Source organism: Sphingomonas panacis, assembly GCF_001717955.1.
GTDB classification, from domain to species: domain Bacteria; phylum Pseudomonadota; class Alphaproteobacteria; order Sphingomonadales; family Sphingomonadaceae; genus Sphingomonas; species Sphingomonas panacis.
The window spans coordinates 455,507-508,797 of the sequence record NZ_CP014168.1 but is presented as its reverse complement, the minus strand read 5'-3'; the positions used below and the strand labels follow the sequence as shown (position 1 = coordinate 508,797).

The 53,291-nt window shown below is 66.7% G+C and carries 65 protein-coding genes (2 of these 65 running past the window's edge); 42 read left to right on the top strand and 23 right to left on the bottom strand.

From position 1 onward, the window contains the following. The 13 genes from J0A91_RS02310 to J0A91_RS02250 all read left to right on the top strand — a co-directional run. A protein-coding gene (locus tag J0A91_RS02310) for a malonic semialdehyde reductase (protein ID WP_069203564.1) crosses the window boundary here: on the top strand, positions 1–185 show its final stretch. 415 nt of this gene lie to the left of the window's left edge; only the last 185 of its 600 coding nucleotides appear in the window; the start codon falls outside the window, past its left edge; it ends in the stop codon at positions 183–185. A gap of 7 nt (positions 186–192) precedes the next feature. Next, positions 193–810, top strand: a complete 618-nt coding sequence (gene tsaB, locus J0A91_RS02305) for a tRNA (adenosine(37)-N6)-threonylcarbamoyltransferase complex dimerization subunit type 1 TsaB (RefSeq protein ID WP_069203563.1) — start codon at positions 193–195, stop codon at positions 808–810. Then, positions 807–1,286: a GNAT family N-acetyltransferase gene (locus J0A91_RS02300; protein WP_069203562.1), complete on the top strand. Its 480-nt coding sequence runs from the start codon at positions 807–809 to the stop codon at positions 1,284–1,286. The genes tsaB and J0A91_RS02300 overlap by 4 nt, the downstream gene beginning before the upstream one ends. A 105-nt stretch (positions 1,287–1,391) precedes the next feature. Further along, positions 1,392–1,814 (top strand): Ros/MucR family transcriptional regulator, encoded by a 423-nt coding sequence (locus J0A91_RS02295; RefSeq protein WP_069203561.1) that lies wholly within the window; start codon positions 1,392–1,394, stop codon positions 1,812–1,814. A 111-nt stretch (positions 1,815–1,925) separates the two neighbouring features. After that, complete coding sequence (locus tag J0A91_RS02290; protein WP_069203560.1) at positions 1,926–2,348, top strand: Fur family transcriptional regulator; 423 nt, start codon at positions 1,926–1,928, stop codon at positions 2,346–2,348. Positions 2,349–2,441: 93 nt separating this feature from the next. Beyond that, the gene (locus tag J0A91_RS02285) at positions 2,442–3,209 is read left to right on the top strand and encodes a lysophospholipid acyltransferase family protein (protein ID WP_083224458.1); all 768 of its coding nucleotides are present in this window, start codon (positions 2,442–2,444) and stop codon (positions 3,207–3,209) included. An 87-nt stretch (positions 3,210–3,296) separates the two neighbouring features. After that, complete coding sequence (gene miaB / locus J0A91_RS02280) at positions 3,297–4,601, top strand: tRNA (N6-isopentenyl adenosine(37)-C2)-methylthiotransferase MiaB (RefSeq protein WP_069206950.1); 1,305 nt, start codon at positions 3,297–3,299, stop codon at positions 4,599–4,601. Continuing rightward, positions 4,591–4,734 carry a hypothetical protein gene (locus tag J0A91_RS02275; protein WP_169833069.1) on the top strand — a complete coding sequence of 48 codons (144 nt, stop codon included), beginning with the start codon at positions 4,591–4,593 and terminating at the stop codon, positions 4,732–4,734. Before miaB ends, J0A91_RS02275 begins: the two co-directional genes overlap by 11 nt. Before the next feature lie 193 nt (positions 4,735–4,927). Continuing rightward, positions 4,928–5,929: a PhoH family protein gene (locus tag J0A91_RS02270; protein WP_069203558.1), complete on the top strand. Its 1,002-nt coding sequence runs from the start codon at positions 4,928–4,930 to the stop codon at positions 5,927–5,929. 48 nt (positions 5,930–5,977) lie between these two features. Next, complete coding sequence (locus tag J0A91_RS02265) at positions 5,978–6,238, top strand: type II toxin-antitoxin system VapB family antitoxin (protein ID WP_069203557.1); 261 nt, start codon at positions 5,978–5,980, stop codon at positions 6,236–6,238. After that, positions 6,235–6,633, top strand: a complete 399-nt coding sequence (locus J0A91_RS02260; protein WP_069203556.1) for a type II toxin-antitoxin system VapC family toxin — start codon at positions 6,235–6,237, stop codon at positions 6,631–6,633. Before J0A91_RS02265 ends, J0A91_RS02260 begins: the two co-directional genes overlap by 4 nt. After that, on the top strand, positions 6,633–7,142 hold the full coding sequence (ybeY, locus tag J0A91_RS02255; protein ID WP_069203555.1) for an rRNA maturation RNase YbeY: 510 nt from the start codon (positions 6,633–6,635) through the stop codon (positions 7,140–7,142). The genes J0A91_RS02260 and ybeY overlap by 1 nt, the downstream gene beginning before the upstream one ends. Positions 7,143–7,152: 10 nt before the next feature. After that, a complete protein-coding gene (locus J0A91_RS02250; protein ID WP_069203554.1) occupies positions 7,153–8,094 on the top strand; it encodes a hemolysin family protein in 942 nt (313 codons plus the stop codon). 11 nt (positions 8,095–8,105) lie between these two features. Here J0A91_RS02250 and J0A91_RS02245 read toward each other — a convergent pair whose 3' ends face one another. From J0A91_RS02245 to J0A91_RS02230, 4 genes are all read right to left on the bottom strand, one after another. Beyond that, the gene (locus tag J0A91_RS02245) at positions 8,106–9,176 is read right to left on the bottom strand and encodes a 5-(carboxyamino)imidazole ribonucleotide synthase (RefSeq protein WP_069203553.1); all 1,071 of its coding nucleotides are present in this window, start codon (positions 9,174–9,176) and stop codon (positions 8,106–8,108) included. A gap of 67 nt (positions 9,177–9,243) precedes the next feature. Continuing rightward, a complete protein-coding gene (purE, locus tag J0A91_RS02240) occupies positions 9,244–9,723 on the bottom strand; it encodes a 5-(carboxyamino)imidazole ribonucleotide mutase (protein ID WP_069203552.1) in 480 nt (159 codons plus the stop codon). A gap of 153 nt (positions 9,724–9,876) precedes the next feature. Further along, complete coding sequence (locus tag J0A91_RS02235; protein ID WP_069203551.1) at positions 9,877–10,146, bottom strand: GNAT family N-acetyltransferase; 270 nt, start codon at positions 10,144–10,146, stop codon at positions 9,877–9,879. Between the two features lie 44 nt (positions 10,147–10,190). Next, entirely contained in the window at positions 10,191–10,658 is a 468-nt protein-coding gene (locus tag J0A91_RS02230) for a monooxygenase family protein (RefSeq protein ID WP_069203550.1), read from the bottom strand. A gap of 58 nt (positions 10,659–10,716) precedes the next feature. Here J0A91_RS02230 and J0A91_RS02225 point away from each other — a divergent pair, with 58 nt between their 5' ends. From J0A91_RS02225 to J0A91_RS02205, 5 genes are all read left to right on the top strand, one after another. Beyond that, the gene (locus J0A91_RS02225) at positions 10,717–11,286 is read left to right on the top strand and encodes a TetR/AcrR family transcriptional regulator (protein WP_069203549.1); all 570 of its coding nucleotides are present in this window, start codon (positions 10,717–10,719) and stop codon (positions 11,284–11,286) included. Between the two features lie 23 nt (positions 11,287–11,309). Continuing rightward, positions 11,310–13,067: a DNA helicase RecQ gene (recQ, locus tag J0A91_RS02220; protein WP_069203548.1), complete on the top strand. Its 1,758-nt coding sequence runs from the start codon at positions 11,310–11,312 to the stop codon at positions 13,065–13,067. Positions 13,068–13,088: 21 nt separating this feature from the next. Further along, a complete protein-coding gene (locus tag J0A91_RS02215; protein ID WP_069203547.1) occupies positions 13,089–13,517 on the top strand; it encodes a TIGR01244 family sulfur transferase in 429 nt (142 codons plus the stop codon). After that, positions 13,517–13,957 (top strand): hypothetical protein, encoded by a 441-nt coding sequence (locus tag J0A91_RS02210; protein ID WP_069203546.1) that lies wholly within the window; start codon positions 13,517–13,519, stop codon positions 13,955–13,957. The genes J0A91_RS02215 and J0A91_RS02210 overlap by 1 nt, the downstream gene beginning before the upstream one ends. 142 nt (positions 13,958–14,099) lie before the next feature. Then, positions 14,100–14,456, top strand: coding sequence for a hypothetical protein (locus J0A91_RS02205; protein WP_338056945.1), 357 nt, complete (start codon positions 14,100–14,102; stop codon positions 14,454–14,456). Between the two features lie 48 nt (positions 14,457–14,504). On the opposite strand, the gene J0A91_RS02200 is transcribed toward J0A91_RS02205, so the two are convergent. After that, entirely contained in the window at positions 14,505–14,885 is a 381-nt protein-coding gene (locus J0A91_RS02200; protein WP_069203545.1) for a hypothetical protein, read from the bottom strand. Then, the gene (locus tag J0A91_RS02195; RefSeq protein WP_069203544.1) at positions 14,882–15,559 is read right to left on the bottom strand and encodes an EI24 domain-containing protein; all 678 of its coding nucleotides are present in this window, start codon (positions 15,557–15,559) and stop codon (positions 14,882–14,884) included. Before J0A91_RS02195 ends, J0A91_RS02200 begins: the two co-directional genes overlap by 4 nt. A 98-nt stretch (positions 15,560–15,657) precedes the next feature. On the opposite strand from J0A91_RS02195, the gene J0A91_RS02190 reads away from it, so the two are divergent. Both J0A91_RS02190 and J0A91_RS02185 read left to right on the top strand, forming a co-directional pair. After that, positions 15,658–16,659 (top strand): adenosine kinase, encoded by a 1,002-nt coding sequence (locus J0A91_RS02190; protein WP_069203543.1) that lies wholly within the window; start codon positions 15,658–15,660, stop codon positions 16,657–16,659. A gap of 227 nt (positions 16,660–16,886) precedes the next feature. Next, positions 16,887–17,972 (top strand): FUSC family protein, encoded by a 1,086-nt coding sequence (locus J0A91_RS02185; RefSeq protein ID WP_069206948.1) that lies wholly within the window; start codon positions 16,887–16,889, stop codon positions 17,970–17,972. Positions 17,973–17,993: 21 nt separating this feature from the next. Here J0A91_RS02185 and pyk read toward each other — a convergent pair whose 3' ends face one another. Further along, the gene (pyk, locus tag J0A91_RS02180) at positions 17,994–19,451 is read right to left on the bottom strand and encodes a pyruvate kinase (RefSeq protein ID WP_069203542.1); all 1,458 of its coding nucleotides are present in this window, start codon (positions 19,449–19,451) and stop codon (positions 17,994–17,996) included. 71 nt (positions 19,452–19,522) lie between these two features. On the opposite strand from pyk, the gene J0A91_RS02175 reads away from it, so the two are divergent. The 5 genes from J0A91_RS02175 to ruvA all read left to right on the top strand — a co-directional run bounded on the left by J0A91_RS02175 (position 19,523) and on the right by ruvA (position 22,502). After that, positions 19,523–19,819 (top strand): DUF1244 domain-containing protein, encoded by a 297-nt coding sequence (locus tag J0A91_RS02175; RefSeq protein WP_069203541.1) that lies wholly within the window; start codon positions 19,523–19,525, stop codon positions 19,817–19,819. Positions 19,820–19,901: 82 nt separating this feature from the next. Beyond that, positions 19,902–20,141, top strand: a complete 240-nt coding sequence (locus tag J0A91_RS02170) for a DUF2312 domain-containing protein (protein WP_010160912.1) — start codon at positions 19,902–19,904, stop codon at positions 20,139–20,141. Positions 20,142–20,325: 184 nt separating this feature from the next. Further along, a complete protein-coding gene (locus J0A91_RS02165) occupies positions 20,326–21,069 on the top strand; it encodes a YebC/PmpR family DNA-binding transcriptional regulator (RefSeq protein WP_069203540.1) in 744 nt (247 codons plus the stop codon). 118 nt (positions 21,070–21,187) lie between these two features. Next, positions 21,188–21,679, top strand: a complete 492-nt coding sequence (gene ruvC / locus J0A91_RS02160; RefSeq protein ID WP_069203539.1) for a crossover junction endodeoxyribonuclease RuvC — start codon at positions 21,188–21,190, stop codon at positions 21,677–21,679. A 229-nt stretch (positions 21,680–21,908) separates the two neighbouring features. Beyond that, a complete protein-coding gene (gene ruvA / locus J0A91_RS02155; protein WP_069203538.1) occupies positions 21,909–22,502 on the top strand; it encodes a Holliday junction branch migration protein RuvA in 594 nt (197 codons plus the stop codon). Positions 22,503–22,544: 42 nt separating this feature from the next. On the opposite strand, the gene J0A91_RS02150 is transcribed toward ruvA, so the two are convergent. Then, complete coding sequence (locus J0A91_RS02150) at positions 22,545–22,889, bottom strand: UrcA family protein (protein WP_069203537.1); 345 nt, start codon at positions 22,887–22,889, stop codon at positions 22,545–22,547. A gap of 280 nt (positions 22,890–23,169) precedes the next feature. Here J0A91_RS02150 and J0A91_RS02145 point away from each other — a divergent pair, with 280 nt between their 5' ends. From J0A91_RS02145 to ptsP, 3 genes are all read left to right on the top strand, one after another. After that, on the top strand, positions 23,170–23,715 hold the full coding sequence (locus tag J0A91_RS02145) for a hypothetical protein (RefSeq protein WP_150126802.1): 546 nt from the start codon (positions 23,170–23,172) through the stop codon (positions 23,713–23,715). A 56-nt stretch (positions 23,716–23,771) separates the two neighbouring features. Continuing rightward, positions 23,772–24,794: a Holliday junction branch migration DNA helicase RuvB gene (gene ruvB / locus J0A91_RS02140; RefSeq protein WP_069203535.1), complete on the top strand. Its 1,023-nt coding sequence runs from the start codon at positions 23,772–23,774 to the stop codon at positions 24,792–24,794. Positions 24,795–24,869: 75 nt separating this feature from the next. Beyond that, entirely contained in the window at positions 24,870–27,137 is a 2,268-nt protein-coding gene (gene ptsP, locus J0A91_RS02135) for a phosphoenolpyruvate--protein phosphotransferase (protein WP_069203534.1), read from the top strand. 7 nt (positions 27,138–27,144) lie between these two features. Here the strand turns inward: ptsP and J0A91_RS02130 are convergent, their stop codons facing one another. Both J0A91_RS02130 and J0A91_RS02125 read right to left on the bottom strand, forming a co-directional pair. Then, positions 27,145–27,849 carry a lipase family protein gene (locus J0A91_RS02130; protein ID WP_069203533.1) on the bottom strand — a complete coding sequence of 235 codons (705 nt, stop codon included), beginning with the start codon at positions 27,847–27,849 and terminating at the stop codon, positions 27,145–27,147. Further along, a complete protein-coding gene (locus tag J0A91_RS02125) occupies positions 27,834–28,460 on the bottom strand; it encodes a TIGR02117 family protein (RefSeq protein WP_240502168.1) in 627 nt (208 codons plus the stop codon). The genes J0A91_RS02130 and J0A91_RS02125 overlap by 16 nt, the downstream gene beginning before the upstream one ends. A 79-nt stretch (positions 28,461–28,539) precedes the next feature. Here J0A91_RS02125 and phhA point away from each other — a divergent pair, with 79 nt between their 5' ends. Both phhA and J0A91_RS02115 read left to right on the top strand, forming a co-directional pair. Next, positions 28,540–29,406, top strand: a complete 867-nt coding sequence (gene phhA, locus J0A91_RS02120; RefSeq protein ID WP_069203531.1) for a phenylalanine 4-monooxygenase — start codon at positions 28,540–28,542, stop codon at positions 29,404–29,406. Between the two features lie 124 nt (positions 29,407–29,530). Beyond that, positions 29,531–29,869 carry a hypothetical protein gene (locus J0A91_RS02115; protein ID WP_150126801.1) on the top strand — a complete coding sequence of 113 codons (339 nt, stop codon included), beginning with the start codon at positions 29,531–29,533 and terminating at the stop codon, positions 29,867–29,869. Positions 29,870–29,988: 119 nt separating this feature from the next. Here J0A91_RS02115 and J0A91_RS02110 read toward each other — a convergent pair whose 3' ends face one another. After that, complete coding sequence (locus tag J0A91_RS02110) at positions 29,989–30,498, bottom strand: hypothetical protein (protein ID WP_069203529.1); 510 nt, start codon at positions 30,496–30,498, stop codon at positions 29,989–29,991. A 414-nt stretch (positions 30,499–30,912) separates the two neighbouring features. Here J0A91_RS02110 and J0A91_RS02105 point away from each other — a divergent pair, with 414 nt between their 5' ends. Further along, positions 30,913–31,224 carry an endonuclease domain-containing protein gene (locus J0A91_RS02105; RefSeq protein WP_338056944.1) on the top strand — a complete coding sequence of 104 codons (312 nt, stop codon included), beginning with the start codon at positions 30,913–30,915 and terminating at the stop codon, positions 31,222–31,224. Between the two features lie 107 nt (positions 31,225–31,331). Then, a complete protein-coding gene (locus J0A91_RS02100; protein ID WP_083224455.1) occupies positions 31,332–31,769 on the top strand; it encodes a ribosomal maturation YjgA family protein in 438 nt (145 codons plus the stop codon). On the opposite strand, the gene J0A91_RS02095 is transcribed toward J0A91_RS02100, so the two are convergent. From J0A91_RS02095 to J0A91_RS02075, 5 genes are read right to left on the bottom strand one after another with little or no spacing between them, the layout of a single operon-like run. Then, a complete protein-coding gene (locus J0A91_RS02095; protein ID WP_069203526.1) occupies positions 31,697–32,686 on the bottom strand; it encodes a 50S ribosomal protein L11 methyltransferase in 990 nt (329 codons plus the stop codon). The two genes, J0A91_RS02100 and J0A91_RS02095, sit on opposite strands and share 73 nt — an antisense overlap. After that, positions 32,676–33,380, bottom strand: a complete 705-nt coding sequence (locus J0A91_RS02090; protein ID WP_069203525.1) for an SDR family NAD(P)-dependent oxidoreductase — start codon at positions 33,378–33,380, stop codon at positions 32,676–32,678. The genes J0A91_RS02095 and J0A91_RS02090 overlap by 11 nt, the downstream gene beginning before the upstream one ends. A 41-nt stretch (positions 33,381–33,421) precedes the next feature. Then, on the bottom strand, positions 33,422–33,982 hold the full coding sequence (locus J0A91_RS02085; RefSeq protein WP_069203524.1) for a ClpP family protease: 561 nt from the start codon (positions 33,980–33,982) through the stop codon (positions 33,422–33,424). Positions 33,983–34,021: 39 nt separating this feature from the next. Beyond that, on the bottom strand, positions 34,022–34,897 hold the full coding sequence (locus tag J0A91_RS02080) for a DMT family transporter (RefSeq protein WP_069203523.1): 876 nt from the start codon (positions 34,895–34,897) through the stop codon (positions 34,022–34,024). Between the two features lie 9 nt (positions 34,898–34,906). Then, entirely contained in the window at positions 34,907–35,887 is a 981-nt protein-coding gene (locus tag J0A91_RS02075; protein WP_069203522.1) for a C13 family peptidase, read from the bottom strand. Positions 35,888–36,031: 144 nt separating this feature from the next. Between J0A91_RS02075 and J0A91_RS02070 the strand changes: the two genes are divergently transcribed. Continuing rightward, the gene (locus tag J0A91_RS02070; RefSeq protein ID WP_069203521.1) at positions 36,032–37,966 is read left to right on the top strand and encodes a CocE/NonD family hydrolase; all 1,935 of its coding nucleotides are present in this window, start codon (positions 36,032–36,034) and stop codon (positions 37,964–37,966) included. A 704-nt stretch (positions 37,967–38,670) separates the two neighbouring features. Here J0A91_RS02070 and J0A91_RS02065 read toward each other — a convergent pair. The 6 genes from J0A91_RS02065 to sdhC are packed head-to-tail and all read right to left on the bottom strand — an operon-like array spanning position 38,671 to position 42,381. Further along, entirely contained in the window at positions 38,671–38,847 is a 177-nt protein-coding gene (locus tag J0A91_RS02065; RefSeq protein ID WP_169833068.1) for a hypothetical protein, read from the bottom strand. A 9-nt stretch (positions 38,848–38,856) separates the two neighbouring features. Next, complete coding sequence (locus tag J0A91_RS02060; protein ID WP_069203520.1) at positions 38,857–39,237, bottom strand: nuclear transport factor 2 family protein; 381 nt, start codon at positions 39,235–39,237, stop codon at positions 38,857–38,859. Between the two features lie 21 nt (positions 39,238–39,258). Next, complete coding sequence (locus tag J0A91_RS02055) at positions 39,259–39,747, bottom strand: hypothetical protein (protein WP_069203519.1); 489 nt, start codon at positions 39,745–39,747, stop codon at positions 39,259–39,261. Between the two features lie 11 nt (positions 39,748–39,758). Then, positions 39,759–41,576 carry a succinate dehydrogenase flavoprotein subunit gene (gene sdhA, locus J0A91_RS02050; RefSeq protein ID WP_069203518.1) on the bottom strand — a complete coding sequence of 606 codons (1,818 nt, stop codon included), beginning with the start codon at positions 41,574–41,576 and terminating at the stop codon, positions 39,759–39,761. Next, positions 41,576–41,971, bottom strand: a complete 396-nt coding sequence (gene sdhD / locus J0A91_RS02045) for a succinate dehydrogenase, hydrophobic membrane anchor protein (protein ID WP_069203517.1) — start codon at positions 41,969–41,971, stop codon at positions 41,576–41,578. The genes sdhA and sdhD overlap by 1 nt, the downstream gene beginning before the upstream one ends. Beyond that, a complete protein-coding gene (gene sdhC, locus J0A91_RS02040) occupies positions 41,971–42,381 on the bottom strand; it encodes a succinate dehydrogenase, cytochrome b556 subunit (protein WP_069203516.1) in 411 nt (136 codons plus the stop codon). Before sdhC ends, sdhD begins: the two co-directional genes overlap by 1 nt. A gap of 199 nt (positions 42,382–42,580) precedes the next feature. Between sdhC and J0A91_RS02035 the strand changes: the two genes are divergently transcribed. Beyond that, entirely contained in the window at positions 42,581–43,924 is a 1,344-nt protein-coding gene (locus tag J0A91_RS02035) for a methyl-accepting chemotaxis protein (protein ID WP_069206947.1), read from the top strand. Between the two features lie 100 nt (positions 43,925–44,024). Next, positions 44,025–45,362, top strand: coding sequence for a cell envelope integrity protein CreD (gene creD, locus J0A91_RS02030; RefSeq protein ID WP_069203515.1), 1,338 nt, complete (start codon positions 44,025–44,027; stop codon positions 45,360–45,362). Positions 45,363–45,402: 40 nt separating this feature from the next. Here creD and J0A91_RS02025 read toward each other — a convergent pair whose 3' ends face one another. Beyond that, positions 45,403–46,146, bottom strand: coding sequence for an SDR family NAD(P)-dependent oxidoreductase (locus J0A91_RS02025; RefSeq protein ID WP_069206946.1), 744 nt, complete (start codon positions 46,144–46,146; stop codon positions 45,403–45,405). A 308-nt stretch (positions 46,147–46,454) separates the two neighbouring features. Here J0A91_RS02025 and J0A91_RS02020 point away from each other — a divergent pair, with 308 nt between their 5' ends. The 7 genes from J0A91_RS02020 to J0A91_RS01990 form a co-directional block, all read left to right on the top strand. After that, the gene (locus J0A91_RS02020; protein ID WP_069203514.1) at positions 46,455–47,237 is read left to right on the top strand and encodes a succinate dehydrogenase iron-sulfur subunit; all 783 of its coding nucleotides are present in this window, start codon (positions 46,455–46,457) and stop codon (positions 47,235–47,237) included. A gap of 10 nt (positions 47,238–47,247) precedes the next feature. After that, positions 47,248–48,369, top strand: coding sequence for a cell division protein ZapE (zapE, locus tag J0A91_RS02015; RefSeq protein WP_069203513.1), 1,122 nt, complete (start codon positions 47,248–47,250; stop codon positions 48,367–48,369). Between the two features lie 155 nt (positions 48,370–48,524). Continuing rightward, positions 48,525–48,851 carry a YbjQ family protein gene (locus tag J0A91_RS02010; RefSeq protein WP_069203512.1) on the top strand — a complete coding sequence of 109 codons (327 nt, stop codon included), beginning with the start codon at positions 48,525–48,527 and terminating at the stop codon, positions 48,849–48,851. After that, positions 48,851–49,165: a hypothetical protein gene (locus J0A91_RS02005; protein WP_083224454.1), complete on the top strand. Its 315-nt coding sequence runs from the start codon at positions 48,851–48,853 to the stop codon at positions 49,163–49,165. The genes J0A91_RS02010 and J0A91_RS02005 overlap by 1 nt, the downstream gene beginning before the upstream one ends. Positions 49,166–49,283: 118 nt before the next feature. Further along, positions 49,284–50,246, top strand: coding sequence for a malate dehydrogenase (gene mdh, locus J0A91_RS02000; RefSeq protein ID WP_069203511.1), 963 nt, complete (start codon positions 49,284–49,286; stop codon positions 50,244–50,246). Positions 50,247–50,316: 70 nt separating this feature from the next. Continuing rightward, a complete protein-coding gene (gene sucD / locus J0A91_RS01995; RefSeq protein WP_069203510.1) occupies positions 50,317–51,201 on the top strand; it encodes a succinate--CoA ligase subunit alpha in 885 nt (294 codons plus the stop codon). Between the two features lie 108 nt (positions 51,202–51,309). Then, on the top strand, positions 51,310–53,291 hold the 5' portion of the coding sequence (locus tag J0A91_RS01990) for a 2-oxoglutarate dehydrogenase E1 component (protein ID WP_069206944.1). 955 nt of this gene lie beyond the right edge of the window; the window shows 1,982 of its 2,937 coding nt (coding positions 1–1,982); the start codon lies at positions 51,310–51,312; the stop codon falls past the right edge of the window.

Sequence of the window (53,291 nt, the reverse complement as noted above, 5' to 3'; positions counted from 1 at the left end):
GCGCGCTCGGCTTCGATACCGGGCCGATGTCGGGATTCGACAATGCCGCCGTCGATGCGGCGTTCTTCGCCGATACGCCCAACATCACCTCGAACTTCATTGCGACGCTCGGCGTCGGTGATCCGACGACGGTCCACGGTCGCTCGCCACGCCCGCCGTTCGAAACGTTCAACCGGATCGTCTGAACCGGGTTTGCGCACGCTCGTCATCGAAACCGCGACTGCCGCCTGTTCGGTCGCCCTGCTGGAAGGCAACGCGGTCATCGCCGCCGGGCATGAGGTCGTCGGGCGCGGCCATGCCGAACGGCTGCTGCCGATGATCGCAGCGCTGCCCGACGGCGGGCGCGCGCAGCACATCCTGGTCGATTGCGGTCCCGGCAGCTTTACCGGTGTGCGCGTCGGCATCGCGGCGGCGCGCGCGCTGGCACTCGGCTGGAGCGCTACGCTCGGCGGCTTCTCGTCGCTGCCGCTGCTCGCCGCTGCGGCGTTCGAGCGCCATCCGGGTACGTACACGCTTGCGACCATCATCGAGGGTGGGCATGGCGAGGTCTTCATGCAGACCTTCGATGCGCCGCTTCAGATCCGTAGCAGCCTCGTTTCGCTTCGTCCCGAAGCTGCGCTCGCCGCGCTGGAGGGGCGGTTCGCGGTCGGCAGCGGCGTCCGTCTGCTCGCCGGAATCGATCCCGCGCGCAGCGATGCCGATGCGCTGCCCCGCGCCGCCGACGCACTGCTGCTGCCAACCGCTTTCACCACGCTCGCCGCCGCCCCACTCTACGGCCGCGCCCCCGATGCGAAGCCGATCGCGGCATGAGCACGATGCTGACCCGTGTCGATCTGCGCAGTGGCGGCGCCGTCGATCTCGGCACGGTCGATTCGATCATGCAGGCGGCGTTCGATCCCCGTTATGGCGAGGCGTGGACCCGCAACCAGTGTCTCGGCATCCTGTCGATGCCGGGCGTATGGCTGACGATCGCGTCGATCGATGACGAACCCGCCGGTTTTGCTTTGTCGCGGATCATCGTCGACGAGGTCGAACTGCTGCTGCTGGCCACGGTGCCCAGCCTGCGGCGTCGCGGCGTCGGATCGGCGTTGTTGCGCGCGGTCGTCGCCGAAAGCACAAGCCGCGGCGCGAAAAGCCTGCATCTTGAAGTGCGTGATGGGAATGCTGCGATCCGCCTCTACAGCGAATCGGGCTTCAATAAGGTCGGCGAACGTCGCCGTTACTATCGCGGTTCTGACGGCCATGCCTTTGATGCTTTTACATTTCGTCGTGAATTGCCTCGATAATACCGATTCATGACAAAATTGTCGCTTGCACTTATGTCAGCAAGCGAGAATAGGCACAGCGAGAGCTGCGGCAACAGTAGCTCGTAATGGGTCGGAAGGTTAGCAATGGATACGCAATTGGAACTTCAGGAAACTTTAGTCACGCTCACCGCAGATATTGTCGCTGCGCATGTCAGCAACAATAGCGTCGCGGTCTCGGATATTCCCGTTCTCATCGCCAACGTGCATGGCGCGTTGGCGGGTCTTGGCGGCCCGGCACCGACGCCCGAGATCAAGCAGGAGCCAGCCGTTTCGGTGCGCTCTTCGATCAAGCCCGACTATATCGTCTGCCTCGAGGATGGTAAAAAGCTCAAGATGCTCAAGCGTCATCTGATGACGCACTATCAGATGACCCCGGAGCAATATCGCGCCAAGTGGAGTCTTCCTGCCGATTACCCGATGGTCGCGCCGAGCTACGCCGAACAGCGCCGCACACTCGCCAAGAAGATCGGCCTCGGCACCAAGCGTCGCAAGACCGCGACCCGCTGACCCAACCCAAAAGGGCGGCAGCCGGCCTTGCCGGCGCCGCCCTTTTCGCGCTCACGAAGAATCCGAAGCGCCCCCCTTTATCCGTGGCCGCGAAGCGCTTAGAACGCGCCTATGCCCCGCAAAATCGACATCGAAGCCCTGTGCAATGAAAAGGGCCTTCGCATCACCGAACAGCGGCGCGTCATCGCCCGCGTCCTTTCCGAAGCGGATGACCATCCCGATGTGGAGCGCGTCTACGAACGCGCGTCTGCAATCGATCCGGGTATCTCGATCGCCACCGTCTATCGCACGGTGCGGCTGTTCGAGGAGGCCGGCATTCTCGATCGCCACGATTTCGGCGACGGCCGTTCGCGCTACGAACCGGCTCCCGAGGCGCATCACGATCACCTGATCGATGTCGAAACCGGCAAGGTGCTCGAATTCGTCGATCCCGAACTCGAACAATTACAGAAGACGATCGCCGAGCGACTCGGCTTCCGCCTCGTCGATCATCGCATGGAATTGTACGGCGTCGCGATCGACCGCAAGGTCTGAGGCCTGCTGAGTCCGGAGCGCCTCGCCGCCGCCGCCGGGCGGCCCGTGCCGTTGAGCATCACGGGCAAGGTGCGACTGTGGCGTCGCGTCGCCATGCTCTTCGGTCTCGCGCTGGTAACGGTGCCGCTGCACTATCTCTGGCGGCTGGTGCGCTTGTCCTCACCGTGGCCGCGCATGTTCCTGGCGGGGGCGGGGCGGGTGAGCGGCGCGCGTGTTCGTATCGCCGGCGTGCCGCTCAAGCGCGATGTCTTCTATATCGCGAATCACGTCAGTTGGATCGACATCCCGGCCATCGCCGGAGCGAGCGGCACTGCGTTCGTCGCGAAGGCCGAGATTCGCGACGCGCCGGTGGTGGGCTGGCTATCATCGCTCAACCGTACCGTCTTCGTCGAACGTGAGGATCGGCTCGGCGTGGCGGGGCAGATCAACGCGCTGCGCGAGACCCTCGCCGAGAATTGGTCGGTGACGGTCTTTCCCGAAGGCACGACCGAGGACGGCCGCTCGCTGCTGCCTTTCAAGACCTCGATGCTCAAGGTGCTCGAACCGCCGCCGCCCGGCGTGATGGTTCAGCCGGTGCTGGTCGATTACGGCGATGTCGGCATCGAGATCGGCTGGCTCGGTGACGAAAGCGGCAAGGACAATGCCGCGCGGGTGCTCGCCCGGCGCGGCAGCTTCCCGGTGGTGGTGCATTTCCTCGAACCCTTCCACCCGCGCGACTTCCCCGGTCGCAAGGCGATCGCGGCGGAGAGCCGGCGGCGGATCGAAGTGGCGTTGGCGGATTTGCTCGGCCATCCGGTGCCGGCGTTTGCCGGCCACGACGCCTGGGCGCGCATGGCCGATCAAGCCCCTGTGCTGCCATGATTTGTGCGTAGGCGCCGCGGCGAGTATGAAGCGCCCATCATGAAATCCTTTCCCAAGACCTTTCACGTCAAGTCGTTCGGCTGCCAGATGAACGTCTATGACGGCGAGCGCATGGCCGAGATCATGGCCGACCAGGGCCTCACCGCGACCGACGACGCCAATGCCGCCGATCTCGTCGTGCTCAACACCTGCCACATCCGCGAGAAGGCGACCGAGAAGGTCTATTCGGACATCGGCCGGTTGCGTAAGCACGGTGCCGATCCGCTGATCGCGGTGGCCGGCTGCGTCGCGCAGGCCGAGGGCGCCGAGATCGTGCGGCGCGCCAAGGTCGATGTGGTGGTCGGGCCCCAAGCCTATCACAACCTCCCCGATCTGGTCGCGCGCGCGGCGCGCGGCGAGGCTGCGCTCGACACCGACATGCCGGTCGATCTCAAGTTCGGCCATCTGCCACCGCGCCGCCGCGTTGCGCCAAGTGCGTTCCTGACGGTGCAGGAAGGCTGCGACAAATTCTGCACCTATTGCGTGGTCCCCTACACGCGCGGCGCCGAAGTGTCGCGCGGTTGGGTTCAGGTGGTCGATGAGGCCAAGGCGCTGGTCGATGCGGGTGCGAAGGAAATCACCTTGCTCGGCCAGAACGTCAATGCATGGGACGACGACGGTCGCGGCTTGCATGACCTGATCGCGGCACTTGCCGACATCGCCGGGCTGCACCGCATCCGCTACACCACCAGCCACCCCAACGACATGGCGCAGGGGCTGATTGAGGCGCATCGCGACATTGAGAAGTTGATGCCGTTCCTGCATCTGCCGGTGCAGTCGGGCAGCGACCGAATCCTCAAGGCGATGAACCGCAGCCACACGCGCGACTCGTATCTGCGCCTGCTCGACCGCGTGCGCGCGGTGCGGCCGGATATCGCGCTGTCGGGCGATTTCATCGTCGGCTTCCCCGGCGAGACCGAGGCCGATTTCGCCGAAACGCTGAGCCTCGTCGATGCGGTCGGCCATTCGCAGGCGTTCAGCTTCAAATATTCGCCGCGCCCGGGCACGCCCGCCGCCGGCATGGCTGATCAGGTCGCGGCGGAGGTGATGGACGAACGGCTCCAGCGTCTGCAGGCCGCGCTCAACCGCGATCAGGCCGCGTTCAACGCCGCCAGCGTCGGCCGTCGCTGCACCGTGCTGATGGAGCGCAAGGGCAAATTGCCCGGTCAGCTCATCGGGAAAAGCCCGTGGTTGCAGTCGGTTCACGTCATCGGCGAAGCGGCGATCGGTGATCTCGTCGATGTCGGAATCACCGCCGCCGGGCCGAACTCGGTGACCGGTACAATCTTGGAACAGCCACACGGGAGCGAGGATGAAGTCTTCAAACGCGCGAGGCTCGACGTTGCTGCCTGACGACCAGGCGCTTTTTCTGGAAGAAACCGGACCGGCGTGGCGGCGCACGCGGATCGGGCTGTGGCTCTATGCCGGGCTGGGCGTGGTGCGCATCATCCTGTCCGGGGTGTCGCTTGTGCTGTTTCGGCGGTAGCGGCGGTCGTCTCCAACTTGGCTCAATAAGAATGGCGCGGGCGGCGCGCTTTCCCCCTGTCGCGCGCCGCCATGATCTGCCAAACTCCTTTACGGATGCAGCGTAACCGCCCTCCTTGTCGTCAGCCCCGATGCGCCTCGCGCAGCGGCTGCGAGCGTCGGCGCGCTCTCCTTCTCGTAGCCGAAGGAACCGCATGAGCCGAAAGCCCGTCCCCGCCCAAGCCGGCGAGCGCAGCCGCGCCGAAGTCGTGTTCGACCGCCCGCAGTTGATGGCGCAGTTGTTCGGGGAGTTCGACCAGAACCTGCTTCTCCTCGAAAGCCGGCTCGGTGTGTACATCACCGCGCGCGGCAACAAGGTCGGGCTGGAGGGCACCGCCGAGGCGGTCGCCTCGGCGCGAGACGTTCTGCACGCGCTCTACAACCGCATCACGCGTGGCGAAGTGGTCGATGCCGGGATGGTCGAGGCGGTGATCGCGATGTCTGCGGAGCCGACACTGACCGGCATCATTCGCGCCGAGGATCGTGGCGGTCCGCCGCAGATCATGATCCGAACGCGCAAGAAGACGATCGTGCCGCGCACCGTCGCGCAGGCACATTACATGCGCGAACTGCTAAACAACGACATCATCTTCGCGCTCGGACCGGCGGGCACCGGCAAGACCTACATCGCGGTCGCGCAGGCGGTGGCGCAGCTCATCACCGGCAGCATCCAGCGGCTGATCCTGTCGCGTCCGGCGGTGGAGGCGGGCGAGAAGCTCGGTTTCCTGCCCGGCGACATGAAGGAGAAGGTCGATCCCTACCTGCGCCCGCTCTATGACGCGCTCAACGATTGCCTGCCCGCCGAACAGGTCGAGCGGCGCATCGCCAGCGGCGAGATCGAGATCGCGCCGATCGCCTTCATGCGCGGGCGCACGCTGGCGGATGCCTTCATCATCCTCGACGAAGCGCAGAACACCACGCCCGCGCAGATGAAGATGTTCCTGACCCGTTTCGGCGAGAACAGCCGCATGGTGGTGTGCGGCGATCCCAAGCAGACCGATCTGCCCGGCGGTATGGCGGCAAGCGGGCTCAACGATGCGGTCAAGCGGCTCGAGGGTGTCGAGGGCCTGTCGATCTGCCGGTTCGGCGCGAGCGATGTGGTGCGCCATCCGATCGTCGGTCGGATCGTCGAGGCCTATGAAGGCGTCGACGGTTGATCGAAGGGATATCCCGGATTATATTCGGGATATCCTGCGGAGGCTGAGATGGCGTCACTCTATATCAAGGATGCGGAAACCGCAGCGTTGGTGACGCGGCTCGCGAAGCGATCCGGCGTGACCAAGACCGCGCTGGTCCACGAACTGGCTGCCGCGCGCGAAGCCGAACTGGATGCAAAGACACCGCGATCTTCCACTCGGGACTCACTGGAAAAGCTGTGGCGTGAACACCCCGGCTTGTTGCAAAAAACCGGGCTTGAGGCGGACAAGGCGTTCTACGATAGCCTCAACGACGAGGATGAGGATTGACGATCCTCGTCGATGCATCGGCCCTTGTCGCGATCATGACGCTGGAGCAGGATTGCGATGCGCTGATAGACGCGCTCGATCAGCACGAAAGGAAGCTTTATTGCGCGACGGGGGCGTGGGAAGCCGTTCGAGCGGTCGCTCGTATCCGACTCGTCGATATCGTCGAGGCTGGCCAAGCGATTCATCGGTGGTTTGAGGATCTTGGCTTTCAACTGGTGCCGATCGGTGAGGCCGAGGAACGACTCGCGATCGAGGCACACCGCCTGTACGGCAAGGGCACGGGCCATCCCGCCCGCCTCAACATGGGCGATTGCTTCGCTTATGCCTGCGCCAAGGCCAACAACGCCCGCCTGCTCTACAAGGGCGATGACTTCTCATATACGGACCTTGCCTGATGCTCGAAATCGCCGTTTCCGCTGAAAGCGCGTGGCCCGATCACGATTGGGAGGCGCTCGCGCTCCGCGCCGCGACCGCCGCGATCGAGCGGACGCCCAATGGCGAAATCCTGACCGCCGAGGCGCTGTTCGAGGTGTCGGTCCGCCTCACCGACGATGCCGAGGTCCAGCACCTCAACGCGCAATACCGCCACAAGGACAAGCCGACCAACGTGCTGTCCTTCCCGATGGTGCAGCCCGATCTGCTCGAGACGATCGGCCAGAACAGCGACGATGGCGAGGTTCTGCTGGGCGACATCGTGCTCGCCTACGGCGTTTGCGTATCGGAGGCCGAGGAGCGCGGCATCGCCCTTGTCGATCACGCCACGCATTTGATCGTGCATGGCGCGCTGCATCTGCTAGGATACGACCATATGGTCGAGGATGAGGCCGAAGCGATGGAAGCGATCGAAACCGATGCGCTCACGTCGCTCGGACTTGCTGACCCATATCTCATTCGCGAGGACTGAAACGACCGCCATGGCCGACGGCCCCAGTAATGGTATTAGCCATAGTACCACCAGCACCGGCGCGCAGGCCGGCGACTCCGCCCAGCATGAGGGCGGCATCTGGAAGCATCTCAAGACGCTGATCTTCGGCGATGCGGGCGACGAATCGCTCCGCACCCAGCTCGAAGACGTGATCGACGCGCATGAGGGTGATCCCGCCCCCGATGCCACCGGGGATCTCTCCCCGTTGGAACGGCAGATGGTGCGCAACCTGCTCCATTTCGGCGAGCGCGACGCGGGCGACATCGGGGTGCCGCGCGCAGATATCGTGGCGGTCGAGGAGCGCACGAGCTTCGCCGATCTGGTCAAGCTGTTCGCCGAAGCCGGTCACAGCCGAATCCCGGTCTACAAGGAAAAGCTCGATACGATCACGGGCATGGTCCACATCAAGGATGTCTTCAACATCCTCGCGACCGGCGCGCCGCACCCCGATACGATCGTCGGGCTGCTGCGCGAGCCGCTCTACGTGCCGATGTCGCGCGGCGCGCTCGATCTGCTCGCCGACATGCGGACCAAGCGAGTCCATCTCGCGATCGTGCTCGACGAATATTTCGGCACCGAGGGCCTCGTCACGATCGAGGATCTGATCGAGGAGATCGTCGGCGATATCGAGGACGAGCATGACGAAGCGCCGGCGGTGCTGCTCGTGCCGATCGACGGCGGCGGCTGGGAGGCCGACGCGCGCGCCGAACTCGAGGATGTCGGCGATCTGATCGATCCGCGCCTCGCCGAGGTCGATGGCGACATCGATACGATCGGCGGACTTGCCGCGGTGCTGGCGGGGCATGTGCCCGAAGTGGGCACGTGCATCGCGCATCCGAGTGGCTGGACGATCGAAGTTACCGAAGCTGATACCCGCCGGGTGGGGCGGCTTCGCCTGCATCCGCCGCGCCCGCAACTCGAAGACGCCTGACGGGAGGGCGCCTAAACCCGTCCGATCCGCGTCACATGGCCCATCTTGCGGCCCGGCCGCACTTCCTTGCCGTAAAGGTGGAGGTGCGCGCCCGGTTCGGCGAGGATTTCCGCCCAGCCGTTTGCCTCGTCCCCGATCAGATTGTCCATCACCACGCTCGGCGCGGTAAGGCCGGTATCGCCGAGCGGCAGCCCGCAGATCGCGCGGATATGGTTCTCGAATTGCGACGTCACCGCGCCCTCGATCGACCAATGCCCCGAATTGTGGACGCGCGGCGCCATCTCGTTGAACACCGGGCCGTCCGCGCCGGCAAAGAACTCGCACGCCAGCACGCCGACATAGCCGAGCCGGTCGGCGATGCGCCCGGCCAGCGCCGCTGCCTCGCCCCACTGCGCGGCGATCTCGGCCGGCGCGGGCAGCGAGGAGCGCGCGAGGATACCGTCCTTGTGCTCGTTCCACGGCGGCGGATAGCTGACCATCGCACCGTCGCTGCGCCGGGCGAGGATGATCGAGAACTCGTGGCTGAAAGAAACGAAGCCTTCGAGGATCGCGGGCCGCCCGCCGATCGCGTTCCACGCCGCCTCGGCCTCGTCGGCGCTGTGGAGCCTTACCTGCCCCTTGCCGTCGTAGCCGAGCCGCAGCGTCTTCAGGATCGCCGGTGTGCCGATCGTGGTGATGGCGGCGCGCAGGTCGTCGAGACTCTCGACCTTCGCCCACGGCGCGGTGCGGCCGCCGAGTTCGGCGACGAAGCTCTTTTCCTCGGCGCGGTCCTGCGCGACGCCGAGCGCGGCGGGAGCGGGATGCACGGGCACCTTGGCGGCGAGATAGACGATCGGGTCGAGCGCGATATTCTCGAACTCGTAGGTGACGACATCGGTGATCGCGGCCAACTCGTCGAGCACGATTCGGCTGTGATAATCGGCGCGGGTGAAGCTCGACGCGGTCTGCGCGGCGACGCTCTCGGCGTCGGGTGCGAGGACGTGTGTGCGATACCCGAGCTGTGCCGCGGCAGCCGCGAGCATCCGCCCGAGCTGCCCGCCGCCGAGGATGCCGATGGTCGAGCCGGGGGGGAGGGGAGTCATGCGCGCACCGCTTCAGCGTTCCTATGCTTCAACATCCGTTCGTCGGGACGAACGGAAACGTGGGACATCACGCCGGATCGATCGCGACGCCATCGGTCTGCGCTGCACGCCACGCCTGCAACCGTGCCGAAAGCGCGGGATCAGCCAACGCGAGGATCGCGGCGGCAAGCAACGCGGCGTTCTTGGCGCCGGCCTTGCCGATCGCGAGCGTGCCGACTGGAATTCCCGCCGGCATCTGGACGATCGAATAGAGGCTATCGAGGCCGCTCAGCGCTTTGGATTGGACCGGCACGCCGAGCACCGGCAAATGCGTCAGCGCCGCCGTCATGCCCGGCAGATGCGCCGCGCCGCCCGCGCCCGCGATGATGACCTTGAGGCCACGCCCCGCTGCCGCTTCGGCATACTCATAAAGCCGCTGCGGCGTGCGATGCGCCGACACCACCTTAGTTTCGTGCGCGACGCCGAGATCGCCCAGCAGATCGGCGGCGTGGTGCATCGTCTCCCAATCGGAGGTGCTGCCCATGATGATGCCGACCTGCGGTTCCATCCCGTGCCCCTAGCGAGGCGAAGCGGACAGGGCAACTGTGTCAGGTGTCGTCCGCCTCACGCATAACTGTTCCCCCGCGAAAGCGGGGGCCCAGAGCCACGAACGCTGCGCGCGGTTGCTCTGGACCCCCGCCTTCGCGGGGGAACAAAAGCCTCACAGCAGGTCGCGATATTCCGGGTGCCGCTCGATATACGCCGCCACGAACGGGCATTGCGGGATGACCTTGAGCTTGCGGTCGCGCGCCGAATCGAGCGCGGCGCGGATCAGCCGCGACCCCACGCCGCGTCCCTCGATCGCCTTGGGGACGACGGTGTGCGTGAAGACGATCGTGTCGTCCTCCATCTGATAGGCGGCCACGGCGCGGTGGCCGTCGATGACGAGTTCGAACTCATGTTCGGCGCGGTTGTCGGTAACGTCAGGCATAAGGTCGTGTCGCATAAACCGCCGGGACTCGAAAGAGCGCGGCGTCAGACCGCGACGCGCCCCGCCTCGATTCGCGCGCGCGCCGACAGGAATGGTCCGCGCGGATCACGCGGGCGCGCGAAATGGCCGAAGCCCACGGGCGCGGGCATATCGACGTACACGCCCTCCATCCCGCCGCTCATCCGATACGCCTCGTGCCAGAAGCCGGCCCCGCCGCTATCGCGCAGGAAATCGCGCCACCAAGTCGCGTGCGGTTCGCTGCGCGTGAAGCGTTCGAGACTCTCGTAATCGCGCCAATATTGCCGGATGCCGACGTGGGTCAGCGAGTAGAAGCATTGTTCGTCGTGGAGCAGTCCGTCCGGTTTGTCCTGCCGGATCGCCGACAGTCCGCGACCGATCCGCAAAATCGACAGCACCCCGCGCCAGCGGCGCACACGAAAACCGAGCATCACCACGACGAGATCCGGCAGGGCCGAAAGGTCGATCGACTCGCGCTTCACCGAATTTTGCATGGTCACGGCTCCAAATGTATATGGCGTACACATAACCGCATAAGTGTACGATGTAAACATGGCCGCACCCTATCATCATGGCGATTTGCGCACGGCGCTCGTGACCGCTGCGCTGACCTTGCTCGAAGCCGGCGACGGGCCCCCGAGCCTGCGTGAAGTCGCGCGCGCCGCCGGCGTATCGGCGATGGCGCCATACCGGCATTTCGCGGACCGTGCCGCGTTGCTCGCGGCGGTCGCCGACGAGGGATTCGGCGCGTTGCGCACGCGGCTGCTCGCTGCGGACGACGTGCCCGATTCGCGCGCGGCTCTGGTTGCGCAAGGCCGCGCCTATGTCGATTTCGCGCTGGCGCACCCGGCGCTGTTCCGGCTGATGTTCTCGCGCGAGAAAGCGGGCGGGGTGCCTGAGGGCGAGACCGCCTACACGGTGCTCGCCAACCGCGTCGCGCAGATCGCGCCCGATCGCGCCGAGGAGGCAACGCTCGCCGCGTGGGGGTTGGTCCACGGGCTCGCCACGCTGCTGCTCGACGCGAACGTGGGCGCGCTGCACCGGGGCGCGGTGGAGGCCACGCTTGACCTGCTGGTCGATGGCATGATGGCGCGCGGTTCTTCCAAAGGCTCGACAGGGTAGCCGCGAAGCGCCTAATCGGGCGCGTGATTGATCCACTTCCCATCCTCCAATCCACCTTCGGCTTCCCCGGCTTTCGCGGCGTGCAGGAACAGGTCGTCAGTCGCGTGCTGCGTGCCGAGAACACGCTCGCGGTGATGCCGACCGGCGCGGGCAAGTCGCTGTGCTATCAGTTGCCCGCGGTCGCGCTCGACGGCACCTGCATCGTCGTCTCGCCGCTGATCGCGCTGATGCACGACCAGCTTCGCGCCGCCACCGCGATCGGCATCCGCGCGGCGACCCTCACTTCGGTCGATACCGACCAGATGGAAACGATCGCGCGCTTCCGGCGTGGCGAGCTCGACCTGCTCTATGTCGCGCCCGAACGCGCCTCGAACGAATCGTTCCGCAACCTGCTCAGCCAGTCCCCGCTCGCCTTGTTCGCGATCGACGAGGCGCACTGCGTCTCCGAATGGGGACATGATTTCCGCCCGGACTATCGCCTGCTGCGGACCATGCTCGATGCGTTCCCGGACGTGCCGCGCCTAGCGCTGACCGCGACCGCCGATGCGCATACCCGCGCCGACATCCTCGAACAGCTCGGCATCCCGCACGACGGCATGATCGTGGCGGGGTTCGATCGGCCCAACATCCAGTATCGGATCAGCCCCAAGGACAATATCACCCGCCAGATCGCCGATATCGTCGCCGAGCAGCCCGGACCGGGCATCGTCTATGCGCAGACCCGCAAAGGCGTCGAACAACTCGCCGAGCGGCTCGCCGCGACTGGGCGCAAGGTGCGGCCCTATCATGCCGGTCTCGATCCCGCCGTGCGCGCGCGCAATCAGGCCGATTTCGTCGCGAGCGAGGACATGGTGATCGTCGCGACGGTCGCGTTCGGCATGGGCATCGACAAGCCCGACGTCCGCTTCGTGGCGCACGCCGGCCTGCCCAAGTCGATCGAGGGCTATTATCAGGAGACCGGCCGCGCCGGCCGTGACGGCGACCCGTCGATCGCCCATCTGTTCTGGGGCGCGGAGGATTTCGCCAAGGCGCGCCAGCGCATCGGCGAGGTCGAGCCGCACCGTCAGCCCGGCGAGCGCGCTCGTCTCACCGCGCTCGGCGCGCTGGTCGAAACGCCGACCTGCCGCCGCCAGATCCTGCTCCGCCATTTCGGCGACCCGGCGCCCGATAACTGCGGCAATTGCGACAATTGCCTCAACCCGCCCGGCGCGATCGATGCGACGGAGGTGGCGAGGAAATTCCTCTCCGCGGTCTTTCGCACGGGCCAGAGCTTTGGCGTTGGCTATATCGAAAGCATCCTGACCGGCCAGTCGACTGAGCGCAGCCTGATGAACGGGCACGAGGCGCTCGGCGTGTTCGGCATCGCCTCCTCGCCTGAGGAAGCCGCGCTCATCAAGCCCGTCTCGCGCGCGCTGCTGCTGCGCGACGCGCTTCGCACCAACGATTTCGGTGGTCTCGAATTCGGCCCCGAGGCGCGCGGCATCCTCAAAGGCGAGACCACCGTCTCGCTGCTCGTCCAGCCCAAGCGCGAGCGGCGCCGGCGCGGTGCCGCTGCCGAAAATCCGGCCGGCGATCCGCTGTTCGAGGCGTTGCGCGCGAAGCGGCGCGAGCTGGCGCAGGCGGCGCAGGTGCCGCCCTACGTCATCTTCCACGATTCGGTGCTGCGCGAGATGGCGACGCTCAAACCCACCAGCCGCGCCGCGCTCGCGCACATCACCGGCATCGGCGCGCGCAAGCTGGAGACCTATGGCGACGCCTTCCTCGAGGTGTTACGCGGATGAGCGAGAGGATAGAGTAACCCCATGATACGCAAAATCGACGACTCGGTTTCGGTCTCGCCGCAGATCGCCCCCAAAGATGTGGCCGACATCGCCGCCGCCGGCTTCGTCGCCATCGTCAACAACCGCCCCGATGGTGAGGACGCCGGCCAGCCCGACGGTGCCGCCGTGCGCGCCGCCGCCGAGGCGGCGGGGCTTGCCTATACCGAAATCCCCGTCACGCAGGCCGGCTTCTCGCACCCGCAGATCGACGCGATGGTGCAGGCGCTGGACAGCGCCGGCGGGCCGGTGCTCGCCTATTGTCGGTCGGGCACGCGATCGTGCAATCTCTGGGCGCTCGCGCAAGCCAAGCAGGGCCGCGATCCCGATGTGCTGATCGCCAAGGGACGCGAGGCCGGCTACGATCTCAACGGTCTGCGCCCGCTGCTAGAGGCGCTGTCGGGCCGGGCCTGATGGACTTTCTGCTCGGCCTGCGCTGGTATCAGATCGCCTTGGCGCTGGCCGCAGTGATCGCGCTCGCATGGTACGCGCGCAAGCTTCGGCGCGACGAAGGCAAGCTCACCGACGAGGACAAGGCGCGGAGCATGGCCGAGGAACGGCTCGCGGGCTTCATCGCCCGCGCTGCGCTGGTCAGCGGTGACGGCGGCGCCGCGATCGTCGCGGGCAACGGCACGATCGCGGTGCTGCTCCACCGTGGTGTTCGCGTCGAGGCGCGCCGGCTGCTCGCTCCACTTGCGCTCAGCACCTCGGTCGAAGGCGTGCGGATCGACACGGGTGAAAGCGTGCTCGGTAGCGTCACCCTGTTCGGCGTGCTCGAAATCGACGTCCGCCGCATCGAGGCCATCGCGCAGGCCGGCAATGTCGTCGATATCCGCCAGTTCCGCCCCCATTGAACGCCGCGCTCGGCGAAGCACATGGAACGTCCACAAGCCCGCCCGAAACGGTCCAATACTGAACGAACGTTGCACAGTCAGTTCAGGATGGTTGCAGGCATCGGCGCGTAAACCGTCTCCATCGCATCGAAGGAGACGTATGATGATGAAGCAGAAGTTCGCCGCCGCCGCCCTCGCCGCCGCCGTGCTTATGCCGATGGGCATTGCGGCACCCGCCGAGGCGCAGCGCTATGGCTATGATGATCGCGCGCAATACCAGCGCCACTACGATGACGACGGTCGCTATTATCGCGGCAACCATCGCCGCTATTATCAGGATTGCCGTCGTTCCAGCGGCACCACCGGCCTGATCGCCGGCGGCGCGGGCGGTGCGGTGCTTGGCTCGGTGCTCGGTGGCGGCACGCTCGGCACCGTCCTTGGTGCGGTCGGCGGCGGTCTGCTCGGCAAGAGCCTCGACCAGAAGCACGATCGGTCGCAGAACTACCGCAACGGCTGCTGATATCGCGAGCGTGGCCGGTCATCAGACCGGCCACGCCGCCGGCGTGACTTACTTCCGCTTGCCGATCTGCAAAGCGACCACACAGCTCGCGCGGTCGATCGGGCTGCCGTCGGTTTGGCGCGCATCGACATAGCTGACCACCGGTTCGCTCTTGCCCTTGGGGTAGAGGTAGGCGTCGAGCACGCAGGTCGCATTGCCATATTGCAGCTTGCGCGCGTCGCCCTCGCGCACGTCGGCGATCGGCGCGCCGAACATCGCGGTGAGTGCCGACCCGGTTTGGCCCATCACCCTTGTCAGCATCGTGCCGCCACCGCCCGGCACCGGCACGAACGTCGCCGGGCGCGCCGCCGGCACGACTCCGCTGGCGCAGCCGCCGAGAGTCGCCGCCGCTAGCAGAGTCGTCGTAAATTTGGGGGCGAATCGTGTCATGCTTGCTTCCCGTGGAACAGATGCGTCGCCATCGCCGCGCCGAGCACGGGCGCCGCGAGGTTGAGGATCGGAACCATGAACAACCCGGTCCCGGCAACCCCCAGCGTGAACCGCTCCATCCGGGTCGACGCGCGCCAGCCACGCATCGCCGCAGTGGGCAAATGCCGTGCCGCGACCATCTCGGCGAGGTCGCGCCCGAGCAGCCAGCCGTTGACGACGAGAAACAGCGCGATCGTACCCACCCCAGTCACCAGCAGCACGACATACAGCGGCAGCACCACGATATTGACGACAACCGCGCGTGCCGCCGAGCCGAGCCCCATCATCGCCGCGCGCGCCATGCCGACATGCCGCGCCTCGGCCAGCGCTTGCGGATAATGTTTGCGTTCGACCGCGACGACGATCTCCTCGGCGAACACCATCATCACGCCGATCGCGATCGCGCGGAACAACAGCCAGCCCGCCGCGAACACCGCGAGCAGCGCGGCGAACCCGGCCAGCGCCGAAAGCCAGCCATCCGCGCCCTGCGTCGCGGCAAGACTTTGCGCCCATGCCCAAGCACCGCCGCCGAGCAGCGCGAACAACGCGAAGGTGAGGCCAAGCGATTTGGCGAACACGATCAGAAAGGCGCGGTCGCCGAACTGGCCGATCGAAAGGAAGAAGGCGCGGATCATCCCCCGTCGTGCGGCCGGATCGCGCGCACGTCAACGCGGTTGCGCACGGGGACGCCGCGCCCTAGGCGGCTCCTTTACCCAGATCCCCGGAGAATCCCTTGAGCGCCCCAACTTACGACGTCGTCGCGATCGGCAACGCCATCGTCGACGTGCTTTCCCAGGCCACCGACGCCTTCATCGTCGAGGCCGGCATGAACAAGGGATCGATGGCGCTGATGTTCTCGCCCGAAGAGGCGGATGCACTGTACGCCAAGATGGGGCCGGGGGTCGAGGCGAGCGGCGGCTCGGCGGCGAACACCGTCGCCGGCATCGCTGCGCTCGGCGGCAAGTGCGGCTTCATCGGCCAGGTCGCCAGCGACGAGCTCGGCCAGATCTTCGCGCACGATATCCGTTCGGTCGGCATCGACTTCACCACCGCCGCACGCGATGGTGAGCCGACCACTGCGCGGTGTCTGATCTTCGTCACGCCCGACGGCCAGCGCACGATGAACACCTTCCTCGGCGCGTCCCAGTTCCTGCCCGAGACCGCGCTCGACCGCGAGATGATCGCCTCTGCCGCGATTCTCTATCTCGAAGGCTATCTGTGGGATCCCGAGGAGCCGCGCGCCGCGATGCGCGCCGCGATCGAGATCGCGCGCAAGGCGGGCCGCAAGGTCGCGTTCACGCTTTCCGATACCTTCTGCATCGGTCGCCACGGTGCTGACTTCCGTGACCTGATGGCCAAGGATTTGCTCGACATCATGTTCGCCAACGAGGCCGAGCTGCTCGCGCTCATGCAGACCGACGATTTCGATTCGGCGGTCGAGGCGGCGTCGCAGCAGGTGCCGATGCTGGTGGTGACGCGCAGCGAAAAGGGTGCGATCGCGGTTTCGGGCGGCCAGACTGTCACCGTCGCCGCCGAGCCTGTCGCGCGCGTCGTCGATACCACCGGCGCGGGCGACCTGTTCGCGGCGGGCTTCCTCCACGGTCAGGCGCAGGATCTGAGCGTCGCCGAATCGCTCCGCCTCGGCGCGATCTGCGCGGCCGAGATCATCTCGCACTACGGCGCGCGCGCGCAGGTCGATCTCAAGGCGCTGATGGCGGAGAAGCTGGGCGGATAGATCCGCTTTTTCGCACGGCATCTCCCCAGCGAAAGCTCGGATAAAGCCGTCACCCCAGCGCAAGCTGGGGTCTCGTGCGGCTCTTGTCCCGTGCGAGCCACAAGGAGATGCCAGCTTGCGCTGGCATGACGGTTGGCGGTTGACAATGGTCGGTTCGTCCGGCGCGACGCGACGAAACCGCCGAGACGCGCTGGTGCCACCTGCGGGCACCGCGTAGCGTGGCGGCGATGATCGCCCCGCTCGCCTCCTTGCGCCGTCGTATCGACGTGCGCACGATCGACGAGGCGGAGTGCGTCGCCTCGGTGCTGCTCGCGGTCCTCGCCGCGCACGCGATCGGCGCGACCAACGTCTCCTGGGCGGCGTTCGCTGGGTATATGGTGATGCGCGGGCATCTGCTCGAAACCGTGCAGCGCGGTGTGCTGCGCGTCGTCGGCACGCTGACGGGCGGGCTGCTCGCGCTGGCGGCGATCCCGTTCATCGCGGCGCATTGGTGGCTCGCCGCGCCGGGCATCCTCGCGATCGGCACGGTCACGCTGTATCGGGCGATCACCGCAAAACGCGCCTATGCCTGGCTGTTCGTCGGCCTCACCTTCGCAATGGTGCTGTACGACACGCTCCACGATCCCGAGATCCCGCTCGTCAGCTTCGTGCGGACGCGCATTCTCGAAACGATCGCAGGGACGGCCGCGTGCGTGACCGTCAGCCTGCTCTCGGCGCTCACGCTACGCCGGCTGTGGCCCGCCGAGCGCAACGCCTCGGCCGGCATCGCCGGGTGGAACTGGCCCGCGTTCCGCCACGCCGCACAAGGCGGCCTCGCGCTCGCGCTGTTGGTCATGGTGTCTGCGTGGTTCGACGTGCCCGCGCTTTCGGCCGGCGCGATCACGATCATGGCGGTGATGCTGGTGCCGCTGTCGGGGATCGGCAGCAGCGGCTTCATGCCGGTGAGCTGGCGGTTGGTCTACCGGCTGATCGGCGGGCTGGCCGGGGCGGCGTTCGCGGCGGCGTTCCTGTTCGTGGGCGCTGGTTCCGCGCCGCTGCTGATCCTCGGCACCGCCCTGGGCGTCGCGATTGGCCGGCATGTCGAGAACGGCGATCACGCGCACCGCTACGCCGGCACGCAGTTCACGCTCGCCGTGTTGGTGACGTTGGTGCCCGACAGCTACGCCGGCGCGGTCATCACGCCGGGGCTTGAGCGGCTCGCGGGCACATTGGTCGGCATGGCGGTGATAGAGCCGGTGCTATTGCTCTGGCATGTGTTCGCCCCGCGCCGCGAGAAGGCTGCTGCAGAACGCAGCGAACCCGGCGGGATCTGATCCTCCCCGGAACGGGGCGAATCAGCTCGAATAGCCGTTCAGCTCATCGCCGACGATCCGCACCACATGCAGTACGTTGGTCGACCCCGGCGTCCCGAATGGCACGCCCGCCATGATGATGACCCGGTCGCCCGCCTTGGCGATGCCGTGGCGCAGCGCCATCCGCTTCGACTTGGAAACCATCTCCTCGAACGAGGTGACGTCCTTGGTGAGGATCGGATAGGCGCCCCACAGCAGCCCCGATCGCCGCGCCGTCTCGGGCTTGGGCGTCAGCACCATCAGCGGCACGCCGGGCCGCTCGCGCGCCACGCGGCGCGCGGTCGATCCCGAGGCGGTGAAGCAGATGATCGCGACCGCCGACACCGTCGCTGCGATGTTCTTGGCGGCCTCGGCCAGCGCGTCGGCGGTGGTCGGGTCGGGGCGCGTCACGGTAAAGTGGATTCGGTCGCCGTGCGTGGGATCGCGCTCGACCGCGGCGCCGATCGCATCCATCATCGCCACCGACTCGGTCGGCCAGGAGCCCGACGCGCTTTCCGCCGACAGCATGATCGCATCGGCGCCGTCATAGATCGCGGTCGCCACGTCGGACACTTCCGCGCGAGTTGGTGACGGCGAGGTGATCATCGATTCGAGCATCTGAGTCGCCACCACCACCGGGCGGCCCAGCCGGCGCGAAACCTCGATGATTCGCTTCTGGAGCGGCGGCACCGTCTCGGGCGGCAGCTCGACGCCGAGATCGCCACGCGCGACCATCACGCCGTCGCACATCTCGACGATCTCCTCGAGCCGCTCGATCGCGCTCGGCTTCTCGATCTTAGCGAGCAAAGCCGCACGCCCCTGGATCAGCTTGCGCGCCTCGGCAAGATCTTCCGGCCGCTGCACGAACGACAACGCGATCCAGTCGACACCCTGGTCGCACGCGAAGGCGAGGTCGCTGCGGTCCTTCTCCGTCAGCGCCGCCATCGGCACCACCACGTCGGGCACGTTGAGGCCCTTGTTGTTCGACAGCCAGCCGCCGACGATCACTTCGGTGACGATCCGGTCGGCGTCATGTTCGGTCACGCGCAGCACCAGCTTGCCGTCGTCGAGCAGCAGCCTGGCGCCCGGCTCGATCGCCGCGAAGATCTCGCGGTGCGGCAGTTCGGCGCGGCCGGCGTCGCCAAGTTCGGACGAGCGATCGAGGATGAAGGTCGCGCCCTTGACCAGTTCGGCCTTGCCGTCGGCGAACTTGCCGACACGCAGCTTCGGCCCCTGCAGATCGGCGAGGATCGTGGTCGGGCGGCGATAGATCGTTTCCAGTTCGCGAATCGCCGCGATTACCGCGACCTTCGATTGCTGGTCGCCGTGGCTCATGTTGATTCGGAACGCGTCGGCGCCCGCTTCGTACAGCGCGGCGATCTGCTCGGGGCTGCTGCTGGCGGGGCCGAGCGTCGCGAGGATTCGGACTTTGCGCGAACGCGGGTGGATGGTCTTCGTCATGGCTGTTCCCATCGGTTTGCGCGTGCCCCTCTAGCCCCTATCTACCACCGATCAACCACGGAAAGACACCAATGACGACGATCGAAGATCTCGACGACACGGTCGCGGCCGCCGCGTTCCGCCGGCTGGTCCACCATTTGCGCCACCGCAGCGACGCGCAGAACGTCGACTTGATGGGGCTGGCCGGCTTCTGCCGCAACTGCCTGGGGGATTGGGTGGCCGAGGCGAGCGATGGCCAACTCGACAAGGATGCCGGCCGCGCGATTGTCTACGGAATGCCCTATGCGCAGTGGAAGGCCGAGCACCAGACCGCCGCCACCCCCGAACAGATCGCGCGCATGCAGGAGAGCGTCGCCAGGAACGCGTGACGCGAGTCCGGGGGGTGACGTGGCGGCGGCGCTCGCTTAAAGGCGCTCGCTTTCAGCCATTCATACCCTTGGGGGACACCACATGAGCGAGACCATCGCCGCCGACCAGCTTCGCCTTCTCATCGAGCGTATCGAGCGCCTCGAGGAAGAAAAGAAGGGCATCGCTGACGACATCAAGGACGTTTACGGCGAGGCCAAATCGACCGGCTTCGACGTCAAGACGATTCGCACGATCGTCCGCCTGCGCAAGATGGAGAAGCACCACCGCGACGAGGCGGAGATGCTGCTCGAGACGTACAAGCAGGCACTGGGGCTGGCGTGACGCCAGGCGCGGCTACTCGCTTTTTCCGTTCGTCCTGAGTAGGGCTGAGCGTGTCGAAGACCCGTATCGAAGGACAGGATGCGGGGCACATCCTTCGATACGCGCCTTCGGCTTCGCTCAGTCGCCACTCAGGACGAACGGATCAAGATCGTCAGGCGCGTTAGAATCTTTCGGGACGTTTCCAATGGCAGGCCATTCCAAGTTCAAGAACATCATGCACCGCAAGGGTGCGCAGGATAAGAAGCGTTCGGGCATGTTCTCGAAGCTCAGCCGCGAAATCACCGTCGCGGCGAAGATGGGCCTGCCCGATCCGGACATGAACCCGCGGCTGCGCGCCGCCGTCAACGCCGCCAAGGCGCAGTCGGTGCCCAAGGACAATATCCAGCGCGCGATCGACAAGGCCTCGCGCAGCGATGCCGAGACCTATGAGGAAATCCGCTACGAGGGCTTCGGCCCCGGCGGCGTCAGCCTCATCATCGAAGCGCTGTCGGACAACCGCAACCGGACCGCCACCAACGTGCGGATCGCGGTCTCGCGCAACGGCGGCAATCTCGGCGCGTCGGGCTCAGTGAGCCACGCGTTCGACCGGGTCGGGCTCATCACCTATCCGGCGAGCGTCGGCGATGCCGAAAAGGTGTTCGAGGCGGCGCTCGATGCCGGTGCTGAGGATGTCACCTCGTCCGAGGACGGCCACGAGATCTGGACCGCACAGGGCGATCTGCACGAGGTCGTCAAGGCGATCACCCCCGTGCTCGGCGAACCCGAAGGCGCCAAGCTCGCCTGGAAGCCGCAGACGATGGTCGAGGTCGGCGAGGACGACGCGGCCTTGCTGTTCAAGCTGATCGACACGCTCGACGACGATGACGACGTCCAGACCGTCTGGGGCAATTACGAAGTCTCCGACGCGGTTATGGAGAAGCTGGCGTGACGAAATCCCCCTCCCGCTTGCGGGAGGGGCTAGGGGAGGGCCTGTCCTCCCCAATACGGTCTTTTCGGTTTCGACACGCCCTCCCCCGGCCCCTCCCGCAAGCGGGAGGGGAGATTCGATGATCATCCTCGGCCTCGACCCCGGCCTTGGTATCACGGGCTGGGGACTGATCCGCGCCGAGGGCAACCGGCTGTCGCACCTCGCCAACGGCCGCCTCAAGACTGACAGCGCCGCCCCGCTCGCGCGCCGGCTAACCCATCTCGACACGATGCTGTCGGCTTTGATGTTCGATCACGCTCCGCAAGCCGCCGCCGTCGAGGAAGTGTTCGTCAACGCCAACCCGCAATCGACGCTCAAGCTCGGCCAGGCGCGGGGCGTGGTGATCTGTGCGGTCGCGCGCGGCGGCATCGACGTCGGCGAATATGCCGCCCGGCTGGTCAAGAAAGCGGTGGTCGGCACCGGCGCGGCCGAAAAGGCGCAGGTTCACGCGATGGTCGCGCGGCTGCTGCCCGGCGTGAAGATCGACGGCCCCGACGCCGCCGACGCGCTCGCGGTGGCGATCTGTCACGCGCACCACCTCGCCAGCGCGCGCTCGCTCGCGGGGCGATAAGGTTCGCGTAGGGGTCGACGGCTAACCGTTCCCCCGCGAACGCGGGGGTCCAGAGCCACTCAGCGGATCGCTTGTGGCTCAGGACGCCCCCTTTCGCGGGAGAACGGGATAAGCTGCGGAAACCCTCGGCCTATCTCCCCGCCGCCGCGTGAACCGATCTTTTCGCTTTCCTCGCCCGCGCCGTTCCGCATATGTACCCGTATGAACGCGATAGCCCGGCTCTCCTGACATGATCGCGCACCTCAAGGGCCGGCTCGACTCGACCGGGCTGGACCACGCCATCGTCGATGTCGGCGGCGTCGGCTATCTGGTCGGGGCTTCGACACGCACGCTGTCGGCGATCGGCGCGGTCGGCGAAGCGGTGATGCTGCACACCGAGATGCTGGTCGGCGAGGATTTCCTCCGTCTCGTCGGCTTCGCGACCGCATCCGAACGTGATGCCTTCCGCTTGCTCACCGGCGTGCAGGGCGTAGGGGCGCGCGTCGCGCTGGCGATCCTGTCCGCGCTCGATCCATCCGAACTCGCCCGCGCGATCGCCGCCCAGGACAAGGCGATGGTGGCGCGCGCCAACGGCGTCGGCCCCAAACTCGCCGAGCGGATCGTGCGCGAATTGAAGGACCGGATCGGCGGGGTCGTACTCGGCGGCGCGACACCGGCGGTCGCGCCGGTCGGCGCGGGCGCGGATGCGGTGTCGGCGCTGCTCAACCTCGGCTTCCGCCCGGCGGAAGCCTCAAGCGCGGTGGCTGCGGCGGAGGAGGATCTAGGCGCGGGCGCGACGTTAGATGCTTTGGTACGGCTCGCGCTGCGCAAGGCCGCGAAATAGTGGCGATCGACCGCCCGCCACAAGGGCGGGCGGTCGGAAAGCTCAGCGCCCGCCGCCGGCGGTGGCGGTGCCCCAGCGCGTGTTCAACTCTTCCATCGCGGTGCTGTAGCTTTCGCGGAAGCACGGCGACTGGCGAACCGCATAGCGATATTCGGCGAGGCTGCGCTCGTCGGAGCCGCAGGCGCTCTCGGCCGCGCGCGCGATGCGCTGGCGCAACGCGGCGTGCTCGGCGGGGGTCGCCGGCGGCGCGAGCTTCGCCACACGGATGCTGGTGATGACATCGATCGGGTCGGCCAACGCGGGTGTCGCCACAGCGGTCGCGCCGAACAGCGCGCACGCGAAAACAGCACCCCGGCCGATCGCCGCAGCTTTTATAACTCCAGACATTGCATCATACTCCTGCGCGCCGCCTGCTATACCTGTGCCCGACGGGCGGGGGCGCTGCGCGGCAGCGTCCTCCTCATGGTCAGTCGCCGGTCCGCGACGCATAGGTCCGCGGCTGCTCCATGAAACTGGGCGGCTCCTGTACGCCTCTCGGACAAGCCGGACAAGAGCGGTTTCTCAACGGTTCATTCGGGCGCAAATTTCCGGCTGATCCGAAAAAAAATCATTCCAGTGACGTAACGTTTGTAACAAACCAGCGTATAGCGGCGACATGTCGATCCTCATGAAACCGCTTTGTGCCGTGATCGGTCATCGCAGGTCACACCGCCGCGTATGGCACGATCACGTCGATCTTCGGACGCTCTGCGTTCGCTGCGGCACGCCGCTGATCCGCAGCGCCGATAAGGGGTGGCGTCCGTTCGTGCCGAGCGACGACCATCCAGGCCGGATCAGCCGCGACGCCTATCGCGAGCAAATGAAACGCGAGACCGAATTGCACGCGGCAGGCCCGGCCGACCCCGAGCAATGGGCGCGCCTTTTGATCGCGACGTTCGGCGATGCGGTACGGGGCGCCCCGGCCAACACCGCCACTCTCTTCGACAGGCTGGTCGTCGATCTCCGTAGCGAGCCGGCCTTTGCCGAGGCGATCGTGACGGGGCGGCTCGATCTCCCCGCACGCACTGCGGTCGGCGTCGCCTGCGGCCGGTTGATCGGTGCAACGCGCCCGCTGTCGTTGCAGTTTGTCGATCCGCTTGCGCGCTATCTGCTCGCCTGCGCGCGATCGACGCAACCCGCCGCGCCGCCGACGAGTGCTAACCCGCTGGGCTGACGCGCCGATATTGACCGCTCGACAGGGCAGGTCGCGAACAGGTAGGGAACGGGCCGATGGACGATCCTGACCGCCTGCTCGCACCCACGCGCCGCCCCGAGGACGTCGACGCGGCGCTGCGCCCCAAGTCGCTTGACGATTTCGTCGGCCAGAAGGCGGCGCGCGAAAACCTGCGCGTGTTCATCGCGGCGGCGCGCGCGCGCGGCGATGCGCTCGATCATGTGCTGTTCTTCGGTCCGCCGGGCCTCGGCAAGACGACGCTCGCGCAGATCATCGCGCGCGAGATGGGAGTGGGATTCCGCGCTACCTCTGGTCCGGTGATCGCCAAGTCGGGCGATCTCGCCGCCTTGCTCACCAACCTCGAAGACGGCGACGTGCTGTTCATCGACGAGATCCACCGGCTCCAGCCGGCGGTCGAGGAAGTGCTGTACCCGGCGATGGAAGACCGCGCGCTCGATCTGATGATCGGTGAGGGGCCGTCGGCGCGCTCCGTGCGGATCGATCTGCCCCGTTTCACTCTGGTCGGCGCGACTACGCGGCAGGGGCTGCTCACCACGCCGCTGCGCGATCGCTTCGGCATTCCGGTTCGGTTGAGCTTCTACACCGTCGATGAACTGGAACGCGTCGTCACCCGTGCGGCGGCGCTGCTCGGGCTTGGGATCACAGCCGATGGTGCCCGCGAAATCGCTAGGCGCGCGCGCGGCACGCCGCGCATCGCCGGACGGCTGCTGCGCCGCGTGCGCGATTTCGCGCATGCCGCCGGCCATAACAGCGTCGATGCGCGCGCCGCCGACGCAGCGCTCAACCGGCTCGAAGTCGATGGGCTCGGGCTCGACGCGATGGACCGGCGCTATTTGATGATGATCGCCGATATCTACCGCGGCGGCCCGGTGGGCGTCGAGACGCTCGCGGCGGGGCTCAGCGAGCCACGCGACACGGTCGAGGAAGTCATCGAACCCTATCTGATCCAGCTCGGTCTGGTGGCGCGGACGGCGCGCGGGCGCTGTCTCAACGCGGGCGGCTGGAAGCATCTCGGCCTCAACCCGCCGGCGGGAAGCCAAGACGGGCTGTTCGACTGAATATTCTGCGCGTGCAATCATTTGTTGTGCGCCGCACGATGGATCGCCCCGCGGCATTCTGATAGCGAATCGCATATGCTCACCGCCGTTGCCTCCGCGCGCGAAATCCTGGTTCGCCTCCACGATGTGATGGCGTCGCGCACGCCCGCACAGGCGAAGCTCAATTCGGTCGTCCAGATCGTCGGCGAGGGCATGGCGAGCGAGGTCTGCTCGATCTATCTGCTGCGCGATGGTGCGCTCGAACTCTACGCGACGCGCGGGCTGGCGCAGGAGGCCGTCCATGTCACCAAGCTCGCGCCGGGCGAGGGATTGGTCGGCACGATCGCGCAGAATGTCGAGACGCTCAACCTGGACGAGGCCGCATCGCACCCCGATTTCGCCTATCGGCCGGAAACCGGCGAGGACAAATATCACAGCTTCGCCGGCGTACCGATCATCCGGCGCGAGCGCGCCGTGGGCGTCTTGTGCGTCCAGCATGCCGATCCGCACCGCTACGACGATGTCGAGATCGAGGCGTTGCAGACCGTGGCGATGGTGCTGTCCGAACTGATCGCCAACGCCGATCTGGTCGATGGCGCGGGCGCCGCCGCCGCGCGGGTCCAGCCGACCGCGCCGATCCGCATCGTCGGCCTCAAGCTGGTCGATGGCATGGCGAGCGGCTTCGCGGTCTATCACCAGCCGCGCATCGTCGTCGAACACACCGTCGCCGAGGATGTCGAGGCCGAGCGCCACCGGGTCTACGCCGCGTTCGACAAGATGCGCGAGCAGATCGACCGGATCGCGCGCGAAGCCGAATTCGGCATAGGTGGCGAACATGAAGAGGTGCTCGCGACCTATAAGATGTTCGCCTACGACGAGGGTTGGGCGCGCCGCATCAACGAAGCCATCGACAGCGGCCTGACCGCGGAGGCCGCGATCGAGCGAGTCCAACAGCGCACTCGCATGCGGATGCGCCAGATCGACGATCCGCTGCTCGCGGACCGGATGCACGATCTCGAGGATCTGTCGAACCGCCTGCTCCGCATCGTCTCGGGCCAGCTCGGCACCGCGGCGCAAATGGGCCTGCGCCAGGACACCATCCTGATCGCCCGCAATCTCGGCCCCGCCGAGCTGCTCGAATATGATCGCCGCCGCCTCAAAGGCGTGGTGCTGGAGGAAGGCTCGCTCACCGCGCACGTCACGATCGTCGCGCGCGCGATGGGCGTGCCGGTGCTCGGCCGCGTCAAGAGCGTGCGGCGGCTCATCAGCGAAGGCGACGCGCTGCTCCTCGACGTGACGGCGGGGCATGTGTTCGCACGGCCGTCGTCTTCGATGGAAGAGGCATTCGAGGCCAAGCAGGAACTTCGCCAGAAACGCCGCGCCGCGTTCGCGTCACTCAGGAACGAATTGCCGGTGACCAAAGACGGCCACCGCGTGACGGTGATGGTCAACGCGGGCCTGCGCGACGACGTTGCCGCGCTGGATTTGACAGGCGCCGACGGCATTGGCCTGTTCCGCACCGAATTCCAGTTCCTCGTCTCCTCGACATTGCCCGCGCGCGAACGCCAGCAACGCCTCTACCGCGACGTGCTGGAGACGGCCGGCGAACGCCCGGTGATCTTCCGCACCGTCGATATCGGCGGCGACAAGGCGCTGCCGTACCTCAGTAAGGACGAGGATGAAGAAAATCCGGCGATGGGCTGGCGCGCATTGCGGCTGGCTCTCGAACGGCCGGGATTGATGAAGGCGCAGGCGCGCGCGCTGCTCGAGGCGGCGGGTGGCCGCACGCTCAACGTGATGTTCCCGATGGTATCCGAGCCGTGGGAGTTCGAGGAAGCGCGCGCCTTGTTCGAGGCTCAGCGCGCGTGGCTGATCCGGCGCGGCAAGATGATGCCTCTGGTGATCCGCTATGGCGCGATGCTAGAAGTCCCCGCGCTCGCCGAGCAGCTCGATCTGCTGTTGCCCAAGCTCGACTTTCTCTCGGTCGGCACCAATGATCTGACGCAATTCCTGTTCGCCGCCGACCGCGCGAATCCCAAGCTCGCCGAGCGCTACGATTGGCTCAGCGCCGCGATCCTGCGCTTCCTGCGCCGGCTGGTCGAGCCGTGCCGCGCGGCCGGCGTGCAACTCGGCGTGTGCGGCGAGATGGGCGGCCGCACGCTGGAGGCGATGGCGCTGATCGGTCTCGGCATCGACCGGCTTTCGATCACGCCGGCGGCGGTTGGCCCGGTCAAGGCGATGGTGCGCTCGCTCGACCGCGCCGCGCTGCTGGTGAAGATGGAAAGCCTGCTCGCAGCGCCACCACGCGACATGCGCGCCGCGCTGTCGGATTGGGCCGCCGCGCAGGGCGTCGAGCTGGCGTAACGACGGATCAGCGTCCGGCGAGAACGCCGGCGACCGCGAGCATCACTTCGGCGCGCCACTGCACTCCGATGTGGCTGCTGCGCACCTCGATCGCGCGGGCACCGCGCGTGTGACAGATCTCGCCAGCGACGAGACCGTCGCTTCGGCTCCAGATCGCGGTTTCGGGGACAGGCAACGGCTTGGCGGCGAGTGCCGCCTGCGCGCGGACGTGATCGTCGTCGATCCGGTCGCCGGTGAAGAATTCGAACGAGCGCCAGACGTTGGTCGCGCGGGCCGAGCCGGCATAGGGCGAACTGATCGTGATGACTTCGCGGACCGACGCGCGCGCGCGGTGCGCCGCGATGCGCGCCATGATGCCGCCGAGACTGATGCCGATCAGCGTCACCGGCTCGCCGGTCTCGCGGTGGAGCGCGGCGATGCGTTGCATCAGCACCTCGCCCTCGCGGCCGATCGCGCGCGTGCCGAGGTTGCGGCCGAGGCCCCAGCCTTCGACGCGGTAGCCGAGCCGGCGGAGGAAGCGTTGCAGCAGCAGGTTCGAGCGATCGGTGTTGACGAGGCCGGGCAGGATCATCACCGGCCGGCCGTCGCCCTTCGGCGCGCTCTTCAGCCGCGCGCGGGCGCCAAGCAGTTCGGCGAGGCCCCACATTCCGCGCGGCAGTTCGGCGGCCCAGAGCAATTTCGAGGGAGGAAGCGCCGCTACGTCTTGAACCATTGCATCACCGTCGTCGGAAAGGGCGTCCACGCACCGACGCGGACGCCTGCGTATCTCAACGCGTCGCCGGTCCATGCGTTGCATGTCCGCAGCGCGCTGTAGCGGCCGCGGGCGGCGTAGAACGCGTCGTTGCGGAAATAGCCGGTGCGGTGCCAGCCGCGGGGCGCGAAGCTGGCGCGGATGAAGGCGGCGAGGCGGCGGTATTCCTGCGGGCGGAGCGTGATGACGCGGCTGTCGGGGTCGGGCGTTGGCCAGGGAAGATGATCAACGTGAGCCACAACGCTGTCGGTGCCGAGCGCGGCGGCGAGGACGGTGAGGGGCTTGACGTCGGCCCAGGTCGGGGTTTCGAGGTAGAACGCACGCTCTCCCCAACCTATTGTAATAGCGGGATAATTCGCGTAGAGCGGGTCGGCCAGATCCTCCGGGCGGATCAGGTCGCGCCAATCCACGCCGGCGGCGACGAGCGGCACGATCAGGCCGGTGTGGACTCCGTTGCTCGACACCTGAATCCGCACGCCATCGGCGGGTTCGCGCCAGCTCGTGTTGGTCGGGATCGCGCCGCCGATCAGGCCGGCACCGGCATAGCCCAGCACGAGCAGCACCAGCCCCACGCAGACATTTCGTAGCAAATGTAACCAGAATCGCCGCACGCATGTTCCCCGCCAACCCGGCGCGTGATACGCTGCCGCAGTGACAGAGGAAACGCTTATCCACCCGCCTGAGGGCGCCGCCGCCGACTGGACCGTGCCGCAGAACTGGGCGCATTACACACCCGAAGACCATGCGGTGTGGGACACCCTGTTCGCGCGCCAGGCGAAGCTGCTGCCGGGGCGCGCCTCCGATGCGTATCTGCGCGGGCTCGACGTGCTGCGGCTGTCCAAACCGGGTATCCCCGATTTCGAGGAACTGTCCGACCGGCTGATGGCGCTGACCGGCTGGCAGGTCGTCGCGGTGCCGGGGCTGGTGCCCGACGACGTGTTCTTCGAGCATATGGCCAACCGCCGCTTCGTCGCGGGCAATTTCATCCGCCGCCGCGACCAGCTCGACTATCTCCAGGAGCCCGATGTCTTCCATGACGTGTTCGGGCATGTGCCGATGCTCGCCGACCCGGCGTTCGCGGACTATCTGGTCGCCTACGGGCAGGGCGGGCTTCGCGCCAACGGGATGCACGCGCTCAAATATCTCGCGCGGCTGTACTGGTACACGGTCGAGTTCGGGCTGGTCGCCGAGCCGGAGGGGTTGCGCATCTATGGCGCGGGCATCGTGTCGAGCTTCGCCGAGAGCCGCTTCGCGCTGGAGGACGCCAGCCCCAACCGGATCGGCTTCGATCTGGAGCGGGTGATGCGGACCGAATACCGGATCGACGATTTCCAGCAGAACTACTTCGTCATCCCGAGCTTCGACGCATTGCTGCGCGTGACCGTCGAGACCGATTTCGCGCCCTTGTACGATGCGATCCGAGGGCAGGCGGATATCGCGGTGGGCGAGATCGTCGCGGGGGATGCGGTGCTGACGCTGGGGACGCAGGAGTATGCGCGGGGGAAGGTGCCGGGCTGAACATGTGGTTGACCAAACGGCGCGGAAAGCGGTCGGCCAAAATCACACTCGGGCGGCGAATTGATTTTCGGGACGATGGGCGGCTATTCAAAGATAATATTCACTTTGGCGTACAAGGGCAAAAATGACTGTAGCAATGATTATGGCATCGGCGATTCTGTTTGCTGACACTCCTGTCATTGCGGCTCAGATCGACGATGAAGCCGCCTTCAAGCAGGCGCTGGAGTGCAGGGCCTATACAGACTTTGGGAAATCCCTGCTTTCTAAATTCCCTAACATGTTGAGGATCATCACCAAGCAAAATTTTTATTGGACCAGGCGAAGCGAAGATTTGGGGCAAAAATTCCATTTGCCTCCTGAAGCAGTCTGGATGAATTCGTTGGTTATTGAGCTAAAATCCGAACGCGCCGATTCTGTGCTTGCATCTTGCCTGTCCGCCTCCTCCAAGGAAGCATTTCGTTAAGCACAGCCGGTTCCGCTTTGGGGCAAAAAATATGCGGAAGAAAACGTCCAACTTCGAGCGTTCGCGGGCGGCTCGACCCTCACCGAAGCTAGGATCATGGGAGTGAGAAGTGTGTCGACTTAGGGTGGCGTGGTCAGAAGCGGAAATCTCTTGGATCTAACGAGAGTTGTTTTGACGATCCTCGCTTGTTGAACCCGTGATATTTCTATTTCACAGACGTCGTGATTAAGATGGCCATACCCCTCCATCCGGCCCGTCTTTGCACCCGTGTGAATAGTGCCGGATGCAATCACGTAGATTTTTTCGCCATCATGATCGCTCCAGATCTTATGTAAGGCAGACGCCGCCTGGGTGCTAAACTCCGGATTGCAATATAGTTGTTTCACGTCGGGGCATTCGTCTTTCGTGCAGAAGTGAAATGCGGCCCCTTCGTTGAGCGGCTGATAGATGCCCTCGAACGTGCCGGATTTTCCGTCCATAGATTTCAGTTTGGCGAATAGCTTAGCCGTTCCACTCGGGATGTCTGTATCATCGGACGTGCTCGGCGGTGAACACGCTGCGGTCACTACGATCGAAAGTACGACCACAACGCTTTGGCCGAAGGAGCGCAACGTCTGATAATTGCTCATAAAGTGATCGTGGCAGCGAAGCGTGCCGCGGGCAATCGAGGTGGGAAATTTGTGTGGAATGATCTTTCCCCTTGGCGGAACCCTTCAGTTCGCCTGAGGTCGTTTGGGAGTTCCGAATAGCAGCCATCGCGCGACTTCCCGAGTACTTGCTGTGGATAGTTTGAGGACTGAAAGCGCCACCGCGAATGAAAACGCGTCCGCCGGGAAGCCGACTGGCGACTTTAGGACAGGAAAGCGGCAGATAGGTGCCGTCGGCTGTTGGACGTTCTGCTCCCCTCCCTGGAAGGGAGGGGTCGGGGGTGGGTTGCTCTCGATTTCGTCGAACGGCATCCTCATGCGATGCCCAGAGTCGCGCCCCGCCTGACGGCAAACGCCCGCCGGTTGCGCAACGCGGCCACTGCGGAAGAGCGCGCCTTGTGGCCACGTCTTCGCCACCTGAGTCCTCGCTTCACGCGGCAACTTCCGGTCGGCAGCTATATCCTCGACTTCGCGTGCCGCTCCATCAAGCTTGCGGTCGAACTCGACGGTCGTCAGCATCTCGATGCCGTCGGCTACGATGATACGCGCACGCTGTTCCTCGAAGGCCTCGGCTGGCGAGTCTTGCGGTATTGGAACAGTGACGTTCGCGACAACGCAGACGGCGTAGCCGAGGCGATCATGGCGGCTGTCGAGCACATGACCGGGCCGACCCACCCCCAACCCCTCCCTTCCAGGGAGGGGCTTTAAAGTCCGCTTTCGCCAGATCCGGACATTCCTGATACAAAGCTCACGGGCTTCATACATCCCCACGCCGCCTGCATCACCCCTGCATCGCCCGGTGCTACACCCCCATTATGACCTTCCGCCTCCCCTACGCACTTGCAACGCTCGTGCTGTTCGCGATCGAGGTGGCGATCGCGCTGTTCGTGCATGACCGCTTCGTCCGCCCGCATGTCGGCGACGTGCTCGCGGTGGTGCTGGTGTATCTCGGGCTTCGTGCGCTCACCCGGTTGCCGCGTGTCGGCGCGGTGGTCGTGGCGTTTGCGATCGCGTGTGCGGTCGAGGTTGGGCAGGCGGTCTATCTGGTCGATCGGCTTGGCCTCGCGGGCAATGCGGTCGCGCGCGTTGTGCTCGGCACCGGCTTCGATCCGTGGGATTTCCTCGCCTATCTGGCCGGCGCGGGGATCGCGTTGGTGTGCGATCCCCCACGGTCAGCGCGTCACCAGCTTCCGAAGCCGGGCGCGTCGTTGGCGCCGCCCGGCCCGAGCCGGGTCACGCGCGCGGCGCCGTAGCGGGCGCGTTTGCGCAGGGTGAGCGTCGGCCAGTCGCCGATCGCGTTGGCGGAGACGGGCATCAGCCCCTGGCGGCGATAGGCTTGTGTGACCGACTTGGCCTGCCAGTCGAGCAGCCCGGCGAGAACCAATGTCCCGCCCTCGGCGAGCGCCATCGCGATGGTGGGGGCGAGGCCGATCAGCGGGCCGGCGAGGATGTTGGCGACGATCAGATCATAGGGCGCGCGGCCGATCAGCAGTGGGTGTTCGAGGCCGGGCGCCGCCGCCAGCGCGAGAGCGCCCGGTCCCGCGCCGAGCGGGATGCCGTTTACTTCGGCGTTCTCCTCAGTGATCGAGATCGCGGCGGCGTCGATGTCCGACGCGGTGGCATACGCGCGCGGCCACAGATGCAGCGCGGCGAAGGCGAGCAGCCCGGTGCCGGTGCCGAGATCGAGGATGTTGCGGAAGCGCTTCCCCTGTACCTTCATCGCGTCGAGCGCGAGCAGGCAGCCGGTGGTGGTCTGGTGGTGGCCGGTGCCGAACGCGCGGCTCGCCTCGATGTGGAAGGCGTGCGCGCCCGGCGGCACATCGCCCTTGTTGGCGCTGGTGTGGACGTAGAAGCGCGCGGCGTGGACGGGCTCGATTCCGGCCTGGCTGAGCGTGATCCAGTCCTCGTCGGGAACGCGCTCGGCCTTGGCCTTTACGGCGGCCGAACTCGGCGCGAGCGCACGCACCGCTGCGACGATCGTGGCGTCGGGCTTGCCGCTGAAATAGGCGTCGAGCCGCCAGCTCAGCGGATCGTCCTCGATCTCCTCGCTGGTGATGATGACGGGGGAGGGATCGAACCCTTCGAGGCCCTCTCCCATGTCGATCGCCTCGGCCTCGGCGCGGGTGCAGGGGAGGGTGAGCTTCCAGCTTTCGGTGGGATCAGCGGACATAGCTGGCTCCGTTCACGTCGATCACCGCGCCGGTCATCGAGGGCGGCGCTTCGAGCGCGAGGAATTTGACGGTGGTGGCGATCTCGGCAGGGTCGGCGACGCGGCCCAAGGGGATGTCGGCGAGAAGTGTATCGCCGCCACGGCTGGCGAGATAGTCCTCGGCCATGCCGGTCATGGTGAAGCCGGGGCACACCGCGAAGGCGAGGATGTTCTCGCGCGCATAGCCGCGCGCGATCGTCTTGGTCATCGCGACCATGCCGGCCTTGGAGGCGGCATAATGCCAGTGCGCCGGGCTGTCGCCGCGATAGGCGGCGCGGCTGGCGACGTTGACGATCCGGCCGGGCGTGCCGCGCGTCTGCCAGTGGAGTACGGCGAGGCGGCAGAGTTCGGCGGAGGCGGTGAGGTTGATGCGCAGGGTGCGCTCCCAGCCGGCGACCCAGTCGTCGCCCTCCAGCGGATTGGCCTCGAACACGCCGGCATTGTTGACGAGCACGTCGATCTCGCCACCGAAGCGGTCGAGCGCGGCGTGCCAGAGCGCGTGCGGCGCGGCAGGATCGCCGAAGTCGGCGGCGATCGTGTTGGCGGCGGTGCTGCGGGTGGCTTGGCCGATCAGCGCAACGCCGGGCAGATCGAGCGCGGTGACGATCGCCGCGCCGATGCCGCGCGACGATCCGGTGAGGAGGATGTTGGTCATGCGGCCTCCTAGAGCAACGCCCGGCTCAGCCGCAAACTTTCTTAAATCACGTCGAGCACCAGCCCGAGATCGCGCGCTTCCTCGGCCTCGATATACCAGTTGGAGGGCGCCTTCTCGCGCAGCGTGTCGAAATCGACCCGGCTGCCTTTGACGAGATCGCGGAAGCCTTCCTCCTCGATCAGGATCGAATGTTCGATCTCGTGGAGGGCGGCCTTGATCGAGGCGACGCACATGCGCAGCGGGCCGTTGATGTCGAGCTGCTTCTGGATCAGCCGCTCGTGGATCATCAGCCGGGTGTGGCGGGTGAGGAAGCGGCGCTCGACCGGGAAGGCCGACATCAAGGTCGCGCCCGCCGAATAGACCGCGACCTTGCCGAGAAACAGGATCTCGCGCCCGTCATGCTCGGTGAGCAGGCGGATATCGTCGGCCATCGTGCGCGCGACCTCGGGATCGCCGCCGAGCGTGGTCAGCGCGATGACGATGGTGCCCTCGCCCGGGCAGGTGTCGAGCGCTTCGCGGAAGGTGGTGTACATCGCCTGATCGACCGTGCCCGACAGGCGGATGTGCGGGCGGGCGAGCAGCGGATAACGGGTCATCGACATGCGCGCGGAAACTGCCCGGCGGCGCGAGAGTTCCCGCCTTCAGCGCGGCGCGATGCGGATTGGCGGATGCGGCGGCTTCGCGCTTTGGTGGCCGATGCATATCGCGCCGATCGCGACGACGCTGCACGCCGCGATCCGCCCGAACGTGAGTCGTTCGTGGAGGAAGACACGGCCGATCAGCGCGGCGAACACCACGCTGGTCTCGCGCAGCGCCGAGACCGATCCCATCGGCCCGAACGCCATCGCGACGATGACGATGCCGTACGCCGCGAGCGAGACGAGGCCGCCGCCCGCCGCCAGCGCGGTTTCGCGCCGGCCGCGGATCAGCGAGCGTCCGTCGCGCAGCAGCACGTAGACCGGCGGCATCAGCACGCCCCACATCAGGCACATCCACACGGTGTAGGCGACGGGCGCGCCCGACAGCCGCGCGCCGATGCCGTCGGTGACGCTGTACGCGCCGATGAAGCAGCCGGTGCCGAGCGCATAGGGCAGGCTGTTCAGCCCGACGCGCCGACCCTGGAACGCGAGCGCGAGGATTCCGCCCGAGACGAGCAGCACGCCGGCCATGCTGATACCGTCGGGCCATTCGCCCGCGAACAGCGCCGCGCCGAGCGACACCAGCAGCGGCGAGGTGCCGCGCGCGATCGGGTAGGTCTGGCCGAGATCGCCGCTGCGATAGGTGCGGACGAGGAACAGATTGTAGCCGACGTGGAGCACCGCCGAGGCGATCGCGCAGCCCCAGCTCGCGCGTGCCGGCATTGGCAGGAAGGGCGCGGCGAGCGCACAGGCGGCGGCGACCGCGATGCACATCACCGTCATCGACCACAGACGGTCGGTGCCGGCGCGCAGCATCGCGTTCCAGCTCGCGTGGAGCAGTGCCGCGAGCAGAACGACGAGGGTTACGCCGATCGACATGCGCTGCGCTCAGCCAGCTTTGCGCGCGAACAGGCTGGTGGCGGGGCGGCCGACCGGGGTGGTCGCGCCGTCGGGGATGCGGCGGTCGAGCGGGGCGAGCCAGCGCGCCGTGCGCGCGCCGATCGCGAGTTTGGGGTTGGAGGCGCGCAGCTTGCCCTGCGTTTCCCATCTGGTGATCAGCGTCGTCGCGTCCTTCGCGGCCGATGCGAAGGGCTGATCCTTGCGAAGCGCGTGGTTGACGAGCGCGTCGCCGAAGAAGGTCCAGTCGCTGTCGGCCTCGCAGCCGAACGAGGAGCGATCGGCGGCGGCGGCGGTCATCACCACGCCGTCGGCGCTGGCGAGCGGGGCCACGAACACGCCCGAATAGCAGGCGCTGACGATCACCAGCCGGCGTTTCAGCCCGAGCGTGGTGAGCATCGCCGCCAACCGCGCCGGTGCGACCGCGCCGACGCCGGACTCGCCGTCCTCATAGACGATGCCGTAGGGCGCGCCGTGGCTGGTGGTGTAGAGGACCAGCACGTCCTCGGTCTTGTCGATCAGCTCGGCGATGCGGGCGAGTGCCGCCGCGATATTGTCGGGCGAGCCGCGTGCGAGCGTATCCGCGCCGCGTCCGTCGGGGCCGGCGAGGACGATCGTTCGGCCGGCGGCATCGTAGCGGCGGGCGAGCACCTTGCCGGCCTCGCGCGCCTCGCGGCCGAACACGGGGTCGCTGTCGAGCCCCGCGACCAGCACATAGGCATCGACCACGCCCTTGCGCTGCGGCTGGAGCGCGGTGAGCGCGCGATCGAGCCGGCGATGTTCGGCGAGTTGCCAGCCGGGGTCTCGGCCATGTTCGAACTGGAAGCCTTCGGCGGCATAGTCGGCGAATTCGTCCTCATCCTGCTCGGCGGCGGGTGGACGCGAGGGCGTGCGCTTGGACGGCTGCGCGGAGGCGGCGACGGAGAGCAGCAGGGCGGCGAGCAGCAGCGCTCGGAGCGGACGCAGGGGCATGCAGGATTTCCAATGGACTGTTCACATGTGCTCGCTTGCGGAGCGCGCGCAGTCAATGCGCAAGCCAAGGGGATCGCGCTTGAAACCTACCCGTCCGGCGCTCTAGGCTGTTGCATCAGAAACGAAAAAGGGTCGCCCTCACCGATGCGCGCCAAGCTCTTCCTGCTCGCTGCCACCGCCCTCGCGCTCAGCCCCGCCGCCGCACAGGTCGGCGACAAGAGCCCGCCCCCGCCGGGCGGCGACATTCCCGCCAAGTTCACCCAGCCCGAGGCGGCGCGCGATTACGTCAAGCGCGAGGTGATGATCCCGATGCGCGACGGCACCAAGCTCTACACCGTCATCGTCTACGCGAAGGGACTGACCAACGCGCCGATCGTGCTGACACGCACGCCGTACAACGCCAAGGGCCGCGCCAACCGGATGGACAGCCCGTCCGAACTCTCGACGCTGCCGCTCGCCGACGAGATGTTCGTCAAGGCGGGGTATATCCGCGTCTATCAAGACATTCGCGGCAAATACGGCTCGGAAGGCCAATATGTCGTCACGCGCCCGGTGATCGGCCCGCTCAACCCGACCAAGGTCGATCACACCACCGACGCCTATGACACGATCGACTGGCTGGTGAACAAGGCCAATTTGCCCGAATCGAACGGCAAGGTCGGCATGATCGGATCGTCCTACGAAGGCTTCACCGTGGTGATGGCGCTGCTCCATCCGCATCCGGCGCTGAAGGTCGCGGCGCCGCAAAGCCCGATGATCGACGGCTGGATGGGCGACGACTGGTTCCATTACGGCGCGTTCCGGCTCGCCAACATCGGCTGGATCGGTTCGCAGACCGGCTACAAGGGCGAGGGCAAGGTGCCGCGCTCGGGCGGGTGGGACGATTACGAGAATTTCCGTAACGTCTCGGCGGGCGATTGGGCGAAGCAATCGGGTTACGACCAGTTGCCGGCGTGGCAGCGGATGGTCGCGCATCCCGCCTATGACTCGTTCTGGCAGGGGCAGGCGCTCGACACGTTGCTCGCGCAAAGCCCGTCCGACGTGCCGACGCTCTGGGAGCAGGGGCTGTGGGACCAGGAGGATATGTGGGGCGCGATCCACAGCTATGAATCGCTCGTCAAGGCCGGCAAGGGCGCGAGCAACTACATCGTGATGGGTCCGTGGCGGCACAGCCAGATCAACCGCGAGGGGCGCAGCCTCGGCGCGTTCCAGTGGAATGGCGACACCGCGCAGCAATATCGCGAGGACATGGTGCTGCCGTTCTTCAACCAGTATCTGAAGGACGGCCCGGCGGTGACTCTGCCGGCGGCGGCGATCTACAATACGGGCGAAAACCATTGGGACAGGTTCAGCCGCTGGCCGCTCGCCTGCGAGAAGGATTGCGCGACGCCGCTGACCCCGCTGTATCTGCAAGCCGGCAAGGGCCTCGCTTTCGAGAAAGCGGCGAGCGGCGGGGATTCCTATGTGTCGGACCCGGCCAACCCGGTGCCGCATCTGCCGCGCCCGGTGAGCTTCAAGGACGGGCGCTGGGGCGACTGGCTGGTGTCCGACCAGCGCTCGGTCGACGGGCGTACCGACGTGGTGAGCTATACGACGCCGGTGCTGACTCAGACGGTGCGCGTGTCGGGCGTGCCGTGGGCGGATATCTTCGCCAAGACGACCGGCACCGACGGCGATTTCGTGGTGAAGATCATCGACGTGTTCCCGGAGGAGAATGCCACCGATCCCAAGATGGGCGGGTATCAACTGCCGATCAGCCTCGATATCTTCCGGGGCCGCTACCGCGACAGTTTCGCCAAGCCCACCGCCATTCCGGCGGGCAAGGTGCAGGAATACAAGTTCCGCCTGCCGGCGGTGAACCACGAGTTCCTGCCCGGCCACAAGATCATGGTGCAGGTCCAGTCCTCGCTGTTCCCGCTTTATGATCGCAACCCGCAGACCTTCGTGCCCAACATCTTCCTCGCCAAGCCGGGCGATTACCGCGCGGCGACGGTGACGATCGAACATGGCGCGGCGGGCGCGAGTTCGGTGCTGCTGCCGGTGGTGCCGGTCGATCAGTCGGCGGCGATGGCGAAGTAAGGCTTGGCAGGGTGCCGGCGGCGTGATCTGCCGGCACCCTGCCGAAGCGCGCGGCGGGCTGCAAAGCTACGCATGCGGGTTGGGCGGATGGTGCGGCAGGGCTCACCGACGAGGAGCGTGCGTGGCACGGGTTCGACAACAAGAGCGATGCTGATCTGGCTTGGTGAGGGTCGGAAGCCCGGTGCAGTCGCGTCTTCCCATCCGTTCGTCCTGAGCGACGTCGAAGGACGTGCCAAACACCGCAGCGCTCTTGGCACGCACTTCGACTTCGCTCAGTGCGAACGGTTGGGAGAAAGCGGTCTCATGCCCAGGAGCCGTTCGCCCCGAGCGACGTCGCGGGGCAGACCGGAGCGCTGGTGTCTCGACTTCGCTCGACACGAACGGGGAGAGGGCGCTCCGTACTGGCCTTAGGGCTGGGCGAAGTCGACCTCCGTGTCGTGGGCGTTGCCGCATGCGGCAGGGGTCGCCCGGCCGGGTGCGAACGGTTGAGAGACGGCGCACCCGTACCCAGGAGCCGTTCGCCCCGAGCGACGTCGAGGGGCAGACCGGAGCGCTGGTGTCTCGACTTCGCTCGACACGACCGGGGAGGGAAGCGTGCCCTGCCTCTATTCGTGTCGAGCTAGCAAAGCGGGGCAGGCACCGCAGCGCTCTTTGCACGCACTTCGACAGGCTCAGTGCGAACGGAGGTGAGAGCGCGCGTCCGATCAGGCTTGAACCCGGAACACCCGCTTGCCCTTGGTGCGGCTGGTCAGGTGGAACTGGAAGCACCGATCGCAGCGATACGGTAGCAACGCGAACGGGGCACGTTCCGCAGTTGCCAGCGCATCCTGCTCCGATGCGAAGCGCGCCTTGCGGCGGCAGATGCTGAGCCGGGTCCGCATCGCGCCCGGTCAGCCCGCAGGCGGGTTGAGCAGCACCCAGAGCCGCGCGATTCGGCCGTCGGTGATCTGCGCGACATCGGCGCCGGTCACCGCGACGGGTCCGTCCTTCGGCCCGGCGTGCCAGTGCAGCGTGCCGAGGCCGTGGTGGCCGACCGCAGGGCCATCGGGGGTGAAGACGAAATCGGGGCCGAACCGATCGAGCAGCGCGCCCGCGATGGCGGAGATCGCGGCGCGGCCTTCGACGATCGCCTCGGGTTCGTACATCACCGGCTGGTCGACGTAGAGTTCCGCCAGCGCCGCCGCGCGCGCGTCGCCGTCGCGCTGGTTGAAGACGCGGTCCAGGTTTGCGCGGAGCAGATGGTCGTAATCGGGTTCGGCGGCGTCCGGCATGGCGAGTCTCCCTCGGTGCGATCAGCGGGTGCGGGCGCGGCCGGCGATAACGGCTTCGGCGAACGTTTCGAAATCGGCGCGGTTCGGCATCATCGAGCGGACGACCGAATGCTTGCCGTCGCTGTGGCGGATGATGAGGAATTTTTGCGACTGGACCTGCTGGATGCGCAGATCGGTGATGCTCGCGAACGGGATCGTCACCGTGTCGCTCGACCAGCGGCCCGCCGGCAGGGTGACGCCGGTGCGGTCGACGACCACCTCGCGCGGCTCGCGCAGCGACATGACGATACCGAACAGGCCGGCGATCACGAAGCCGATGCTGAGCACGCACAGCACCCAGTAGAAGATCGCCGCCTGGCCAGAGTCGAGCGAAATCAGCCCGTTGATGAGCATGCCGCGATCATTGTCCCGCGCCGCATAGCCCAGCACCACCGCGCATACGGCGAAGAACAGCCCCGCCATCGCCATCACCCAAGTCTTGGGGCGATAGGGATAGCGGAGCGTCTCCATCGTTCGCGTTCTTAGTAAACGCGTTTCTTCGGTTTGATATACTCGGCGTCGTCGGTCAGCGTGTAATCGTGGACCGGGCGGTAATCGAGCGTCACCTTGCCGTCCGAGCCGCCCCAGCCGTCGAACCACGAAATCGTGTGCTTCATCCAGTTGGTGTCGTCGCGATCGGGGAAATCCTCGTGCGCGTGGGCGCCGCGCGATTCCTTGCGGGCTTCGGCGCTGGTGATCGTGGCGACCGCCTGGCACATGAGGTTGTCGAGTTCGAGCGTCTCGACCAGATCGGTGTTCCAGATCAGCGACCGATCGGTGACGCGGACGTCCTGAAGGCGCTTGTTGACCTGCTGCATCTTGGCGACGCCTTCGCTGAGCAGCGCGCTGTCGCGGAACACCGCCGCGTGCTTCTGCATCGTGCGCTGCATGTCGAGCCGGATTTCCGCCGTCGTCGAGCTGCCGTTGGCGTTGCGGAAACGGTCGAGCCGCGCGAGCGCGAGATCGGCCGAGTCCTTGGGGAGCGGCTGCTGCGTGGCGTTGGGCTTGAGCGTCTCCTTGAGGTGCAGGCCGGTCGCGCGGCCGAACACGACGAGATCGATCAGCGAGTTCGAGCCGAGCCGGTTGGCGCCGTGGACCGAGACGCACGCCGCCTCGCCGACCGCGAACAGGCCGGGCACGGCGACTTCGGGATCGTCGCCGACCTTGGTGACGACCTGGCCGTGATAGTTACACGGGATGCCGCCCATGTTGTAATGCACCGTCGGCGTGACGGGGAGCGGCTGGCGCGCGAGATCAACACCGGCGAAGATCTTGCCGCTCTCGGTGATGCCGGGAAGCCGTTCGGCCAGCACCTTGGGATCGATGTGATCGAGGTGCAGGAAGATATGGTCCTTGTGCTCGCCGACGCCGCGGCCTTCGCGCATTTCCAGCGCCATCGAGCGCGAGACGACATCGCGCGAGGCGAGATCCTTGGCGGAAGGGGCGTAGCGCTCCATGAAGCGCTCGCCCTCGGAATTGGTGAGATAGCCGCCTTCGCCGCGCGCACCCTCGGTGATGAGAACGCCGGCGCCGTAGATGCCGGTCGGGTGGAACTGGACGAATTCGAGATCCTGCAGGGGCAGGCCGGCGCGCAGCACCATGCCGCCGCCGTCGCCGGTGCAGGTGTGCGCCGAAGTCGCCGAGAAATAACAGCGGCCATAGCCGCCGGTCGCCAGCACCACCGCCTGCGCGCGGAAGCGGTGGATCGCGCCGGTTTCCATGCAGAGCGCGATCACGCCACGGCAGACCGGCACGCCGTCGGCACCCTTCTCCATGATGAGATCGAGCGCGAAATATTCGATGTAGAAATCGGCGTCGTACTTGAGGCTCTGCTGGTAGAGCGCGTGGAGCATCGCGTGGCCGGTACGGTCGGCGGCGGCGCAGGTGCGCTGTACGGGCGGGCCTTCCCCCATGTTCTGCATGTGCCCGCCGAACGGACGCTGGTAGATCGTGCCGTCCTCGTTGCGGCTGAACGGCACGCCGGCATGTTCGAGCTCGTAGACGGCGGCGGGGGCTTCGCGGACCATGTACTCGATCGCGTCCTGGTCGCCGAGCCAGTCGGAACCCTTGACGGTATCGTACATGTGCCACGTCCAATGATCGGGCGTGTTGTTGCCGAGGCTCGCGGCGATGCCGCCCTGCGCGGCGACCGTGTGGCTGCGAGTCGGGAACACCTTGGTGATGCAGGCGGTGCGCAGGCCGGCCTCGGCGCTGCCCATCGTCGCGCGCAGGCCCGAACCGCCGGCGCCGACCACGACGGTGTCGTAGCTGTGGTCGATGATCTTGTAGGCGTCAGACATCAGGCGGGCACTCCGGCGGCGGCGGTGAACGCCACTTTGAGAATCGAGAAGATCGCGATCGCCGAGGTGGCGACCACGAAGAAGTTGAGCGCGAACATCAGCGCGACGCGAGTCTCGGCATGGACGTAATCCTCGATCACGACCTGGAGGCCGAGCCGGAAGTGCCAGAACACCGAGACGATCAGCAGGATCATCGGCACCGCCACCCACGCCGAGGCGAGCCACGGCCGCACCGTCCCGTAATCATAGCCGGGCAGCCGCGCGATGACGATGACGAACCACAGCATCAGGAACAGGTTGGACGCCGCGGTGATGCGATGCGTCAGCCAGTGATGCGCGCCGGCCTTGGCGCTGCCGAGGCCGCGGACGCGGCCGAGTTCCGTACCGCCACGCATTATTTGGCTCCCAGCAGAAAGGCCCAGAACGCGATCGTCGCGAGCACCGAGAAGATGAAGGTCGCCATCGCCGCGCGCTTGGCGCTGTTCAGTTCGTAGCCGGCGCCGGTATCGAGGATGAAGTGGCGGATGCCGCTCGCCATGTGCTGGAAGAACGACAGCGTCAGCCCGACCCCGAAGATATAGCCGAGCACGCCCTTGCCGAATTCGGCGAAGACCATGTGGAACACCGCATAGCTCTGCGGGCCGCCGGCGATCGCCGCGAGCCACCAGACCAGCAGCAACGTGCCGACGGTCGCCATGCCGCTGCCGGTCACGCGGTGGAGAATCGAAACCGTCATATGCGGTCCCCACCTCCAGATGCTGAGGTGCGGGCTTAACGGGCGGGCGGCGGGGCGTTGGCTGGCCAAGGGCTGATCCTCTTACGGGCTGTGGGCGCCGTATTAGTCGGCACACGCCCCGATGCAAGCGCTGCGACGCAATATGGAGTGGCGGAGGCTGGCCGGGGGTTCCTAACCTCGCCTTAACCAGCGTCGCTTTAGCTCGGGCGTTGGGCGCATATTCGCGTCCAGCGCCCGCATTCGGAGTCGTCGCTTGCCCCTCACGGACCTGCCCGCACCCGGTGCCATCGCGGCGACGTTCGATATCGGCGCGCGGATGCGCGCGTTCGACATGGACCCGGCGATGCTGGCGACCTGTCGCGCGTTGTGGGCGATCCTCGAACCCGATGCGCGGGCGATTTCCGAAGGCTATTGGGCGCAGTGGCTGCGCCGCTTTTCCGACGAGCGCGTCTGGGCGCGGCACGAGACCGAGCGGATGATCGAGATCGGCTGCACCTTCCTGCGCGACCGCTTCCTCGATCCCGCCGGGCGCGCGTGGATCGAGTCGATCGAACGCTCGGTCGCTTCGGCGGCGCGCGGCGGCATCGCGCCGATGGCGCTGCTCGCGATGATCTGCGCGAGCGATCAGGTCGCGCTGACGGTGCTGCTCAAGCGGGTCAGCGCGGACGACGCGCGGTTGCCGGCGATGCTCGATGCGCTGATGCGGCTGTCGGCACTGGAGGCCGATGTCACCGGATCGATCTATCGCAGCTATGAGGAGCATGCCGCGCTCGTCGCGCGCGAGCGACTCGCCACCCAGTTCCGCGAGGGCATCACCGAAGTGGTTGAAAGCGCGGCCGAAGGCAGCGCGGCGCTGCGCGCGCATTCGGTGCGGACATCGGCCGCGACTCGCGGGATGCTCGCCAAGACCTCGCAGGTCGCCGCCGCCGCCGAGCAATCGGCGGTGACGATGCGCGATGCGGCGCAGACCGCGGCTGGCCTCATCCGCGCGATCGACGATGCGCGCGGCGAAGTCGAGGCCGCCGCCGAGATCGCCACGCGCGCGTCGGCGCAGGCGAGTCAGGCGGTCGGCATGTCCGAGGCGCTGAGCGATCACGCCAAGTCGATCGAATCGATCCTCGGCCTGATTCGCGATATCGCCGGGCAGACCAATCTGCTCGCGCTGAACGCGACGATCGAGGCGGCGCGCGCGGGCGATGCCGGGCGCGGCTTCGCGGTGGTCGCGCAGGAGGTGAAGAGCCTCGCCAAGCAGACCGCGCGCGCGACCGACGATATCGCCGCCAAGATCGCCGCGATCCAGTCCGCGACGCGATCGACCGTGGTGACCAACGCCTCGATCCAGTCGACCGTCGCCGAGGTGCAGGACAGCGCCAACCGAATCCGCCACGCGATGAAGGCGCAGGCGCAGACCGCCACCGCGATCACCGCCGCCGTCGACGAAACCGCGCGCGCCGCCGATTCGATGTCGCACACCATCGCCGCGATCCGCGAGGATACCGAGAGCGTCGCGTCCGACGTCGATCAGGTCGGGCGCGGCTTCGATACGCTCAACGGCAAGCTCGGCACGCTCAAGACCAGCGCGGCCGATTTCGTTGCGCAGGTCGCCGCCTGAGCCGCCTGCACGGCATCTGCACGGGCGGATGACGGGAAAGTCTTTGGACGGGGCGTGCGCCGGCGCCTAGCGCTTGGCCTCCCTTGTCAGGAGGCTTGCCATGCAGGACGCTATTCGGCCGGAGCGTACCCCGGCCATCAAGATGCTGTTTGCGGGCGTGATCGCGGCCTTGCTCGCGGTGCCGCTCTTCACCGTCTATCTCCTCGTCTACGATCGCCAGGCGCAGTCGCGCACCGCGCGCGCCTCGATCGCCGAAGGGTGGGGCGGGGCGCAGACGATCGCCGGGCCGCTGCTCGCCATTCCCTATCTCGCGCAGACCGAGGAGACGGTGAGCGAAGGCGGCAAGCAGGTGACCAAGACCGCGACCGTATGGCGCACGCTGACGCTGACCCCCGACGTCGCCGCGATCGACTCGACGCTCGCGCCGCAAGTGCGGCGGCGGTCGATCTACGAGACGGTGGTGTATGAAGCGCGCAACCGCGGCACCGCGCGCTTCAGCCTGCCAGCCGATCTCGGCCGCTATGGCGTGGCGCGCGAGGCGCTCGCGCTCGACCGCGCCGAACTGCACTTCGGGGTGAGCGATGCGGGCGGGCTGGTCGGCGCGCCGCCGGTGGTGGCGGTCGAGGGGCGGCGGCTCGCGCTGCAACCGGGAAAGGGGCCGCGCGCGACCGGCGGATCGGGCTTCTTCACCGCGTTCGACGCGAGTACGCTCGGATCGAAGCCGCTTGGCGTCACCTATGATTATCAGGTGCGCGGCAACGGTAGCCTCGCGCTCGCCCCGCAGGGCGGCGACACCGCGTGGACGGTGCGCTCGTCATGGCCGAGCCCGAGCTTCCAGGGTGATCTGCTGCCGGGCACGTCGAACGTGTCGGCCAAGGGTTTCGCCGCGACGTGGCGAGTCGGCAACCTCGCGCTGGGCCGCGCGCTGGTTTCGACCGATGCCGATCAGGCCGCCGACAGCCTGCCGGTGACTCAGGCGCGAGTCGATCTGGTCACGCCGGTCGACGTGTACGATCAGGTCAACCGCTCGGTGAAATATGGTTTCCTGTTCATCGGCTTCACCTTCATGGCGTTCCTGATGTTCGATCTGATCGGCGGCGCGCGGGTTTCGCCGATCGAGCTTGGGCTGGTCGGCGCCGGGCTGGTGCTGTTCTTCGTGATGCTGCTGGCGTTCGCCGAGGTGACGGGCTTCCTGATCGCCTATGTCGTCGCGGCGGCGGCGATCATCGGGTTGCTCACCGCCTATTCCTCGGCGGTGCTGCGGAGCCGAACGCGCGCCGGGTACATCGCGGCGTTGCTCGTCGCTCTGTACGGCGTGCTCTACGTGTTGCTCAGCCTCGAAGCCTATTCGCTGCTGATCGGATCGCTCCTGCTGTTCGCGGCGCTCGCCGGGGTGATGTACCTGACGCGCGGCATGGACTGGGGGCAGCGCGGGTGAGCGCAAACGGGGCGATGCCGGCTGGCATCGCCCCGGATCGTCAGGCTGAGACGCCACCGTCGACGTCGATCGTCGTGCCGGTGATGAACGAAGCCTCGTCGCTGGCGAGAAACGCCGTCACCGCCGCGATCTCCTCGGTGCGGCCATAGCGGCCGAGCGGGATCATTGCGGTGAACTGCTCGGCGATCGCGCCGTCGGCGGGGTTCATGTCGGTATCGACCGGGCCGGGCTGAACCACGTTGACGAGGATGCCGCGCGGCGCCAGATCCCGCGCCCAGCCGCGCGCCAGCCCCGCCACCGCCGCCTTCGAGGCGCCGTAGGGGGCGAGGCCGGGCATGAACGCGCGGTCGCCGTTGATGCTGCCGATGATGATGATCCGCCCGCCATCGTTGATGCGCGGCGCGGCGGCGGCGGTGCCGGCCTGCACGCCGCCGACGTTGACCGCGAAGATCCGCTCGAACGCGGCGCTGTCGGTCTGGTCCACCGCTGCGATCTCGAACACGCCGGCATTGTGGACGAGGATGTCGAGCCCGCCGAGCGAGTCGATCGCCTGTCCGATCGCGGCGGCCTGCGCGGCGGGATCGCCCGCGTTGGCCTGGATGGCGTGGCCGCGACGGCCGGCGGCGGTGATCGCGCCGACGGTGACGTTGGCGGCTTCCTGGTTGCCGGCATAGGTGATGGCGACGTCCGCGCCATCGGCGGCGAGCCGCTTGGCGATGGCGGCGCCGATGCCGCGCGAGCCGCCGGTGACGATCGCCTTCTTGCCTTCGAATCTGGTGCTCATGACGAACTCCTTGCGCAGTCCCGCCGGATGGACGGTCTTTCCGCGTCGCGGCGAAGATGGCGGTGCCGCGCGGCGGATCAAGCCCGCGCGGCGCCGGGCTGACGGCGGGATTTTGGCAAAGGTAAAACGATATCAACACGTTGATGCCGTCAAAAAGAATCTTTACCGATCGGTAGAAAAATCCACGCGTCGCCCCGCACCCGCGTTGTGGCACGCGAGGGAATGTTTGCGAGGCGGCGCATGCTTGTGTAACGGCAGTGCAAAGTCCGGGCGCTTCGCCGCTCACCAGCCACGGGACACCGATCACAATGGCCGAATTCTTCCTTCCCGCGAACAGCAAGCCCAAGGCGACCGGCAAGGTCCACAAGGCGGCTGCGGAGGCGAAGCGCGTCAAGACCTTCAAGATCTACCGCTACGATCCCGATCTCGGCGAAAACCCGCGCTACGACACGTTCGAGATCGATCTCGACACGTGCGGCCCGATGGTGCTCGACGCGCTGATCAAGATGAAGTCCGAACAGGATTCGTCGCTGACCTTCCGCCGGTCGTGCCGCGAGGGCATCTGCGGATCGTGCGCGATGAACATGGACGGCAAGAACGGCCTCGCCTGCACCACCGCGATCGAGGACATCAAGGGCGACATCCGCATCACGCCGCTGCCGCACATGGATGTCATCAAGGATTTGGTTCCCGATTTCACGCATTTCTACGCGCAATATTCGTCGATCAAGCCGTGGTTGCAGACCGTCACCCCCAACCCCGGCAAGGAGCGGCTCCAGTCGCCTGAGGACCGCGAGAAGCTCGACGGCCTGTACGAGTGCATCCTGTGCGCGTGCTGCTCGACCTCGTGCCCGAGCTATTGGTGGAATTCGGACAAGTTCCTCGGGCCGGCGATCCTGTTGCAAGCGTATCGCTGGCTCGCCGACAGCCGCGACGAGATGACCGGCGAGCGGCTCGACCAGCTCGAAGATCCGTTCCGTCTGTATCGCTGCCACACGATCATGAACTGCGCGAACGTCTGCCCGAAGGGGCTGAACCCGGCCAAGGCGATCGCCGAGATCAAGAAGATGGAAGCCGAGCGCGTCCTGTAAGGCACGCGGCATGGGTAACGTTCTCGCCCGGTACAATGCGCTCGTCGCCTCGGGCGAGTTGCGGGTCGATGCCGAGCAGGCGGCGGTGGCGGCGCGGCTCGATTCGCTTGCGGCCGAACTCCAGGCGGTGCCGAAGCGCGGCTCGACGCTGTGGAAGCTGCTTGGGCGCAAGCCCGATCCGGTGCGCGGGCTGTACATCTGGGGCGGGGTCGGGCGCGGCAAGTCGATGCTGATGGACCTGTTCTTCGACAGCCTCGCGATCCGTCGCAAGCGCCGCGTGCATTTCAGCGAATTCATGCTCGAAGTGCATCGCCGAATCGCCGCCGAGCGCGCCAAGGAGGTCGGCGACCCGATCATCCCCGCCGCGCGCGCGATCGCCGAGGAAACGCGGGTGCTCGCGTTCGACGAGATCATGGTGACCAACAGCCCCGACGCGATGATCCTGTCGCGGCTGTTCACGCAATTGCTCGCCGAGGGCGTGACGGTGGTGACGACATCGAACCGGCACCCGAGCGACCTCTACAAGAACGGTCTCAACCGCGAGCATTTCCTGCCTTTCATCGACCTGATCGCGCAGAAGATGGACGTGCTGACGCTCAACGGTCCCGTGGATTACCGGCGCGACCGGCTCGGCAAGATCGATACCTGGCTGGTGCCAAACGGCCCCAAGGCGACGGCGCTGCTGTCGGGCGATTTCTTCCGGCTGACCGACTTTCCGGTCGAGGACCGCGCGCATGTGCCGGCCGAGGACATTCCGGTCGAGGGCGGGCGCACGCTGCATGTGCCCAAGAGCATCAAGGGTGTCGCGGTGTTCTCGTTCAAGCGGCTGTGCGGCGAGGCGCGCGGGGCGGCGGATTATCTCGCGGTGGCGCGGCGCTATCATACCGTGATCCTCGTCGGCATCCCCAAGCTCGGGCCGGAGAACCGCAACGAGGCGGCGCGCTTCGTCGCGCTGATCGACGCTTTGTACGAGCATAAGGTCAAGCTGCTCGCGGCGGCGGATGCGGCGCCGGACCAGTTGTACGAGCGCGGCGACGGCCACTTCGAGTTCGAGCGGACGGTGAGCCGGCTGGAGGAGATGCAGTCGGACGACTATCTCGCGCAGGGGCATGGTTCGGCGGGCGCGGCGTAACGACCCGCCTCTCTCCCTAGGTATGTTCCTCCGCGAAGGCGGAGGCCCAGACTGGACCCCCGCCTTCGCGGGGGAACATGAAAGCCGAGCGGATCGCATTTGGCCCGATCGACATGCGGTGATACCTTTCTCCAACGCTTAGGAGAGGCTCCGTCATGCTCGTCACCACCACCGAAACCGTCCCCGGTCACGCCGTTCGCGCCACACTCGGCCAGGTGTTCGGCGTTGTCGTGCGCAGCCGGGGGCTGGGTGGCAACATCACCGCGAGCCTGCGCTCGATCATCGGCGGGGAGATCCCGGAATATACCCGGTTGATCGAGGAGACGCGGCGCCATGCGATCGACCGGATGGTGCAGAACGCGACCCTGATGGGCGCCAATGCCGTCGTGATGATGCGCTTCGACTCGGGGGCGATCGCGCAGTCGATGAACGAGGTGGTGGCGTATGGCACCGCCGTCATCCTCGATCCGGCGCCCGAGTGATGCTGCGCGTGTTCGTCACCGTCGCGGCGATGGTCGCGTTCACCGTGGCGCTGATCGTGGTCGTGATGGTGCCCTCGCAATGGCCGGTGCTGATCTGGACCGGGGTGGTGCTGGCGGGCGTGCTGTTCGAGCGGGCGCGCTACGGTGCGGCGCGCGAGCGGCCAGTGGGCGGGGACTGGCGCCCAACGCCGGAGCGGTTCATCGACGATGCTTCGGGCAAAGTGATGGTGGTGTGGATCAGCCCGAGCAGCGGCGAGCGTCGCTATGTCGAAGATGGCGCGCCTATTAATGCACTTGCGAATAAGTTGCAATAATTAGCGTGGCGATGAAACCTTTAGCGGTTGCCCTCGCGCCCAAACCGGCCTAAGCCGCGCCGCGTCAGATGGCACAAAAGCCGCGCGCGCGGCTCTTAACGATCCGGAAAGGATGACAATGGCCCGCAAGAAGATCGCGCTTATCGGCGCAGGCAATATCGGCGGCACGCTCGCCCATCTCGCCGCGCTGAAGTCCCTTGGTGATATCGTCCTGTTCGACGTGGTCGAGGGCGTTCCGCAGGGCAAGGCGCTCGATCTCACGCAGTGCGCGCCGGTCGAGGGTTTCGACGCCAAGATCATCGGCACCAACGATTATGCCGATATCGCGGGCGCGGACGTCATCATCGTCACCGCCGGCGTCGCCCGCAAGCCGGGCATGAGCCGCGACGATCTGCTCGGCATCAACCTCAAGGTGATGAAGTCGGTCGGCGAGGGCATCAAGGCCAATGCGCCCGACGCGTTCGTGATCTGCATCACCAACCCGCTCGACGCGATGGTGTGGGCGCTGCGCGAATTCTCCGGGCTTCCGGCCGAGAAGGTCGTCGGCATGGCCGGCGTGCTCGATTCGTCGCGCTTCTCGGCGTTCCTGGCCGAAGAATTCCAGGTTTCGATCAAGGACGTCACCAGCTTCGTGCTCGGCGGCCACGGCGACACGATGGTGCCGGTGATCGAATATTCGACCGTGTCGGGCATCCCGGTTCCCGATCTCATCAAGATGGGCCGTTCGACTCAGGAGAAGATCGACGCGATCATCAAGCGCACGCGCGGCGGCGGCGGCGAGATCGTCGCTTTGCTCAAGACCGGCTCGGCTTTCTATGCCCCGGCGACCAGCGCGATCTCGATGGCGGAGAGCTATCTCTACGACCAGAAGCGCGTGCTGCCGGCGGCGGTGAACCTTACCGGCCAGTATGGCGTCGACAACCTCTATGTCGGCGTGCCGGTGGTGATCGGCGCGGGCGGTGTCGAGCAGATCGTCGAGATCGCGCTGTCGGACGAGGCCAAGGCGAACCTCGACGTCTCGGTCGAGGCGGTCAAGGAACTGCTGGTCGCGTGCAAGGCGATCGACCCTTCGCTGAACTGATCTGATCTGACCCCGGCGGCGCGGACGGTTCCGCGTCGCCTCGACTCCTCGTTTCAGGGAAACGCGCCGCATGAGCATTCTCGTCGACAAGAATACCAAGGTCATCACGCAGGGCATGACCGGTGAGACCGGCAGCTTCCACACGCAGACCGCGCTGGCGTATGGCACGCAGATGGTCGGCGGCGTGACGCCGGGCAAGGGCGGCACCACGCACCTCGACCTGCCGGTGTTCAACACCGTGCTCGAAGCCAAGACCAAGACCGGCGCCGACGCGTCGGTGATCTACGTGCCGCCGCCCTTCGCGGCCGATTCGATCCTCGAGGCGATCGACGCCGAGATCCCGCTGATCGTCGCGATCACCGAGGGCATTCCGGTTCTCGACATGGTCAAGGTGAAGCGCGCCCTGTCGGGCTCCAAGTCGCGGCTGATCGGCCCGAACTGCCCCGGCGTGCTGACGCCGGGCGAGTGCAAGATCGGCATCATGCCGGGCAACATCTTCTCCAAGGGTTCGGTGGGCGTTGTTTCGCGCTCGGGCACGCTTACCTATGAGGCGGTGTTTCAGACGACTAACGCCGGCCTCGGCCAGACGACGGCGGTCGGCATCGGTGGCGATCCGGTCAACGGCACGAACTTCATCGACGTGCTCGAACTGTTCCTCGCCGACGACGCCACCCAGTCGATCATCATGATCGGCGAGATCGGCGGCTCGGCCGAAGAGGAAGCCGCGCAGTTCCTGCGCGACGAGGCCAAGCGCGGCCGCAAGAAGCCGATGGCCGGCTTCATCGCGGGCCGCACCGCGCCTCCGGGGCGTCGCATGGGCCATGCCGGTGCGATCGTTTCGGGTGGCCAGGGCGGCGCCGAGGACAAGATCGCGGCGATGGAAGCCGCCGGCATCAAGGTGGCGGACAGCCCCTCGCTGCTCGGCGAGACTTTGGTCGCGGTGCTGAAGGGCTAAACAACGTCGCCCCGGCGGAGGCCGGGGTTGCCGCGTGGGGGCGTGGCGGGCGTTGCGTATTTTCTGCTGACGGCCCCGGCCTCCGCCGGGGCGACGAAGGATAATCCGATGGGCTTCGAAGGCCAGGATTTCGGTGATATCGCAGCCGGGGTAAGCCCGGCATTCATCGAGACGCTTTACGCGCGCTACCAGACTTCCCCCGAAAGCGTCGAGCCGGCGTGGCGGAGCCTGTTCGACGGGCTCGACGGCATCGCGCAGAACCCGAGTTGGGAGCGCGCGAGCTGGCCGCTGACCAGCACCGACGATCTGACCGCCGCGCTCGACCCGACCCAGATGGAAGCGGCGCCCAAGCCCGCGAAGGGTGGCGCCAAGCCGGCGACCGCGCCCGCCGCCGCGCCGGCATCGCAAGCCGATATCGTCCGCGCCGCCGCCGATTCGATCCGCGCGCAACTGCTGGTGCGGACCTACCGCGTGCGCGGCCACCTCGCCGCGACGCTCGATCCGCTCGGCCTGTCCTCGCGCGAGCTGCCTGCCGATCTGACGCCGGAATATCACGGTTTCTCGGGCGCGGACCTCGACCGCAAGGTCTATATGGGCGGCACGCTCGGCATGGAATGGGCGACCGTGCGCGACATCGTCGCGACGCTGCGCGCCAATTACTGCGGCAATGTCGGCCTTGAATATATGCACATCGCCGATGTCGAGGAGCGCCGCTTCCTCCAGGAGCGCATGGAGGGCCAGGACAAGGCGATCGAATTCACCGATATCGGCAAGAAGGCGATCCTCAACAAGGTGATCGAAGCCGAGCAGTGGGAACGCTTCTGCGGCAAGAAATATGTCGGCACCAAGCGCTTCGGCCTCGACGGTGGCGAGAGCATGATCCCGGCGCTGGAAAGCGTCATCAAGTCGGGCGGCGCGCTCGGCGTGCGCGAGATCGTGTTCGGCATGGCGCATCGCGGCCGCCTGAACGTGCTGTCGAACGTGATGGCCAAGCCGTTCCGCGTGATCTTCCACGAATTCGGCGGCGGATCGGACAATCCCGATGACGTGGCCGGATCGGGCGACGTGAAGTATCACCTCGGCACCTCGACCGACCGCGAGTTCGACGGGATCAGCGTGCATATGTCGCTGGTCGCCAACCCCTCGCACCTCGAAGCCGAAGATCCGGTCGTGCTCGGCAAGGTCCGCGCGATCCAGACGATCGCGGGCGATCTCAACGAGCACAAGGCGTCGCTGCCGGTGCTGATCCACGGTGACGCGGCGTTCGCGGGCCAGGGCATCGTGTGGGAGTGCCTCGGTTTCTCCGGCATCCGCGGGTACAATACCGGCGGCTGTCTGCACTTCATCATCAACAACCAGATCGGCTTCACCACCAGCCCGCAGTTCGCGCGGTCGTCGCCCTACCCGAGCGATGTGGCGAAGGGCGTTCAGGCGCCGATCTTCCACGTCAACGGCGACGATCCCGAGGCGGTGACCTTCGCCACCAAGATGGCGATCGAGTTCCGCCAGCGCTTCCACCGCGATGTGGTGATCGACATGTGGTGCTATCGCCGCTTCGGCCACAACGAGGGCGACGAGCCGGGCTTCACCCAGCCGCTGATGTACGCGAAGATCCGCCAGCATCCGCCGGTGAGCGAAATCTACGGCCAGAAGCTGATCGAGCAGAACGTGGTCGACCGCGCCTGGATCGACAGCGCGGTGAGCGAGTTCACCACGCTTCTAGAGGGCGAGTTCGAGGCGGGCGCTTCGTACAAGCCCAACAAGGCGGACTGGTTCGCCGGCCGCTGGTCGGGGCTGCACGCGCCGGCCGATGCCGAGACCTCGCGGCGCAGCGTCGAGACCGGGATCGAGCAGAAATTGTTCGATTCACTCGGCCGCACGCTGACCACGGTTCCCGAGGATCTGACGATCCACAAGACGCTCGCCCGCGTGCTCGATGCCAAGCGCGAGATGTTCAAGAACGGCGCCGGCTTCGACTGGGCGACCGGCGAGGCGCTCGCGTTCGGGTCGTTGCTGTCGGAAGGCTATGGCGTCCGGCTGTCGGGGCAGGACTCGGGGCGCGGCACGTTCAGCCAGCGTCATGCGGTGTG

Excerpts from the sequence above, each read along its gene's own strand:
- sdhA (WP_069203518.1), bottom strand. The coding sequence starts at position 41,576 with ATGTCTGACGCCTACAAGATCATCGACCACAGCTACGACACCGTCGTG.
- J0A91_RS02300 (WP_069203562.1), top strand. The coding sequence starts at position 807 with ATGAGCACGATGCTGACCCGTGTCGATCTGCGCAGTGGCGGCGCCGTC.
- J0A91_RS02195 (WP_069203544.1), bottom strand. The coding sequence starts at position 15,559 with ATGATCCGCGCCTTCTTCCTTTCGATCGGCCAGTTCGGCGACCGCGCC.
- J0A91_RS02210 (WP_069203546.1), top strand. The coding sequence starts at position 13,517 with ATGGACTTTCTGCTCGGCCTGCGCTGGTATCAGATCGCCTTGGCGCTG.
- ruvA (WP_069203538.1), top strand. The coding sequence starts at position 21,909 with ATGATCGCGCACCTCAAGGGCCGGCTCGACTCGACCGGGCTGGACCAC.
- sucD (WP_069203510.1), top strand. The coding sequence starts at position 50,317 with ATGAGCATTCTCGTCGACAAGAATACCAAGGTCATCACGCAGGGCATG.
- J0A91_RS02060 (WP_069203520.1), bottom strand. The coding sequence starts at position 39,237 with ATGCCGGACGCCGCCGAACCCGATTACGACCATCTGCTCCGCGCAAAC.
- J0A91_RS02225 (WP_069203549.1), top strand. The coding sequence starts at position 10,717 with ATGGCCGCACCCTATCATCATGGCGATTTGCGCACGGCGCTCGTGACC.
- purE (WP_069203552.1), bottom strand. The coding sequence starts at position 9,723 with ATGGAACCGCAGGTCGGCATCATCATGGGCAGCACCTCCGATTGGGAG.
- J0A91_RS02270 (WP_069203558.1), top strand. The coding sequence starts at position 4,928 with ATGAGCCGAAAGCCCGTCCCCGCCCAAGCCGGCGAGCGCAGCCGCGCC.
- J0A91_RS02290 (WP_069203560.1), top strand. The coding sequence starts at position 1,926 with ATGCCCCGCAAAATCGACATCGAAGCCCTGTGCAATGAAAAGGGCCTT.
- J0A91_RS02165 (WP_069203540.1), top strand. The coding sequence starts at position 20,326 with ATGGCAGGCCATTCCAAGTTCAAGAACATCATGCACCGCAAGGGTGCG.
- J0A91_RS02265 (WP_069203557.1), top strand. The coding sequence starts at position 5,978 with ATGGCGTCACTCTATATCAAGGATGCGGAAACCGCAGCGTTGGTGACG.
- zapE (WP_069203513.1), top strand. The coding sequence starts at position 47,248 with ATGGGTAACGTTCTCGCCCGGTACAATGCGCTCGTCGCCTCGGGCGAG.
- J0A91_RS02010 (WP_069203512.1), top strand. The coding sequence starts at position 48,525 with ATGCTCGTCACCACCACCGAAACCGTCCCCGGTCACGCCGTTCGCGCC.
- J0A91_RS02130 (WP_069203533.1), bottom strand. The coding sequence starts at position 27,849 with ATGGTTCAAGACGTAGCGGCGCTTCCTCCCTCGAAATTGCTCTGGGCC.
- J0A91_RS02020 (WP_069203514.1), top strand. The coding sequence starts at position 46,455 with ATGGCCGAATTCTTCCTTCCCGCGAACAGCAAGCCCAAGGCGACCGGC.
- J0A91_RS02200 (WP_069203545.1), bottom strand. The coding sequence starts at position 14,885 with ATGACACGATTCGCCCCCAAATTTACGACGACTCTGCTAGCGGCGGCG.
- J0A91_RS02145 (WP_150126802.1), top strand. The coding sequence starts at position 23,170 with ATGAAACCGCTTTGTGCCGTGATCGGTCATCGCAGGTCACACCGCCGC.
- ruvC (WP_069203539.1), top strand. The coding sequence starts at position 21,188 with ATGATCATCCTCGGCCTCGACCCCGGCCTTGGTATCACGGGCTGGGGA.
- J0A91_RS02065 (WP_169833068.1), bottom strand. The coding sequence starts at position 38,847 with ATGCGGACCCGGCTCAGCATCTGCCGCCGCAAGGCGCGCTTCGCATCG.
- pyk (WP_069203542.1), bottom strand. The coding sequence starts at position 19,451 with ATGACGAAGACCATCCACCCGCGTTCGCGCAAAGTCCGAATCCTCGCG.
- ptsP (WP_069203534.1), top strand. The coding sequence starts at position 24,870 with ATGCTCACCGCCGTTGCCTCCGCGCGCGAAATCCTGGTTCGCCTCCAC.
- J0A91_RS02055 (WP_069203519.1), bottom strand. The coding sequence starts at position 39,747 with ATGGAGACGCTCCGCTATCCCTATCGCCCCAAGACTTGGGTGATGGCG.
- J0A91_RS02090 (WP_069203525.1), bottom strand. The coding sequence starts at position 33,380 with ATGACCAACATCCTCCTCACCGGATCGTCGCGCGGCATCGGCGCGGCG.
- ybeY (WP_069203555.1), top strand. The coding sequence starts at position 6,633 with ATGCTCGAAATCGCCGTTTCCGCTGAAAGCGCGTGGCCCGATCACGAT.
- J0A91_RS02070 (WP_069203521.1), top strand. The coding sequence starts at position 36,032 with ATGCGCGCCAAGCTCTTCCTGCTCGCTGCCACCGCCCTCGCGCTCAGC.
- J0A91_RS02185 (WP_069206948.1), top strand. The coding sequence starts at position 16,887 with ATGATCGCCCCGCTCGCCTCCTTGCGCCGTCGTATCGACGTGCGCACG.
- J0A91_RS02085 (WP_069203524.1), bottom strand. The coding sequence starts at position 33,982 with ATGTCGATGACCCGTTATCCGCTGCTCGCCCGCCCGCACATCCGCCTG.
- J0A91_RS02095 (WP_069203526.1), bottom strand. The coding sequence starts at position 32,686 with ATGTCCGCTGATCCCACCGAAAGCTGGAAGCTCACCCTCCCCTGCACC.
- J0A91_RS02115 (WP_150126801.1), top strand. The coding sequence starts at position 29,531 with ATGACTGTAGCAATGATTATGGCATCGGCGATTCTGTTTGCTGACACT.
- J0A91_RS02250 (WP_069203554.1), top strand. The coding sequence starts at position 7,153 with ATGGCCGACGGCCCCAGTAATGGTATTAGCCATAGTACCACCAGCACC.
- J0A91_RS02075 (WP_069203522.1), bottom strand. The coding sequence starts at position 35,887 with ATGCCCCTGCGTCCGCTCCGAGCGCTGCTGCTCGCCGCCCTGCTGCTC.
- J0A91_RS02230 (WP_069203550.1), bottom strand. The coding sequence starts at position 10,658 with ATGCAAAATTCGGTGAAGCGCGAGTCGATCGACCTTTCGGCCCTGCCG.
- mdh (WP_069203511.1), top strand. The coding sequence starts at position 49,284 with ATGGCCCGCAAGAAGATCGCGCTTATCGGCGCAGGCAATATCGGCGGC.
- J0A91_RS02205 (WP_338056945.1), top strand. The coding sequence starts at position 14,100 with ATGATGAAGCAGAAGTTCGCCGCCGCCGCCCTCGCCGCCGCCGTGCTT.
- J0A91_RS02235 (WP_069203551.1), bottom strand. The coding sequence starts at position 10,146 with ATGCCTGACGTTACCGACAACCGCGCCGAACATGAGTTCGAACTCGTC.
- J0A91_RS02285 (WP_083224458.1), top strand. The coding sequence starts at position 2,442 with ATGCTCTTCGGTCTCGCGCTGGTAACGGTGCCGCTGCACTATCTCTGG.
- J0A91_RS02110 (WP_069203529.1), bottom strand. The coding sequence starts at position 30,498 with ATGAGCAATTATCAGACGTTGCGCTCCTTCGGCCAAAGCGTTGTGGTC.
- J0A91_RS02080 (WP_069203523.1), bottom strand. The coding sequence starts at position 34,897 with ATGTCGATCGGCGTAACCCTCGTCGTTCTGCTCGCGGCACTGCTCCAC.
- miaB (WP_069206950.1), top strand. The coding sequence starts at position 3,297 with ATGAACGTCTATGACGGCGAGCGCATGGCCGAGATCATGGCCGACCAG.
- J0A91_RS02175 (WP_069203541.1), top strand. The coding sequence starts at position 19,523 with ATGACGACGATCGAAGATCTCGACGACACGGTCGCGGCCGCCGCGTTC.
- ruvB (WP_069203535.1), top strand. The coding sequence starts at position 23,772 with ATGGACGATCCTGACCGCCTGCTCGCACCCACGCGCCGCCCCGAGGAC.
- J0A91_RS02005 (WP_083224454.1), top strand. The coding sequence starts at position 48,851 with ATGCTGCGCGTGTTCGTCACCGTCGCGGCGATGGTCGCGTTCACCGTG.
- J0A91_RS02215 (WP_069203547.1), top strand. The coding sequence starts at position 13,089 with ATGATACGCAAAATCGACGACTCGGTTTCGGTCTCGCCGCAGATCGCC.
- J0A91_RS02100 (WP_083224455.1), top strand. The coding sequence starts at position 31,332 with ATGACCTTCCGCCTCCCCTACGCACTTGCAACGCTCGTGCTGTTCGCG.
- J0A91_RS02170 (WP_010160912.1), top strand. The coding sequence starts at position 19,902 with ATGAGCGAGACCATCGCCGCCGACCAGCTTCGCCTTCTCATCGAGCGT.
- J0A91_RS02295 (WP_069203561.1), top strand. The coding sequence starts at position 1,392 with ATGGATACGCAATTGGAACTTCAGGAAACTTTAGTCACGCTCACCGCA.
- J0A91_RS02150 (WP_069203537.1), bottom strand. The coding sequence starts at position 22,889 with ATGTCTGGAGTTATAAAAGCTGCGGCGATCGGCCGGGGTGCTGTTTTC.
- sdhD (WP_069203517.1), bottom strand. The coding sequence starts at position 41,971 with ATGCGTGGCGGTACGGAACTCGGCCGCGTCCGCGGCCTCGGCAGCGCC.
- J0A91_RS02025 (WP_069206946.1), bottom strand. The coding sequence starts at position 46,146 with ATGAGCACCAGATTCGAAGGCAAGAAGGCGATCGTCACCGGCGGCTCG.
- creD (WP_069203515.1), top strand. The coding sequence starts at position 44,025 with ATGCAGGACGCTATTCGGCCGGAGCGTACCCCGGCCATCAAGATGCTG.
- J0A91_RS02245 (WP_069203553.1), bottom strand. The coding sequence starts at position 9,176 with ATGACTCCCCTCCCCCCCGGCTCGACCATCGGCATCCTCGGCGGCGGG.